Annotated in this window: 55 protein-coding genes (1 of these 55 running past the window's edge); 11 read left to right on the top strand and 44 right to left on the bottom strand. The window is 54.1% G+C overall.

Annotated features, from left to right (window positions below; all coding sequences use genetic code 11):
• Positions 1–1,491 carry the start of a DNA polymerase III subunit alpha gene (dnaE, locus tag B4113_RS09320; protein WP_033844308.1) on the bottom strand. It extends 1,791 nt beyond the left edge of the window, so only the first 1,491 of its 3,282 coding nucleotides appear in the window; its start codon is at positions 1,489–1,491; the stop codon falls past the left edge of the window.
• Between the two features lie 101 nt (positions 1,492–1,592).
• Here dnaE and B4113_RS09315 point away from each other — a divergent pair, with 101 nt between their 5' ends.
• Both B4113_RS09315 and ytrI read left to right on the top strand, forming a co-directional pair.
• Positions 1,593–1,934, top strand: a complete 342-nt coding sequence (locus B4113_RS09315) for a YtrH family sporulation protein (protein WP_033844310.1) — start codon at positions 1,593–1,595, stop codon at positions 1,932–1,934.
• A complete protein-coding gene (gene ytrI, locus B4113_RS09310; protein ID WP_033019501.1) occupies positions 1,931–2,434 on the top strand; it encodes a sporulation membrane protein YtrI in 504 nt (167 codons plus the stop codon). Before B4113_RS09315 ends, ytrI begins: the two co-directional genes overlap by 4 nt.
• A gap of 333 nt (positions 2,435–2,767) precedes the next feature.
• Here ytrI and B4113_RS09305 read toward each other — a convergent pair whose 3' ends face one another.
• The gene (locus B4113_RS09305; RefSeq protein WP_033844311.1) at positions 2,768–3,715 is read right to left on the bottom strand and encodes a bifunctional oligoribonuclease/PAP phosphatase NrnA; all 948 of its coding nucleotides are present in this window, start codon (positions 3,713–3,715) and stop codon (positions 2,768–2,770) included.
• A 101-nt stretch (positions 3,716–3,816) separates the two neighbouring features.
• Here B4113_RS09305 and B4113_RS09300 point away from each other — a divergent pair, with 101 nt between their 5' ends.
• Positions 3,817–4,122: a YtpI family protein gene (locus tag B4113_RS09300; RefSeq protein ID WP_033019503.1), complete on the top strand. Its 306-nt coding sequence runs from the start codon at positions 3,817–3,819 to the stop codon at positions 4,120–4,122.
• Positions 4,123–4,273: 151 nt separating this feature from the next.
• On the opposite strand, the gene B4113_RS09295 is transcribed toward B4113_RS09300, so the two are convergent.
• Together B4113_RS09295 and B4113_RS09290 are read right to left on the bottom strand one after the other, a co-directional pair.
• A complete protein-coding gene (locus tag B4113_RS09295; protein ID WP_033019504.1) occupies positions 4,274–5,581 on the bottom strand; it encodes a CBS domain-containing protein in 1,308 nt (435 codons plus the stop codon).
• 261 nt (positions 5,582–5,842) lie between these two features.
• Entirely contained in the window at positions 5,843–6,523 is a 681-nt protein-coding gene (locus tag B4113_RS09290; RefSeq protein WP_033019505.1) for a metal-dependent hydrolase, read from the bottom strand.
• Between the two features lie 138 nt (positions 6,524–6,661).
• On the opposite strand from B4113_RS09290, the gene B4113_RS09285 reads away from it, so the two are divergent.
• Positions 6,662–7,756, top strand: coding sequence for a Xaa-Pro peptidase family protein (locus tag B4113_RS09285; protein ID WP_033019506.1), 1,095 nt, complete (start codon positions 6,662–6,664; stop codon positions 7,754–7,756).
• Positions 7,757–7,997: 241 nt separating this feature from the next.
• Here the strand turns inward: B4113_RS09285 and ald are convergent, their stop codons facing one another.
• From ald to B4113_RS20110, 3 genes are all read right to left on the bottom strand, one after another.
• On the bottom strand, positions 7,998–9,116 hold the full coding sequence (gene ald, locus B4113_RS09280) for an alanine dehydrogenase (protein WP_033019507.1): 1,119 nt from the start codon (positions 9,114–9,116) through the stop codon (positions 7,998–8,000).
• Positions 9,117–9,201: 85 nt separating this feature from the next.
• Positions 9,202–9,966, bottom strand: coding sequence for an SDR family oxidoreductase (locus B4113_RS09275; RefSeq protein ID WP_033019509.1), 765 nt, complete (start codon positions 9,964–9,966; stop codon positions 9,202–9,204).
• Between the two features lie 94 nt (positions 9,967–10,060).
• Complete coding sequence (locus B4113_RS20110; RefSeq protein ID WP_165570922.1) at positions 10,061–10,201, bottom strand: hypothetical protein; 141 nt, start codon at positions 10,199–10,201, stop codon at positions 10,061–10,063.
• A 113-nt stretch (positions 10,202–10,314) separates the two neighbouring features.
• Here B4113_RS20110 and B4113_RS09270 point away from each other — a divergent pair, with 113 nt between their 5' ends.
• Complete coding sequence (locus tag B4113_RS09270) at positions 10,315–10,761, top strand: universal stress protein (RefSeq protein WP_033019516.1); 447 nt, start codon at positions 10,315–10,317, stop codon at positions 10,759–10,761.
• A 454-nt stretch (positions 10,762–11,215) separates the two neighbouring features.
• Here B4113_RS09270 and argH read toward each other — a convergent pair whose 3' ends face one another.
• From argH to B4113_RS09255, 3 genes are read right to left on the bottom strand one after another with little or no spacing between them, the layout of a single operon-like run.
• Complete coding sequence (gene argH, locus B4113_RS09265; RefSeq protein WP_033019518.1) at positions 11,216–12,592, bottom strand: argininosuccinate lyase; 1,377 nt, start codon at positions 12,590–12,592, stop codon at positions 11,216–11,218.
• A gap of 49 nt (positions 12,593–12,641) precedes the next feature.
• Complete coding sequence (locus B4113_RS09260) at positions 12,642–13,862, bottom strand: argininosuccinate synthase (protein ID WP_033019520.1); 1,221 nt, start codon at positions 13,860–13,862, stop codon at positions 12,642–12,644.
• An 18-nt stretch (positions 13,863–13,880) separates the two neighbouring features.
• A complete protein-coding gene (locus tag B4113_RS09255) occupies positions 13,881–14,072 on the bottom strand; it encodes a hypothetical protein (protein WP_061912416.1) in 192 nt (63 codons plus the stop codon).
• A 106-nt stretch (positions 14,073–14,178) separates the two neighbouring features.
• On the opposite strand from B4113_RS09255, the gene B4113_RS09250 reads away from it, so the two are divergent.
• Complete coding sequence (locus B4113_RS09250; RefSeq protein WP_033023482.1) at positions 14,179–14,514, top strand: hypothetical protein; 336 nt, start codon at positions 14,179–14,181, stop codon at positions 14,512–14,514.
• A 199-nt stretch (positions 14,515–14,713) separates the two neighbouring features.
• On the top strand, positions 14,714–16,372 hold the full coding sequence (locus tag B4113_RS09245; RefSeq protein WP_033023481.1) for an acyl-CoA synthetase: 1,659 nt from the start codon (positions 14,714–14,716) through the stop codon (positions 16,370–16,372).
• Between the two features lie 43 nt (positions 16,373–16,415).
• Here B4113_RS09245 and B4113_RS09240 read toward each other — a convergent pair whose 3' ends face one another.
• From B4113_RS09240 to B4113_RS09225, 4 genes are all read right to left on the bottom strand, one after another.
• The gene (locus B4113_RS09240; protein WP_033023480.1) at positions 16,416–17,522 is read right to left on the bottom strand and encodes a helix-turn-helix transcriptional regulator; all 1,107 of its coding nucleotides are present in this window, start codon (positions 17,520–17,522) and stop codon (positions 16,416–16,418) included.
• 24 nt (positions 17,523–17,546) lie between these two features.
• Positions 17,547–18,743 carry an ATP-grasp domain-containing protein gene (locus B4113_RS09235; protein WP_033023478.1) on the bottom strand — a complete coding sequence of 399 codons (1,197 nt, stop codon included), beginning with the start codon at positions 18,741–18,743 and terminating at the stop codon, positions 17,547–17,549.
• Positions 18,744–18,791: 48 nt separating this feature from the next.
• Positions 18,792–19,994, bottom strand: a complete 1,203-nt coding sequence (locus tag B4113_RS09230) for an MFS transporter (protein WP_061912415.1) — start codon at positions 19,992–19,994, stop codon at positions 18,792–18,794.
• A 423-nt stretch (positions 19,995–20,417) separates the two neighbouring features.
• On the bottom strand, positions 20,418–20,930 hold the full coding sequence (locus B4113_RS09225; protein WP_061912414.1) for a molybdenum cofactor biosynthesis protein B: 513 nt from the start codon (positions 20,928–20,930) through the stop codon (positions 20,418–20,420).
• Positions 20,931–21,244: 314 nt separating this feature from the next.
• On the opposite strand from B4113_RS09225, the gene B4113_RS09220 reads away from it, so the two are divergent.
• Positions 21,245–22,747: a response regulator transcription factor gene (locus B4113_RS09220; protein ID WP_061912413.1), complete on the top strand. Its 1,503-nt coding sequence runs from the start codon at positions 21,245–21,247 to the stop codon at positions 22,745–22,747.
• Between the two features lie 153 nt (positions 22,748–22,900).
• On the opposite strand, the gene B4113_RS09215 is transcribed toward B4113_RS09220, so the two are convergent.
• From B4113_RS09215 to B4113_RS09135, 17 genes are all read right to left on the bottom strand, one after another.
• Positions 22,901–24,049 carry a hypothetical protein gene (locus tag B4113_RS09215; RefSeq protein ID WP_061912412.1) on the bottom strand — a complete coding sequence of 383 codons (1,149 nt, stop codon included), beginning with the start codon at positions 24,047–24,049 and terminating at the stop codon, positions 22,901–22,903.
• A gap of 14 nt (positions 24,050–24,063) precedes the next feature.
• Positions 24,064–25,209 (bottom strand): DUF6114 domain-containing protein, encoded by a 1,146-nt coding sequence (locus B4113_RS09210; RefSeq protein ID WP_235597984.1) that lies wholly within the window; start codon positions 25,207–25,209, stop codon positions 24,064–24,066.
• A gap of 587 nt (positions 25,210–25,796) precedes the next feature.
• Positions 25,797–26,402: a DUF6230 family protein gene (locus B4113_RS09205; RefSeq protein WP_033023471.1), complete on the bottom strand. Its 606-nt coding sequence runs from the start codon at positions 26,400–26,402 to the stop codon at positions 25,797–25,799.
• Positions 26,403–26,755: 353 nt separating this feature from the next.
• A complete protein-coding gene (locus B4113_RS09200) occupies positions 26,756–27,664 on the bottom strand; it encodes a R2-like ligand-binding oxidase (RefSeq protein ID WP_033844328.1) in 909 nt (302 codons plus the stop codon).
• Between the two features lie 273 nt (positions 27,665–27,937).
• On the bottom strand, positions 27,938–29,425 hold the full coding sequence (locus B4113_RS09195) for an aldehyde dehydrogenase (RefSeq protein ID WP_033844329.1): 1,488 nt from the start codon (positions 29,423–29,425) through the stop codon (positions 27,938–27,940).
• 57 nt (positions 29,426–29,482) lie between these two features.
• On the bottom strand, positions 29,483–29,911 hold the full coding sequence (locus B4113_RS09190) for a hypothetical protein (RefSeq protein WP_033844331.1): 429 nt from the start codon (positions 29,909–29,911) through the stop codon (positions 29,483–29,485).
• Between the two features lie 415 nt (positions 29,912–30,326).
• Positions 30,327–31,433: a Zn-dependent alcohol dehydrogenase gene (locus B4113_RS09185; protein WP_033844335.1), complete on the bottom strand. Its 1,107-nt coding sequence runs from the start codon at positions 31,431–31,433 to the stop codon at positions 30,327–30,329.
• 23 nt (positions 31,434–31,456) lie between these two features.
• Positions 31,457–31,789, bottom strand: coding sequence for a hypothetical protein (locus tag B4113_RS09180; protein WP_033844336.1), 333 nt, complete (start codon positions 31,787–31,789; stop codon positions 31,457–31,459).
• Between the two features lie 221 nt (positions 31,790–32,010).
• Positions 32,011–33,756 (bottom strand): AarF/ABC1/UbiB kinase family protein, encoded by a 1,746-nt coding sequence (locus B4113_RS09175; RefSeq protein WP_033844337.1) that lies wholly within the window; start codon positions 33,754–33,756, stop codon positions 32,011–32,013.
• 21 nt (positions 33,757–33,777) lie between these two features.
• Positions 33,778–34,920, bottom strand: coding sequence for a thiolase family protein (locus B4113_RS09170; protein ID WP_033844338.1), 1,143 nt, complete (start codon positions 34,918–34,920; stop codon positions 33,778–33,780).
• Positions 34,921–35,240: 320 nt separating this feature from the next.
• Complete coding sequence (locus B4113_RS09165) at positions 35,241–36,083, bottom strand: SDR family NAD(P)-dependent oxidoreductase (protein ID WP_033844339.1); 843 nt, start codon at positions 36,081–36,083, stop codon at positions 35,241–35,243.
• A 15-nt stretch (positions 36,084–36,098) separates the two neighbouring features.
• A complete protein-coding gene (locus tag B4113_RS09160) occupies positions 36,099–36,890 on the bottom strand; it encodes an enoyl-CoA hydratase/isomerase family protein (RefSeq protein WP_033844340.1) in 792 nt (263 codons plus the stop codon).
• Positions 36,891–37,058: 168 nt separating this feature from the next.
• Complete coding sequence (locus tag B4113_RS09155) at positions 37,059–38,273, bottom strand: acyl-CoA dehydrogenase family protein (protein WP_033844341.1); 1,215 nt, start codon at positions 38,271–38,273, stop codon at positions 37,059–37,061.
• The gene (locus B4113_RS09150; protein ID WP_033844342.1) at positions 38,270–39,394 is read right to left on the bottom strand and encodes an acyl-CoA dehydrogenase family protein; all 1,125 of its coding nucleotides are present in this window, start codon (positions 39,392–39,394) and stop codon (positions 38,270–38,272) included. Before B4113_RS09150 ends, B4113_RS09155 begins: the two co-directional genes overlap by 4 nt.
• Before the next feature lie 45 nt (positions 39,395–39,439).
• Positions 39,440–40,984, bottom strand: coding sequence for a long-chain-fatty-acid--CoA ligase (locus B4113_RS09145; protein WP_033844343.1), 1,545 nt, complete (start codon positions 40,982–40,984; stop codon positions 39,440–39,442).
• A gap of 112 nt (positions 40,985–41,096) precedes the next feature.
• Positions 41,097–41,441 (bottom strand): SCP2 sterol-binding domain-containing protein, encoded by a 345-nt coding sequence (locus tag B4113_RS09140; protein ID WP_033844344.1) that lies wholly within the window; start codon positions 41,439–41,441, stop codon positions 41,097–41,099.
• A 135-nt stretch (positions 41,442–41,576) separates the two neighbouring features.
• Entirely contained in the window at positions 41,577–42,095 is a 519-nt protein-coding gene (locus B4113_RS09135; RefSeq protein WP_369802245.1) for a hypothetical protein, read from the bottom strand.
• A gap of 634 nt (positions 42,096–42,729) precedes the next feature.
• Between B4113_RS09135 and B4113_RS09130 the strand changes: the two genes are divergently transcribed.
• Positions 42,730–44,241, top strand: a complete 1,512-nt coding sequence (locus B4113_RS09130) for a DHA2 family efflux MFS transporter permease subunit (protein WP_033023452.1) — start codon at positions 42,730–42,732, stop codon at positions 44,239–44,241.
• Positions 44,242–44,338: 97 nt separating this feature from the next.
• Positions 44,339–44,944 carry a TetR family transcriptional regulator gene (locus B4113_RS09125; RefSeq protein WP_033023486.1) on the top strand — a complete coding sequence of 202 codons (606 nt, stop codon included), beginning with the start codon at positions 44,339–44,341 and terminating at the stop codon, positions 44,942–44,944.
• A 131-nt stretch (positions 44,945–45,075) separates the two neighbouring features.
• Here B4113_RS09125 and B4113_RS09120 read toward each other — a convergent pair whose 3' ends face one another.
• From B4113_RS09120 to sppA, 7 genes are all read right to left on the bottom strand, one after another.
• Positions 45,076–46,266 (bottom strand): acetate kinase, encoded by a 1,191-nt coding sequence (locus tag B4113_RS09120; protein ID WP_033023484.1) that lies wholly within the window; start codon positions 46,264–46,266, stop codon positions 45,076–45,078.
• 480 nt (positions 46,267–46,746) lie between these two features.
• Entirely contained in the window at positions 46,747–47,736 is a 990-nt protein-coding gene (locus tag B4113_RS09115; RefSeq protein WP_033844345.1) for a class I SAM-dependent methyltransferase, read from the bottom strand.
• Positions 47,737–47,897: 161 nt separating this feature from the next.
• The gene (tpx, locus tag B4113_RS09110; RefSeq protein ID WP_033844346.1) at positions 47,898–48,398 is read right to left on the bottom strand and encodes a thiol peroxidase; all 501 of its coding nucleotides are present in this window, start codon (positions 48,396–48,398) and stop codon (positions 47,898–47,900) included.
• Positions 48,399–48,522: 124 nt separating this feature from the next.
• A complete protein-coding gene (ytfJ, locus tag B4113_RS09105; protein WP_033023443.1) occupies positions 48,523–48,987 on the bottom strand; it encodes a GerW family sporulation protein in 465 nt (154 codons plus the stop codon).
• Positions 48,988–48,998: 11 nt separating this feature from the next.
• Positions 48,999–49,682 carry a DUF2953 domain-containing protein gene (locus B4113_RS09100; protein ID WP_033023441.1) on the bottom strand — a complete coding sequence of 228 codons (684 nt, stop codon included), beginning with the start codon at positions 49,680–49,682 and terminating at the stop codon, positions 48,999–49,001.
• Positions 49,683–49,793: 111 nt separating this feature from the next.
• Positions 49,794–50,264, bottom strand: a complete 471-nt coding sequence (locus B4113_RS09095) for an RDD family protein (RefSeq protein ID WP_033023439.1) — start codon at positions 50,262–50,264, stop codon at positions 49,794–49,796.
• A gap of 14 nt (positions 50,265–50,278) precedes the next feature.
• Positions 50,279–51,286, bottom strand: coding sequence for a signal peptide peptidase SppA (gene sppA, locus B4113_RS09090; protein ID WP_033023438.1), 1,008 nt, complete (start codon positions 51,284–51,286; stop codon positions 50,279–50,281).
• A 107-nt stretch (positions 51,287–51,393) separates the two neighbouring features.
• Here sppA and B4113_RS09085 point away from each other — a divergent pair, with 107 nt between their 5' ends.
• A complete protein-coding gene (locus B4113_RS09085) occupies positions 51,394–52,197 on the top strand; it encodes an NAD kinase (RefSeq protein WP_033023433.1) in 804 nt (267 codons plus the stop codon).
• 309 nt (positions 52,198–52,506) lie between these two features.
• On the opposite strand, the gene mbcS is transcribed toward B4113_RS09085, so the two are convergent.
• From mbcS to B4113_RS20505, 6 genes are all read right to left on the bottom strand, one after another.
• Complete coding sequence (gene mbcS / locus B4113_RS09080; protein ID WP_033023431.1) at positions 52,507–54,102, bottom strand: acyl-CoA synthetase MbcS; 1,596 nt, start codon at positions 54,100–54,102, stop codon at positions 52,507–52,509.
• 141 nt (positions 54,103–54,243) lie between these two features.
• A complete protein-coding gene (locus tag B4113_RS09075; protein WP_025949520.1) occupies positions 54,244–54,447 on the bottom strand; it encodes an alpha/beta-type small acid-soluble spore protein in 204 nt (67 codons plus the stop codon).
• Positions 54,448–54,527: 80 nt separating this feature from the next.
• Positions 54,528–55,733: a tRNA uracil 4-sulfurtransferase ThiI gene (thiI, locus tag B4113_RS09070; protein WP_033021988.1), complete on the bottom strand. Its 1,206-nt coding sequence runs from the start codon at positions 55,731–55,733 to the stop codon at positions 54,528–54,530.
• Positions 55,723–56,886 (bottom strand): cysteine desulfurase family protein, encoded by a 1,164-nt coding sequence (locus tag B4113_RS09065; protein WP_061912460.1) that lies wholly within the window; start codon positions 56,884–56,886, stop codon positions 55,723–55,725. Before B4113_RS09065 ends, thiI begins: the two co-directional genes overlap by 11 nt.
• Entirely contained in the window at positions 56,886–57,110 is a 225-nt protein-coding gene (locus B4113_RS09060) for a hypothetical protein (protein WP_061912411.1), read from the bottom strand. The genes B4113_RS09065 and B4113_RS09060 overlap by 1 nt, the downstream gene beginning before the upstream one ends.
• Positions 57,111–57,397: 287 nt before the next feature.
• Positions 57,398–57,671: septation ring formation regulator EzrA (locus B4113_RS20505; protein WP_304439357.1), on the bottom strand; the 274-nt coding region annotated here is incomplete at its 5' end.

The raw sequence follows: 57,671 nt of genomic DNA, 5'->3' as shown, positions 1-57,671 counted from the left end.
GGGGCTGATGATGACGCCGGCGGCGTGAATCGACGTGTGGCGCGGCAAGCCTTCCAGTTTTTGCGCTACAAAAAGCCAACGATCCCCGCCGCGAACGGCGCTAACCGCCCGACGAAAGGCAGCCGATTCGTCATGCCAGCGACGAATCGTGAGTCCTTGCCGGTTGGGCAGCAGCGCGATCACCCGCTCCGTTTCCTCCCCGGGAAGGCCGAGCGCCTTCGCCGTCTCGCGCAGCGCCGCTTTGGCGCCGAACGTGCCGAACGTAATGATTTGCGCGACGCGATCATGACCGTATTTGTCGGCGACGTAACGAATCATTTCCTCGCGTCGATCGTCGGGAAAGTCCAAGTCAATATCCGGCACCGACACGCGCTCCGGGTTTAAAAACCGCTCGAACAACAGCCCGTATTCCAGCGGATCAACATCGGTGATCGACAACGCGTAAGCGACAAGTGAGCCGGCAGCCGAGCCGCGGCCCGGTCCGGTCATGATGCCGCGCCGGCGCGCGTAGGCGAGCACATCGGCGACGATCAAAAAATAGTCGCTGAAACGAAGCGATTCAATGATAGCCAACTCGTGCTCCAACCGCCGCCAATAGCGCGCATCCGCTGACGGCACGCGGCGAGCGAGTCCTTGTTCGCAAAGGCGGCGCAAATAGCCATCCGCCGTTTCCCCATCCGGCACCGGGAACTTCGGCAGCCGCCGGCGACCAAACTCGAGGCGGAGCGCGCACTGATTGGCGATCTCGATGCTGTTGGCAAGCGCCTCCGGCCAATCGGCAAAGCGGCGGGCCATCTCGTCCGGCGCCGCCAAGTGACGCCCGTCCTCTTCGGCAATGTTTGCGAGCGGTACCCCGCGGCTCAGCGCCTGCAAGCAGCGAAACGCAAGCGCATCCTCGCGCTCCACGTAGCGGACATCGTTCGTCGCAACGGGCGGAATCCCGAGCTCCTCCGCGAGCCGCCGCAGCCCGTCCTCATACGGCCCGCGCCACCGCTCGCCGCGCTGGATGGCGATATACAGGCGGCCAGCAAACAGCTGGCGGTAGCGGAACAACGTCTCTTTCGCCCGCGCCACATCCCCAGCGGCGAGCAGCGATTCGACCCGCCCGTTAGGCCCTGGCGTGATGGCCATGATTCCCCCGTTCAAGCGGCGGAGGACGTCCTCGTGAATGCGCTTTTCCTCCCCCATTTGCACCGCTGTGCTGATTTCGATTAAATGGCGGTATCCTTCCTCATTGGCAGCCAGCAGGACGAGCGGAAATGCCGCTTCATCTCCCTCGAGGATGACATCCGTCATCATGCCGATGATGGGGCGGAGGCCGTGCTGCTCGCACTCCCGGTAAAACGGAATGGCGCCATACAGCACATGGCGGTCGGTGAGCGCCAACGCCTCATAGCCGAGCTGTTTCGCTTTGGCCGCAAGCGCCTCGACCGTCGCCGCGCTTTGCAGCAAGCTATACGCGCTGACCACATGCAAATGAACGAACGACATGGTCCTCCCCCTCTCCGTTTCGCGGGCGAAAACTTTCTCTTCCGCTACATATTGCGTCCGATGGCCTGATATACATAAATAAAGAAAGGACGGGGAAACCGATGAACGAAAAAGTGGCTTTTTTGCCGGCGTTTATTCAAAGCTATTTTATCGCGGTCGGCGTGCTGCTCGGCGGCGCCGTGATCGGCGCGCTCGGCGCTTTTTTGAGCGGCGGCCAACCGCTGACCGCCATGTATCGGTTCGCCGGCGATTTGCGCATTTGGGCGGTGGTGGCCGCCATCGGCGGGACGTTTGATACGTTTTATGTCGTCGAACGGGGGCTGTTTCTTGGCGAAACGAAAGATATTGTGCGCCAATTTTTGCTCATTTTGTCTGCCATGGGCGGCGCGCAAACAGGGGTAGCCATCGTTACGTGGCTGACGCAGGAGCACATTTCGCCATGAGAATTCCTCCGTATTATCAATCCCCATCATGGCAACGCTTTTTTGCCGGCGTCGCGATCGGAGCGCTGATCAGTTGGTTCGTCTTTTTATACATTTTCGGCGTTCTGCAAGAAAAACAAGTGCGGCATGTCAATGAGCTGAACGAGCAAATCGCCGATCTGCAAAAAGAGATTCGCATCTGGCAGGAAGATTATATTCATTACAACAAAGAAATGAAAAAAAAGCTGACCGTCCAAGACATCACTGTTCATCTCGCCAATGCTGAGCAGTATAAATTTGATTCGTACACGACATTCCGCATCGAAGACAGCGTCAAAGAAGACTTGTCCCATTTAATTACAAAGGACATTGAAACAGTGTACAACAGCCGCGAATTGATCAAGCGGGCCGTCGAGAACAAAACGTTCTCAATCCATGAAAAACAATACCGGCTGCAACTTCACACCCTCACCATTTTCACCGTTTTAGCGGTTGAAGTAAAAGTAACGCCGCTCCCGTAATCCGACACGCCTTCGCGCGCCGGCGGCAAAAGAAGCGGCCCGAAGCGGGCGGGGCCCTTTTCCCAGCGCCGCCGCACGCGCAACATCCCGAAGCCGGGTGACCGCAATTCTCAAGCGGAATCCCTGCTCAGCGCTACCGCACGCCCAGCGCCCCGCCGCCGGGTGACAGCAACCCAAACAGAATCCGTGCTCAGCATCCAGCCTCGCCTAAAAACAGCCACCCGGAAGCGCAATCCCCACTCAGCGTCGCCACCGCAAGCGCGACGCCCCGCCGACGGGTGACAGCACTTCAAACCGCATGCCGCGGCAGGCGCTAGAATAATAGCGTTGAGGCTACCGCTCAGCGCGGCAGATGGCCTTCACGTCCTCAACAACGCGATCCGCTTCTTCCCATGACGCGATGGACGCGCCGGCTGCGAGCGGATGGCCGCCGCCGCCGTAGCGTTTGGCGACTGTGTTGACGATCGGTCCTTTCGAGCGGAAGCGGACGCGGATGTCCTTCTCCTCCTCAATAAAAAACACCCAAGCGATGATACCGTCGATATTGCCGAGCAAGCTGACGAGCTGCGACGCCTCGAGCGGGGTGACCCCATATTCCTCAAGCAGCGCCCGCGGCATTTTGACGGCCGCCACTCCTTCTTCGATCGTAAAGTTCGAAAGCACATAGCCGCTTAAGCGGGCAAGCGGCAAGCTCGTTCGATACAATCCGTCGTACAATTCCGTCAGCGAAAAACCGTACGAAATGAGCTCCCCGGCGTAGCGGAACGTTTTTTCGCTCGTGCGCGGAAATAAAAAGCGGCCCGTATCGCCGACAATGCCGGCGTAAATGAGGCGCGCCGCCTCAGCGGTCATCGTCAGCCCTTCGTCTTTCCCAGACAAATACAACTCATAGATCATCTCGCTTGTCGAACTGGCGGCGGTGTCGACCCACATGATGTCGCCATACGGCGTGTCGTTCGGATGATGATCGATTTTAATGAGCTTTCGCCCGAGCCGGTAGCGGCTGTCGCAAATCCGTTCCTCGTTGGCTGTGTCACAGACGATGACGAGCGCCTGCTCATAGACCGCATCGTCAATGACATCCATTTGGCGTAAAAAGGACAACGACGGGTCGTCCGTCCCCACCGCATACACCCGCTTGTTTGGAAACGACGCCCGCAGCAGCGCCGCCAACCCGCCCTGCGATCCGTACGCGTCCGGATCCGGGCGCACGTGGCGATGGATGATGATCGTGTCAAACTCGCGAATCGCATCAACAATTTGTTGCTGAACCGGTTTCATTCGTTTTTCCCCTTTTTCGTCACCTGTCATAGTCAACCGCTGGCCTTTTTCCCTGCTTCTATGTACAATGGAAAACGAAATGGACAACGGAGGGATCCACCATGCCAGCTTTGGTTATTTTCATTATATTTTCCTTTTCGTTTTACGTCTATTATAAAATCCGCTACGTCCGTTCGGAACGTCCGATCGAGCGCCGCTTTCTCTCGGCGAAAGCGAGCGTGGCGCTCGGGCTGTTCGTCGCCTTGTTCGGAATCAACCAATTGTTTTTGTATCAGACAACGGTGACGTATATCATCGCCGCCATTTTTATCATCTTAGGCTTTGCCAGCGCTTGGGCCGGCTACCGCGCCTACCGCTACTACTTGCCCCAAGCGGTCGAGGAAGCGGAGGCGGCCAAACAAAAGTAAGGCCGTTTGGCGCTGACAACGGGCGGCACAAGGAAAAGGATGTCCCGGACAGAAAGCGGGCATCCTTTTCGTTTGCCTTGCCGTCCCCTTGCTGTTTGGGCTCGTTGCGATCAAAAACGGGGCCTGGATTGCTGTTGGCTGCCTTGCCCGTTCATCGATCGATCAGCTGGCACATCATCATCGCCTTGCCGACAAGATCGCCTTCATTGTACACTTCGACATCCACTTTCCCAAACTTGCGCCCGAGCTCTAAAAGCTTCGCTCGCACGTCGACCGTGCTATCAATCTGCACCGGTTTGATGAAGTAGACGGTAAGGTTTTCCATTACCAAATCGCCGCGCTTGTACGCCCGCAGCATGCGCGCCGCCGCTTCGGTGACGATCGTCGTAAACACGCCGTACGAGAGCGTGCCTAAATAGTTCGTCATCTGCGGTGTGATCGTGCAGCGGAACAGCGTTTCTTTGTCGCCGGACTCGCGAAACTGGGCGGTGATGAGGTCATCGATCGTCTCCCCAACTTGCGGCTGGCGCTGCGCCATCTGCAGCGCTTTTAACACATCTTGGCGGCTGATGATCCCTTGCAACCGATGGTGGTCGTCGACCACTGGAAGCAGCTCAATCCCTTCCCATACCATAATGTGAGACGCAAAGGCGACCGATGTTTTTCCACTGACAGTGATCGGCTGCTTCGTCATCACTTTTTCAATCGGCAGCTGTCGATCCATATCGAGCACATCTTTCGCCGTCACGATCCCCTGCACTTTCCAATCTTCATCGACGACCGGGAAACGGCTATGGCGTGTTTCCTTGTTTAATGCGTACCAGCGCTCAACCGGATCGTCGACGCGCAAGTACGCGGTTTTTTCCACTGGAATAATAATATCTTCAACGAGCACGATTTCTTTTTTAATGAGCTGATCGTAAATGGCGCGGTTGATCATCGTCGCGACCGTAAACGTGTCATAGCTCGTCGAAATGATCGGCAGCTGCCGCTCATCGGCGAGCTTTTTGACATGGTCGGCCGTGTCAAACCCGCCTGTGATGAGCACGGCCGCTCCGGCTTGCAGCGCCAGCTCGTGCGCCTTCGTCCGGTTGCCGACGATGAGCAGATCGCCCGCCCCGGTATAACGCATCATCGCTTCGAGCTGCATGGCGCCGATGACAAAGCGGTTGAGCGTCTTATGAAGCCCTTCACGTCCGCCAAGCACTTGCCCGTCAACGATGTTGACCACCTCAGCGTAAGTGAGCTTCTCGATGTTCTCCTTGCGCTTTTTCTCAATCCGGATCGTGCCGACACGTTCAATCGTGCTCACATACCCTTTGTTTTCGGCATCTTTGATCGCCCGGTACGCCGTTCCTTCGCTCACACCCATTTCTTTGGCGATCTGGCGCACGGAAATTTTCTCGCCAATCGGCAGCCGATGGATGTATTCCAAAATTTGTTCGTGTTTTGTCGCCAACGGTTCTTCACCCTTTGCCTGTTGTTACTTTCATTATAACGGCCGCAACGGCCGCGATTCAACGGGAGAAAACCCGGCGAACCGCACCGCGGTGGCGGAAGCTGGTCGTTTTGCGCCACAAAGTCGCCTCTTCGTCCATCGGTCCGACGGAAACGGGAAGATTCACAGGACAAAAAGAGAGGAAAGGCGAATTCCTTTCCTCTCTTCCACCCCTTTTCGCGCCACCGTCCCCATCAAACCGCTCCGCTCACCAGCGACGCGCTACAGCTCGATGCTTTCGCCCGGCTTCAGGGCGCGGCCAACCCCCGGCGGGAGGAGAGAAACGAACCGTTCCGGGTCTTGGGCGATCGGCGGGAACGTATTGTAATGAATCGGCACGACGAGCTTGGCTCCGAGCCACTCGGCGGCCACGGCCGCATCTTCCGGCCCCATCGTGAAGCTGTCCCCGATCGGCAGGAAGGCGACATCGATGGAATGGCGCTCGCCGATCAGTTTCATGTCGGAAAACAGCCCGGTGTCGCCGGCATGGTAAATCGTTTTGCCTTCGGCGGTGAACAAAATGCCGGTCGGCATGCCTAAATAAATGATCTGCTTGTCATTCGTCACAAATCCGGAGCTGTGGAACGCCTGCGTCAACTTGACGGTGCCAAAGTCAAATTCGCGCGCCCCGCCGATGTTCATGCCAAACGTCTCAACGCCTTGCCAACTTAAATACGTCGCCAGCTCAAACGTTGCAACGACTAGGGCGTTGTTCCGCTTGGCGATCTCCACCGTGTCACCGACATGATCCCCATGTCCGTGCGTCAACAAAATGACATCCGCTTTGACGTCGGCCGCGTTCAAGTCGGTCGTCGCGTTGCCGGTGATGAACGGATCGATCAAAATCGTTTTTCCGTTCGTCTCAATGCGGACGACCGAATGGCCATGGTAGCTGACTTTCATCCCCACATCTCTCCTTTCCACTCCACATGGTTCGCCGCCGCCCGCTCATTTCCTTCTTTTCCTGCCTGCCCATTTACAAGCGGCCCGTTTCTTGGTACGCTCAAACTGAATGATCGCAAGAAAGAGAGGCAGGAAACGATGAACGAACGGCTGCAAGCATTTTCCTCTTGGCTTCAACAACAACATAGTTCATTCGCCTTGATCACGTCAAGCACCAACGTCTTTTATTTGAGCGGATTTTGGTGCGACCCGCACGAGCGGTTGCTGGCGCTTTTGGTGTTCCCCGACGGCGAACCGGCGCTCGTCTGCCCGCACATGGAAGTCCGACGCGCCCGCCGAAGCGCTTTGGAATGCACAGTGATCGGCTATGATGACAGCGCCGACCCGTGGAAAGAAATTGACCGCCACTTGCGACAACGCAACATTCAGGCAACTAGCATCGCCGTCGAAAAGCACCATTTGTCGCTCGCCCGCTTCGAACGGCTCGCGGCGTTGTTTCCAAACGCCCACTGGCACGACAGCGAGGAAAAGCTGCGCCAGCTCCGAATGATCAAAGACGAGCGGGAAATGAAGGCGTTGCGCCAGGCAGCGAAGTTGGCCGACAAGGCGATCGAAATCGGCGTATCGGCCATCCGTCCCGGCGTGACGGAGCTCGAACTTGTCGCCGTCATTGAATATGAACTGAAAAAGCTCGGCGTCGAACGGATGTCGTTCCCGACGACCGTGCTCACGGGCGCGAAAACGGCCGATCCGCACGGCACGCCGGGAACCGCAGCGGTCGCTCCGGGCGATTTCGTCTTGTTCGACTTAGGCGTCGTCGTCGACGGGTATTGCTCAGACATTACCCGCACCGTCGCCTGCCGGACGCTCGACGACGAACAACGGTTCATTTACGAAACCGTCCGGCGCGCCCAGCAGGCGGCGATCGATGCTTGCCGCCCGCAAATCGCCATGGGGGAGATCGACCGCGCCGCCCGCCGCGTCATCGAACAAGCCGGCTACGGTCCGTACTTCACTCACCGCGTCGGCCATGGTTTAGGGATTGACATTCACGAATACCCGTCGCTGCACAGCGCCAACCGCGCGCCGCTCGCCGCCGGCATGGTGTTTACGATCGAGCCGGGCATTTACGTTCCGCCGGCCGGCGGCGTGCGCATCGAAGACGATGTCGCCGTCACCGCCAACGGGATCGAAGTGCTGACCTCCTTCAGCAAAGAACTGATCATCGTGTAGCCGGCACCGCTGCGGCTGCCAAGGAAAAAACAAGCTGTCCGCCGGTGGACTGTTGCTCCGCTCGGACAGCTTGTGTTTCTTCCCCATTCCCCCTGCGACAGCGCCAATCGCGTTTTTGAAGCAAACAAATCTGGAATCGCGTTCGCTTAGTTTCTTTTGGCTGCGCGCCAAGCAAACGAACCAGCCGCGTTTGACCGACCATTTGGGCCAAGCGGACCCACGGCCCGCGGGTCTAGCAGCGTCAACCTCGCAGCAGCGAATGAACGTCCGTATACGGCATGTTGTGCGCCGCCGCCACCGCTTCATACACGATGTGCCCGTCAAGCGTATTGATCCCTTTTACCAGCGCCGGATTGTCGAGGCAAGCGGCGCGGTAGCCTTTGTTGGCGATTTGCAAAGCGTAAGGAATCGTGACGTTCGTGAGTGCGAACGTCGACGTGCGCGGGACGGCGCCCGGCATGTTCGCCACCGCGTAATGAACGACGCCGTGCTTGACATAGGTCGGATCGTCGTGCGTCGTGACGCGGTCGGTCGTTTCAAAAATGCCGCCTTGGTCAATGGCGACATCGACCAACACCGAGCCTAGCGTCATCGAGCGCACCATTTCTTCTGTGACGAGCTTCGGCGCTTTCGCCCCTGGGATGAGAACAGCGCCGACAACCAAATCCGACTCGCGCACACATTCAGCGATATGGTACGGGTTGGACATGAGCGTCGTGACTTGATCGCCGAACAAATCGTCGAGCTCGCGCAGCCGCTCGGCGTTAATGTCCAAGATCGTCACGTCCGCGCCAAGGCCGACCGCGATTTTGGCCGCGTTCGTCCCCGCCGTTCCGCCGCCGATGATCGTCACTTTGCCGCGCCGCACTCCAGGCACTCCGCCAAGCAAAACGCCTTTCCCGCCGTGCGGCTTTTCGAGAAACTGGGCCCCGACTTGCACCGACATGCGGCCCGCCACCTCGCTCATCGGCGTCAACAGCGGCAGCGAGCCGTTGGCAAGCTGCACCGTCTCATAGGCGATGCCGACCACCTTTTGCTCGACGAGCGCTTTCGTCAGCGCTTCGGCCGCCGCCAAATGCAAGTACGTAAACAAAATGAGCCCCGGCCGGAAATAACGAAACTCTTCGGCAAGCGGCTCCTTCACCTTCAACACCATCTCCGCCGCCCAGGCATCCTCGGCGTTTGGCACAATCACCGCCCCGGCTTTTTCATACTCGGAATCGGAAAATCCCGACCCTGCGCCCGCTTCTGTCTCCACATACACGTCATGCCCGGCTTTGACGAGCGTCATCACGCCAGCTGGGGTGATGGCGACGCGGTTTTCATTGTTTTTGATTTCTTTTGGAATGCCGATCTTCATCGTTTTTTCCTCCTTTTTCCTTTCTGTTTCTCCTTTTATTGTGCCCCGTTTCACGCGAAAGCAAACGAAAAAGGAGGCGCTGTTCTCACCGGAAAAAATGGCGGTAAATGACGTTCGCCCCGCCGGTGATGTCAATGACGGCGCCGGTGATGAAATCAGAATTGTCCTCGCACAAAAAGGCGATGACGCGGGCGATGTCTTCGCCGGTGCCCGGGCGCCCAATAGGCGTTTCGGCATCGCGCTTGTTACGGGCAGCGGCGATCCCGGCTTCTTTCATCTCACCGACGATGTTGCCTGGACAGACCATATTGGCGGTGATGCCGTATTCCGCCTCTTCGAGAGCGATCGTTTTCGTCAGCGACACCAATCCAACTTTCGCCGCACCGAACGCCGAGCGGTGCACCCACCCCGGCGCATCCGCCGCTCCTTGAAACCCATAGGTGATAATGCGGCCAAACCGCTGCTGGCGCATAATCGGAATCGTCCGTCTTACCAAGTGGAAGACCGCGCTCAAATTGCCTTCTATCATTTCATACCATTCGTCTTCTGTATAATCGGCCAATTTTTTCCGTTCGAAAATGTACGGTCCCGCGTTGTTAATCAAACAGTCAATGCGGCCGAACCGCTCCATGGCGGCGTCAACGAGCGCTGCCAAATCGTCTTTGTTTGTCACATCGCCGCGCACAAACTGGAGGCGGTCAGCGGCGCTGCGGTACTTCTCGGCCAGCGAGCGCACCGCCTGCTCATCGCTCCGGTAGTTCACCGTCACCGAATACCCTTTATCAAGGAGCAGCTCCGTCACTTTTCTCCCCAGCCCTTTCGCTCCGGCCGTAATCAAGGCGTGCCGCACCGTTTCTCCTCCTTTTCGCCATTCTCTTTCCTCCATTTTACTTTATAAACAGGAGCGAATACAAAAAAAGAGCCATAGCTCGCTGGCGCTATGGCTATTCACCGACCTCCCGGCGCGGATCGTAATACGATTCGTTATCGTCAATCATGCCGCTCTCATATGATTCCGTGATTTGTTCGGTGATCGTCCGCACTTCTTCCTCATCATACAGCCAATCGTTATTCCGCTTTTCCATGTCGATTTCCTCCCTTGTTCATCAATCGTTCTATATGGCCTAGTTTATCGCCGGCATCGGGCGGGTATACGATTTATAGAAATAACATTTTTATCCAAAGGGAGGGAAGAACCGTGACGATGACGTATCGCACGATTGTCGTCGCCGTTGACGGCTCAAAAGAAGCGGAGTGGGCGTTAAAAAAAGCGATTCAAATCGCCAAGCGCAATGGGGCGAAGCTCATTTTGTCCCATGTGATTGATGTGCAAGATTACACCGCCATGGGCTTTTCTGATTACACCTTCACGAAACGATCGGAACAATACGCGGTCGAGCTGCTTGAACGATACAAACAAGAAGCCGTCGCCGCGGGGCTCAACGATGTCGAAACGGACATCGAGTTCGGTTCACCGAAGGTAAAAATCGCCAAGGACGTCGCCCCGAAACACAAAGCCGACCTCATCATTTGCGGTGCGACCGGGTTGAACGCGGTCGAGCGGTTCTTAATCGGCAGCGTGTCGGAAAACATCGTCCGTCATGCCAAATGCGATGTGCTGGTCGTCAGAACCCGAAAAGAGTGACGTTCGCTAGAAGGATGGAAAAAATGGTTGTTTCTCTTGAAATGGGGGCGTACGAAAGGCGATCTTGGTGCGGCAGAGCTTTTCGATTTGAGAAACGAGGTCGGGAAGCGGCCTGCTTCCTTAAATCACTAGCCTTCGAGAAGGGTGGGAAAAACAGCGGTTTCCTTTGACCGATGAATAAATGTGGGCAATGTAGCAACGTTTTTCTATTTGAGACACGATGCCGGGAAGCGGTATGCACGATGTAACGGGGGTGTCCCGAACGGACCGGGACACCCTCTCTCATCGCTACGATAAACAACAGCCGCTTCCCTGCCACACGATAGGTTGTATCTTTCTTGAAGGGAGAGCACCTTTTCGGTCAGCCCCCTTGCCTCATCGCTATATAAGTAGCCAGCTGTTTCTCTGCCACACGATAATTGTGTCTTTCTTAAGGGGAGAGTACCTTTTTCGGTTAGCCTCCCAATCGTTCTTTCGCTTTTTCAAGCGCGGCAAGCACTTCCGCGAACCCGGTGCCGCCGGCGCTGTTGCGGCGGTTGACGGCCGTGCGCGGATTGAGGGCGTCATAAATGTCTTCCTCAAACAGCGGCGATGCTTCCTTATATACCTCAAGCGGCAAATCGGCCAAAAAGACGCCTTGTTCGATGCAGCGCAAGACGAGCTTGCCGACGACCTCATGCGCTTCGCGGAACGGCACGCCTTTGGCGGCCAAGTAGTCGGCGAGCTCGGTCGCGTTCGAAAAGTCTTGTTTCGTCGCCCGCTCCATCACATCCGCGCGCACGTTCATCGTTTCAATCATGCCGGTGAAAATTTTCAGCGACCCGATGACCGTCTTCACCGTATCAAACATGCCTTCTTTATCCTCTTGCATATCTTTGTTGTAAGCAAGCGGCAGCCCTTTCATCACCGTCAACAAGGCCATTAAGTGGCCGTACACGCGGCCCGTTTTGCCGCGGATGAGCTCGGCCATGTCCGGGTTTTTCTTTTGTGGCATGATGCTGCTGCCGGTCGCGAACGCGTCATCGAGCTCAATGAATTGAAATTCTTGGCTTGACCAAAGGATAAGCTCCTCAGCGAGCCGCGACAAGTGCATCATAAGCATCGAACTGTTGCTTAGAAATTCGATGATGAAATCGCGGTCGCTCACGGCGTCCAAGCTGTTTTCGTAACTATCGGCAAAGCCCAAAAGCTCGGCCGTCCGCTGCCGGTCGATCGGAAACGTCGTGCCGGCGAGCGCCCCGGCGCCAAGCGGCGACTTGTTGATGCGCTTTTGCGACTCGGAAAACCGCTCATAATCGCGCTCCAACATCCAAACATACGCCAGCAGATGATGGGCGAACGAAATCGGCTGCGCCCGCTGCAAATGCGTATACCCCGGCATGATCGTTTCGACATGCTTCTCGGCTTGAGACACAAGCGCCCGCTGCAGCCCGCGGATGAGGCCGAGAATCTCTTCGACGCGCTTGCGCAAATATAGATGCATATCGGTCGCCACTTGGTCGTTCCGGCTCCGTCCGGTGTGCAGCTTGCCGCCGACCGGGCCGATGTCGTCAATCAACATTTTTTCAATGTTTAAATGAATGTCTTCATACGCGACGGAAAACTCAAGCTCCCCACGCTTCGCTTTTTCGAGCAGGCGCAAAAGCCCGCCTTTAATTTTTTCGACGTCGTCCGCCGGCAGAATGCCGCACTCGCCGAGCATCGTCACATGGGCGAGGCTGCCTTCAATATCTTCTTCGACGAGCTCTTGGTCGAACGGGATCGACGCACCAAACTCGTCGACCCATTCTTCCGCTGTTTTCGTAAACCGTCCACCCCAAAGCTTTTTCACGCCTCACGCCGCAGAGGAATGCGACTTCCTCCTTCCTATTCCCGATGGTTTATTGGCCGGTCGACACCGACGCTTTGTTTTGCTTGTTCACGATGCTGTTGACTTTGGTCGGCAAGCCGTACAGCGAAATGAAGCCGACCGCCGCTTGATGGTCAAATTCATCTTCCGACGTGTACGTCGCCAGTTTTTCATCATAGAGCGAGAACGGCGATTTGCGCCCTTCAACGATCGCATGGCCTTTAAACAACTTCACGCGCACGACGCCGGTGACGTTTTTCTGCGTTTCTTTCAAAAATGCAACCAACGCGTCTTTGAGCGGCGAGAACCAAAGGCCGTTGTAAATAACTTCGGCGATTTTTTGCTCGATGAGCGGTTTGAAATGGGCGACTTCCCGCACAAGCGTCAAGTCTTCCAGCTCTTTATGCGCTTTGATCAGCGTGATCGCCCCCGGGCATTCGTACACTTCGCGCGACTTGATGCCGACAAGGCGATTCTCAACATGGTCGATGCGGCCGACGCCGTGCTTGCCGGCGAGCGCGTTCAGTTCCAAAATCAATTGGGCAAGCGGGTACGCGTTTCCGTTTAACGTCACCGGCACGCCTTGTTCAAAGCCGATCTCGATGACATCCGGCACATCCGGCGCGTCCTCAAGCGAAGCCGTCAGCTCGTACGCCTCTTCCGGCGGCGCGGCCCACGGATCTTCCAAAATGCCGCATTCGTTGCTGCGGCCCCATAAGTTTTGGTCGATCGAAAACGGGCTGTCCAGATCAACCGGGATCGGAACGCCGTGTTTTTTCGCGTATTCGATTTCTTCCTCGCGCGACCAGCTCCATTCGCGCACGGGGGCGATGACGTCCAAATCCGGATTGAGCGCTTTGATCGACACTTCAAAGCGCACTTGGTCGTTCCCTTTCCCCGTGCAGCCGTGGGCGACCGCCACGGCGCCTTCCAGCTCGGCGATTTCAACGAGTTTTTTCGCGATGAGCGGACGCGACAGCGCCGAGACGAGCGGATATTTCCCTTCATACAGCGCATTCGCCTGCAAAGCGATGAGCGCATAGTCGTTGGCAAACTCGTCTTTGACATCGATGACGTACGATTTGATCGCGCCGACTTTGAGCGCTTTTTCTTTCACGAAATCAAGATCTTTTCCTTCCCCAAGATCCAAGCAGCACGCGATCACATCATACCCGCGCTCCTGCAGCCATTTAATCGCTACCGATGTATCTAAACCGCCGGAATAGGCCAGCACCAATTTTGGATTTGCCATGGTCGTTCTCCTCTCCCGTCACATAAATATACTTAAATATAAATAAATATTCAAACCGGATACATTAATCACTTTATCAGCTTTCTTCTCATTTTTCAATACGTATTCATGAAAAAGCATAAAAATTCCACCGTGCTCTAGGAGGCCGGTGATTGAAGGGAGCAAGCCGCTTGTCAAGTCCGTTTCTCCAATAGAAAAGCCTCGTCGCATCAGGATCTCCTTTCAAACGATCCCCCATTGCTCAACAGAAACAATCGTTTTTCACCAGCCTTCCAGGGAGACGTTTTGTATAATAGAGGAAAAGGAGGATATGAGAATGAGGGACATCTTCATCGAAGACAAGCGACTCGGCATCCGCGTGCCGCAGTTGGATAAACATTGGGACGACTACAGCGCCGAGGAACAGGAGGCGATTTTGCTCGAGTGGGAAGCGATCCGCGGCTTGATCCCTGACCGCATCGCGACGCTGGAGCGGCAAATCAATGAGAAGCAAGACGCGCTTGGCCGCGAAGCCGATTTTGCGCGCTCGTGCCAACTCAACGCCGACATCGCCGAACTCGCTTCCATCATCAATGATTTGTGGATTTGGTATCGGATCAGTCCTACGATTTCCTTTAAAAAGACAGCGGTGGTAAAAAGCAAAACACGCTGACGAAACCGGCCGCCTCTTTTTTGTCCATGGCCTCGCCTGCCGTCGTTGCCGGGACTTTCGAGACCATCTGCTTTACCAGTGCTGTGTACAAACAGATTTACTTGCTCTAACACTGTTCTTTAACAATGTATTGAATTTTATTTTTATTTTAATTATTATTAATTTAACTACTTTTCGAACAGAATGAGGGGGATCAGACATGACCAACCATCCAGCACCTGTTTCAATCATTCAATCGTTTTCTTGGGATTATGCATTTGCTCATTACGACTGGGACTCCCGCAGCGGGTTCAACGCCGCTCATGAAGTATGCGACCGGTATGCCAAGGATCCGAACCGCATTGCGCTCGTTTATGAAAACGCTTTAGGAGAGCAAAAAACGATCACTTATCGGCAATTGCGCGATTGGTCCAACCAAATGGCGAACGTGTTCCGCAAACTCGGAGTGAAAAAAGGGGATCGCGTCTGCGCGCTCATGCCGAAAAACCCGGCTCTTGTCATCTACATTTTGGCGGCTTGGAAAGTCGGCGCCGTATATGTGCCGCTCTTTACCGCGTTTGGTCCGCAGGCAATCGAATATCGCATCAACCATTCCGAGGCGAAAGTCCTCTTGACGAACAACGAACAGCGCGCCAAACTGCCGGAAAAGGAAAAAATGCCGACGCTCGAACACATTTTTGTCATTGATGAGCCGTCTCATGATCAAGACCAGCTGTTTTGGAAAACGCTTTCAAAAGAGTCAACTGAGCATTCGATCGAAGAAACGACGGTCGACGATCTGCTTGCGATTCAGTATACGTCCGGCTCCACAGGAATGCCCAAAGGCGCCATGTGGTCGCACAACGTGCTCATCAACATTTATCCATATATGCGCTATGCGATCGGCCTGCGCGATGAGGATGTCTTTTTCGGCGGGGCGGATCCAGGCTGGGCGTACGGGTTGATCTTTTGCACCTTTGCGCCGATGGCGTTCGGCGTGCCGATCGTCTTTTATGAAGGGCCGTTTCAACCGGAAACGTGCTATTCCTTGATGGAAAAATACCGGGTGACCAATTTCGCGTCCGCCCCGACCGCGTACCGAGCGATGGCGGCGGCCGGCGCGAACGTCATTCGCCGCTATCAGCTGAACGTGCGCGCCATGAGCTCAGCCGGCGAACCGCTCAATCCGGAAGTCATTCGCTTTTTCCAAGAGCACGTGGGGGTCACGATCCACGACCATTATGGCTTATCGGAAACGTTGATGCTGATTGGAAACCTCAACGCCGCCGCGATGGACATCCGTCTAGGCTCGATGGGATGGCCGCTTCCGGGCTTTGACATCGCCTTGCTCGACGAGAATGGGCGTCCGGTCGCCGACGGCGAAGTCGGACAAATTGCCTTTAACACCAACTCGATTCCAAACGTCTTTAAGGGGTATTGGAAAGATCCTGAAAAAACAGCCGAACGGCTTGTCCGCCATTGGTTTTTGACCGGCGATTTAGCAACCAAAGACGAAGACGGGTATTTCTGGTTTCAAGGGCGGGCGGATGACATCATTTCAAGCGCCGGCTACCGCATCGGACCATTTGAAATCGAAAGCTGCCTCCTTGAGCATCCGGCCGTCGTCGAAGCGGCCGCCGTCGGGAAGCCGGATCCCATCAAAGGAGAGATCGTCAAAGCGTTTGTCGTGCTGAAAGAAGGCTTTGCGCCGTCGGACGAGCTGGCCGAAGAGCTGTCTTTGTTCGTCAAAACGCGCTTATCTAAACATGAATACCCGCGCGAAGTCGAATTTGTCGCCGAACTCCCGAAAACGCCAAGCGGCAAAATCCAACGCTTCATCCTTCGCAATCAAGAAAGGGAAAAGTCCATCAAGGCCTAACCGACCAAGAGGATGCCCCGGCAACGGAGCATCCTCTTGGCCGTTATCTCTCATCGTTTTCGATGCCCAAAATTTTCTTTACAGCGGAGCAATAGCTCCTCACTTCCTTTTCGTTGATCTCATAGAGGTGATAACCGTTTTCTTTTCGCTCTATGATCAGATTGGATTGTTTCAGGATGTTTAAATGTCGTGAAACAGTAGGAACGGTAATATTTAACTGATTGGCCATCTCTTGTGACCTTATTTTTTCTTCATTCGCAATCAATGACAATATTTTCACCCGAACAATTTCAGACAATGATTTCGCAATATCAGCAACATACTGCAGCTGTCTCTCATCGTATCGGATCTCCAGCCGCTGTTCGTTGAAAGAAATCTCTTTCCCGTCTAGATAATGCTTGATATCATAAACAATATGAAGTTCACCAAGTCCCCAAACGATAATAAATTTCGGTGACACAAAATAGGATGGATACAATTTGATCAACTTTGTTTCTTTTGTTGGAAACTGTTCCGGGATTGGATAATCGTACAATAATTTTCGAACTATTTTATCAATCCCAGACTGCCTGAGTTCCGCTCTCAATCGTTCATTCGCTTGATCCCAGAGAGGGGACAGGATCGATTCAATATGAGCGTAACATTGCTGATAAAAACGTTCCCAAAGAGAAGTTAACTCCTGCAAATATTGCTCATAGTTCTGTGCAAATTCCAACTGTTCATCATTCACAACCCCACCCAACGACGTGATTTTTGAGCGAATGTCATCGAACGGAGAAGCAAATTGCGTCAGATACATCTCGATCTCTTTTTCAGACAAGTATCGACCAAATAAATAATACAAAAACTCATATCGAGACACGCGATCGATATACGCCATGAGTTGAGAAAAGGTATGAGGAGCAGGCAAATCAACCAAAAATTCGGCGAGCTGTGCTCCGTACTCATACCGACCGTAAAACTTCTGCAGCAACGATGCATTTTCGCGAAAAAACTCCTCAAAACGAGCAACAGGAAAAGGAGGGGCACCATCCATTTTTCCCGATGAAATGTAGCACTTTCTTAAACACGCCATCATTTCAAATAAGGACGAGATCGAGAGTTCAACTTTACAACGATGGTTGACTTCCTCTATTGTGTATACAGCCATTCGACATCCCATGCCTTCTGTTTTTTATTCATGAACAATTTCACACTTCAACTGATCAACAAAATTGTCGCATAACCGTTGGCATTCTTCAACTGTTGATGAGCAAACAATAACATGGCCCGAGCGAGTATACGAGTCCACCGTTTTCCTTATCCGATCCCCGACTCGATAATAGATGGCCCAATCTTGAATATATTCTCGATTGACCTCTGTACCAAGAGAAAGTTGTCGCAACACCCCTTCTGGAAACATCAAAAACTTAACAAGGCTTGCCTTTTGATAAATCGGTTTTTCAACAGGTGGCATCTCGTTCATATAGGATAAAATACCTAGCTCATACTGGTTGAAACCAGAGGTTAATTGATGTAAATAAGGGATAAAATCACCTCCTGGTCTCGTGTGCATTTCAATTACCACGGGCCTGTCCTCTTCCACATCCCATTTAATCTCAATATGCCCCGGTCCATACTGAACATTCAACAAATGTAACGCTTTCATCACTACTTGTTCAATCCGCTCGACTTCCTGTTGTCCCAGTCTCGCTGGCACCATATGCCCAGTCTCAATAAAGTGAGGTTTCCCAGTCGTTTGTTTTTCGGTGATTCCTAAAATAAAGTGCGTTCCTCTCCAAGATACCGTCTCCACACTATATTCCGGACCGTCAATATAAGGCTCCAAAATCCACTCGTGAGAATGGTCTTGATTTCTCTTTAACCATTTTTCCCACTCCTGTTGATTGGAAATATAATCGACCGCTTTACTTCCAAATCCGTCAAGCGGTTTGATGATGGCTGGCCTTGAATACGGAAACTGTTTAGGAAGAGCAGATCCCTTACCACTTACAACGTCTAATCGCAATTCTGGATCTTTCGACAAAATCCGACGCATCCTTCCTTTATCCCTCGTATTTACCACCGTTTCAAGCGAATTGGTTGGTAATTTCATCCTTTCACTAATATAAGCAGCTGTCTCTAACCCTAATTCTGTAAAACTTACGACAAGCTCTACGGTCTGATAGAAACTCATGATTTTCTCTACAGCGTAAAACACCTCTGTTTTCTCCGCAATATCACGAACATAAAATACGGCCTCAGTCAGCTGCGCTATTTCCTTATCAATGCTTGAGTGCCGATCTGTCACAATAATAGGTTTGAGTCCACATTGAAACGCTGCTTCTGCTCCATAACGGCTTGCCCCTAAAATGATGATATATTTATCCATATACAATCCCCCATTCCGTTGTATTTGTCTCAACAAATAACAAATCCATTATGTCCAGTCCTTTCTCCCTACTTGATTTTTACTTGTGAAGAAAGACATGTTTCTATATAGCAGGCGAAACAAATAACCGCCCAAAATCACAATGCCTATGATGGCTAAGTAAAAAAAGGTTTGCTGTCCGACGTACTGATACAAATTCAAACCAACGAATCCACCGATCGATTCCCATACTCCCCAAAGTACACCGGATATTCCGAAGGCCCATGAAGAACTTAACATTCCCTTTTTTTCTATGAGCTGATGATCAATCATAGGAACCCAAATGATTTCAGCCATGCTGAACAAAACCACGCTAACAAAGATGATCCAAAAATGATGGGAAATCCACAACAAGAAATAAGAAGCAACGATGAGCACCAAGGCCAGCGCGTACCAATACTCCATTTTCCATTTTGGCTGTATTTTTGGATAGAAACCTTGAAAAACAATAATCGTCATCGCGTTCACGGTAAAAAACAACCCAATCGTTTTTCCTGAAAAATGTTGAGAAACGACAACAGGGAAAGTTGTAAATAGTTGTGTGTACAAAAACCAAAATAACCCTGAAAAAGCAATAAATCTTATAAAGATAAAGAAATGCGGGTCCGATCTGCTGTTTTTAACGAATTGTACGATATTGATTCCCTTCTCCGCATCCTCGCTGGTGATGCGGGGCAACAACAACGAAATCCCCCCAGCCAAAACATAACAAACGATTGCCGCCATGATCGTACTAGAAGAATTCCAATCCAATAACCACCCGCCTAGAAAAGGACCAATGGAAGCGCCAACGTTAACAGCGATGTTTAATAAGGCAAACGCTCGCAGTCTCTCATTTTCCTGTAATAAGGAAATATGTGTTTTCAAACTTACATTGTAAAGCGAAGTCGAGATGCCCAATACCAATGCGATCAAAAATAGCAATGGATAAGAATTAACGATTGTTAACATCGTTAACAACAGGGCCGCTCCCCAGAGTCCAATGACCAGACTGTTCTTAATCCCAAACTTGTCGACAATTCCCCCAACCAACATATTCCCTGCCTTCGATACAAATGTAAACGCCGCCATGATGAAACTGGTTTCAGTAATATCGAGGTCTTTCATTTTCACTAGCCATAATGAAAGCAGCGGAACATACACAAAAAAGCCAATGGAATTGAACACCCTGATGCCAAAAGTTAAAATTCCCTCATTCACCTTAGGAAACATATGTACCCCTCTCTTACTTAATTTTATAATTGTGTAATTGCGCAATTGTGTAATTTCATGAAAAATAGTACTACCAATCGATTTTTTTGTCAACTGACGAAAATAAGATGTATGTGAGATTCACTCTATAAGGCCAGTGAAAGACAGATGTTATCTTTGATCGATGAGTAAACATTTGAAAAAAGGTCGATGTGAACAGGTGGTTCTATTTGGGAAATGATGCCTGAAAGCGGCAGGATGCATTACGTCACCGCCTCCTTAGGGTGCACAGGATCATAGGGAGACTCACTCTTCATGTTGACTGGATAAGGAATACAATCCGAACATAGGGAGGGGACCATCTTACACTACGAAAATGGAAGTGTTACATAGCGATATACATGAAAAAGGTGTCCCGTTGTTGCGGAGACACCTTCATTTCCCTCACCGGTCTTTCCGAATCTCTCTTATAACATGCCCGAGTTCCGGCAAAATGAGTTTCGTCATCGCTAGGCGTACCGCTCCGGTGGAGCCGGGGGTGCAAAAGATGGCGGTGTCCATCGCCACGCCGGCGACGGCGCGCGACAGCATGGCGGCGGCGCCAATGTCTTCGGTGTAGCTGAGGAAGCGGAACAGCTCGCCAAAGCCGACGAGTTCTTTCTCCAGCAGCGCGCTCACCGTTTCGATCGTCACATCGCGCTTGGCGATGCCGGTGCCGCCGTTGGTGAGCACCGCGTCGACATCAAGGCGGCGGCAGCCGTCGAGCACCGCCGCGCGAATGGCCGCTTCCTCGTCTTTTACAATTTCATAGCCAACAACGTCATGACCGGCCTCAGTCAGCAGCTCGATCATCAGCCGGCCGCTCCGGTCGGTTTCCTCAGTTCGCGTGTCGCTGACGGTGATGACTTTGCAGCGGACGGTTTTCGGGGCTTCTTGTTTATGTTCGGTCGTGCTCATCCGTTCACAATCCCCCTTTCCTTTCTTTGCCTCTATCGTACACAACGGAGATACGATTGACAAACCATTTGTATTATAATAGACAGAATTGTTATAATATTATTAATAAAGAACGTTTTAATAAAAGGGGCACTCCACAACCATTTCTCTTATCGCCAAAATGATTGAACCCGTTTTTCTCTCCAGACACGGACCTGTTCGACCAACAAGCCCTGTTTTGTCCGAAACGATGGATAGACAAGAAAGAGCGATTTCATCTTTCAAACCAAAAACAAGGCAAAACCTATCCGAAACCAGTTAAGGAGGGGAACCGAATGAACTTGCGCCTTTCAAACCGATTGGATGCCATTTTGAAAGAAGGGTGGAATACGCTCGAACATCACCGCGAGAGCATTCTTTCAGCCTGGCTAGACAAATGCGAGGAACTGGAGGACAAGCAGCACGCCGCCGCCCACCCCTTGCGACTTGCCATTGAGGCGTTCTCTTCACAATGGGGCCATCCGATAAGTGATATCGCCGAATGGCTAGCGACGTTTCGCCGCGAATGGGAAAAACGAAACGGGAAGCTGTCGCCCAACCAGTCGACCGTCATTTTATCGATGATGGAAAACGCGGCTCACGAAGCCATTCAGTCGGGGGACGTTATGGACTTTCGCGTTCATCAAGCCATTCAGTACGTTTTTTTGAAACTTCATGAGTCCGTTACCGCTCCTGATTGTGCGGAGTTCGATTTAGAGCAGTTTCTTGAGCAAACCGTTTCATCCAAGCAGCTGCCGATCACATGGATTGCCCAACTGGCCAGAACAGCCGACGGCGGCTTCATCGTCGCCAAATGGTATGGAAGCGTGGCTGATGCCCTTATCGACAACACGGTGTGCGGAGAGACGATTTTCGCCTTATGTGAACGCATTCTTTGCCACATGGATGTCAGCGAAACGCGATTGATCCCACTCCCATGGGGGGACGATCTTTTGCTTGTTTGTACCGAAGGGGAAGATCGGTTCGTCATTCCATTTCTGCTTCACGCTCTCGAACAGTTTCATGTTGCTCAAAAGGTTTCCATCCGTACGAAAGAGCAACAGCTTTGGAAAGACGCGGTGTTGTTGTTTGACCAATGGATCATGCGAGCCAAAACGCTGCATCAAGCCATTGAATACATTTCAACCGGATTTGTCGCCTACTTGCCATTTGAACGATGTGCGCTGTTCGCCTATTCCAGCATTCATGAAAGCGGATTCGGACTGTACGGCTATCAGCTTGATAATCATGAAATCAAAAGCATTCATGAACACATTGATCATCTTCCTTTCATTAAACAATACATTCAACGACTACAGCTGCTCGGTCGCCAAATGACAAACGTACCACCGATTTACGTCCGCCATGCGGAACAAGGATTGCCGATGAAATACGTTCAGCAGTTTCAACTTGAGTCAATCGTCATTGCCCCGATGTATGCACCCTCGGAAAATCGGCTCATCGGTGCTGCCATTTTGGATTGTGGTCCGAAGACCGCTTTTCAATTGTCCAATGGCCTCTACACAGCGGTAATGAAATTCGGCCAAAGCGCGGGGGAAATTTTAGCTAAATGCAGCGGCGGCCGCCCAGAGCTTGTGCAACCGACCCCGCACTTATCGCCGCGAGAAATCGAAGTATTGAAACTGGTCGCCGAAGGGGCGTCGACCTATGAAGCGGCGAAACGGCTTCATTTGAGCGAGTATACGGTGCGCGACTACGTGTCGGCGATTTTGCAAAAAATGAACGCCAAAAACCGGACGGAAGCCATCGTCAAGGCCATCCGCGACGGAATCATTTAAGGCAACGGCGGCACCTTAGACGCGTGACGAACTCCCTACGGCCCCGTTTCGATCCGTCTTCAAGACAGGGCCAATCCCCATCGTACATTCAAATGGATATGGCCTATATTGATGAAACAAGGTGTCCCGCTCCTTCCGGGACACCTTCTTCTTCTATGGAGTCACTTCACCATCTGTTTTCGGCGAAGAAAGCGGTACGTCGGAACGCCCAGCTGCGCGCTCCTCCCCGGTGGCCGGTTTCCGTTTCACCCATTCCTCAACCGCATTGAGTCGCTTCTCGAACTCGGTCACCGTTTGGCTCCAAGCGGCTAGGGCTTTTCTCTCTTTGTCGAGCTGCTGTTTCATGTCGTCGAGCGATGAGCGCAAAGCCGAAAGAATGTTCATCGCGTTCGATTGTTCCCCAAGCCGCAGTCGCTTTGCGACGTATGAAGCGGCTTTTTCCCATAACCCATCTTGTTCATTCCATTTTCCTACGTCTTCACTAAGAGCAGCGCTTTGCTGTTCGAGCATTTGTTTCCACTCTTGAAAGCGCATCACCACCGCTTCATATTGTCTTTGTTCTTCACTCCCGGCTCTCTGCTCTCCCGCCATAGCTTGTTCAAGCGATTGGAGGGAAGCGGAAACGGCGGTTTGTTTTTCTTCCATCGCCGTCCATTCGTCCGCCCTCGACTCAACCCGCTTCCTAAGCGTAGGGATATCCGTCTGCAGCGTCTTTACCATGTAGGCAGCGCTGTCGGTTCCTTGCTTTTGCTCATCAAGCTGCCAAATGAGCCGTTCGGCTTCTTGGGCGAGATCCGTTTGTTCGAGTGCGCTTCGCTCCGCTTGCATCATCGAGGCGCCGGAAAACGAGGCTGACAGCGACATATCAGGAAGGGCGAGGCGCGAAGCCGTCATTTTCGTCGCCACCAATGTGACGTCTTTCAAACATTGCTTAATCGGGAAGCCGTCGAAGCAAAGACCGCCAAACTTTAATTTCGTTACATCCAGTTTCATCCAATTGACTTGCGCCGTTCCTTTCGACTGAATGGACAATCGAATCGTTCCTTGCGGCGTGTCGATGGCCCGTTCCATAGACAATCCGCTGATGTCGGTTTGGATGAAAGCAATGGGAAGTTTGCCGACGATCACTTTCGGCGACCCAAGAACAATGCCACCTAAGTCCAAGAGGCCCACCACTTTATCGGCATGAATGACAAATCCCTGTTCTTCACTGACGGCGAGCGAACGCGCCCCGCCAAGCGGTAGGCAGAGAAAAAGTGCCAAAGCGAGAAGCGCGGTTTTCCACCATTTGCTTGCCTTCATTTGCATCCTCCCTTTTATCCTGTCATTGTTGATGAGCGATTGGAAAGAGGGGAAACGGGAGGAGGATAGTCGCTGTCCGTCTCCCCCGCTTGCTGTCCGTTCCATGCCACCACCAATGCACCGCCCACCAGACCGATGACGCCTCCGATGATCAGGCCGCCGGCCGCACCGACAAACGAAAGGATGGAAGCAAGGATGAGAAAACTGCCGAATACTACATGGCTTTGCGGCTTGATGATGCTTAAAATCGCCAAAACCACCATTACTAAGCCCGTGACCAATCCGGCCCACATCAGCCCACTTCCAGGAAGCAGAAGCATGGGGAACACACTGATGCCTACCATCAAGACAAACCCTGCCCCTATCATCGCCAACACCGATCCTAAAACAGGGCGATGGCGGTTGACAGCAAGCAAATACCCGACAGCACAAGGCAATATCCAACCGAAGGCATAGGATAACAGAGGACCGACGAAGCGAGCGGCGGTGCGGACAGACAAAAAGCCGTAATGGACAAGGGAAGCGACGATGATAGCCACGATTCCACCGACCACGACTCCCCGTACCGGGCGGCGGGCAGACGTCCATGCTTGCCGCCAAGTCTCAGCGTTTCTTTTTTTCCAAGCAACGCCAATGACAACCCCAAGCAACACAAAGGCGAGAATGACCGTCGTCTGCACCACCATTGGAATGGAGCGCACCCATGTTTGCCACGGTACCGCCCGCTCGGCGGCAAAAAAGGCGTTCAACGCGCAAAATGTGGCCAAGGATCCTCCAAAAAACAACCACACGTAATGAAACCGTGTGCGAATGTATCGTCCTTGCCTTTCTTGTTTCTCGATGATGTCTTGGGCAAAAAAAGCGGCAAGCACACTGCTAGCTATCCCTCCCGCCGCAGCGCCGACCGTTCCAAGCGACACCCATTGGCTCCCACCTACAAGCATCCCCGGCAACAAAGCGGCCGCTCCGTATTTCACGCGGACGATCGCCGTTGGGCGGTTCGAAAAAAACGGGATAGGCAAGGAGAGAGCGACTGCTAGCAGCAGTCCCCCCAACAGCGCTCCGTTTCCTCCACCGCCAACGACGATTCCGCCGATAAACGCGCCCGTCAGTGCTCCGATGGTCGTCATTTGCCCGATTTCAACTAGCTTCCTCATCATCCCATCTTGCCTCCTTTACCTCTTTTTCGTTCTTTTTGGCTAATCATTAGCCTAAAAGGCTGGCAATTGAAGAGGCCGATTACCTCGCGCCACCGCTTCTCGGGATCGTTTCTCAAGTAGAAAAAACTGGCTGCATTATCCTTTATGTTCAGGCGCCGATCAAGGCAACCAGCGGTTTTTCACCAACCTTTTCAGGAGCAAGCCGCTTCCCCCCTCGTTTCTCCAATAGAAAAGCTCTAAGGCATCGCCTTTCACACTCTTCCCATTTCTCCAGCGAAACAACCGGTTTTCACCAGTCTTCGACACGCGCCGCCGTTTGTTTCTTGACCAAGAACGATCGCTCTGTTTTACACCGGCTGATCATCTATAAACGCGCCACTGTTCGTCGCTTGGCTCCCTCTTCCTCTCCCCTTTATTTGCCAAAAGCGATGAAGAGAAAAAAATTTTCCAGAATAAAAAAACCGGCGCACAGTCGTTAAGCATAAATGCGTGATCACACAGGAAACAAGATGACAACTCGAACTTCTCATTTATTTTGGGAGGAATAGGGGATGGACAACTCGCGTCCCAATGATGATCAGACCGAATTAAAAGTCGCCGATCCGGCTCCCATCTTTCATGTTAGCGATCACTTTCAGCTTCATGTTCGGGATGGTGATCGAACCTGCCGACATGTAATGCGTATTCAAGCTCGGTTTATCAAGCGTTAAGTTCGGCGCGCTTAAGTCGATGACGTTGAGCGGGTTGTCGGTTTTATGCTCTTGCGTCTCCAAACCGGCAAATGACGTGCTATCCGCTTGAATGCCAGTGACGCGCAGTTTCAAATTTTGTCCGCTTACATTGCCGCCGGTGACAACGACATCGATGCTTTTAATGCCGTAAGCGCCGAGAGCTGACTCGGTGTTAATGTTTTTCGCCAGCACCAAATTGGTGATATTCGCTGACGCCAAGTCAATGGCTGCTTGCCCCCAAGCCCCTCTTTGTTCCGTTTCACCGATGGCAGGATACAGTTTAAATCCGGTTCCTGTAATTTTATCGGCGCTGATCGTAAATCCCCCGACACCTGATAGCGGAAACGCGGCAAACGCCGTACCTGACAAAAGCAACATAGCCACTAGAGCGATGACCGCGAGAAATCCCGCTCCGCCCGCAATCGCAAATCGTTTTGGATTGACCGCGAACAAGTTCCCCATTTTTCATGCCCCCTCGTTTTCTCCCATGAAATGATCATTTTCCCCCTATTCCCCCCAAAATAAATACCTTGTTTCCTAACAAAACCAACTATGTTTGATCACAAAAGCCTTTCTCTCCCCCTGCTGTCGGTTCCCATTATTGAATGTGGCGTTCTCACGCCCGTTCCATTCCTTGCTCTCTTGTTGCTTTCTCGCTTCCTCCAAAAGGAAGCGGTCGAAAGCGATTTTTTCTTCTGCCAAGACGCGGGCGGGCGAAACCCGCCCGTCTGCTCGGAATTAAGCATGTTCGCTCTCGATCTCGAATCGAAAAAAGCGCTTCTGATAAAGAGAAACCGCTCTTTTCCACGAGCCTTTTAAAATTCGGCCGCTGTTTTTTCTAGCTCCTCGACGCTGTCATACCGCTTCGTGCGGCTGATTTGTTTTTTGCGGATGTTGAACTGTTTGACCACATAGTTGGTTAGCATGTCATAGTCAATTTCCAGACTCCGCGCGCGGGCGAGGTGCTGCTGGCGTTTGCCAAGCTCGGTCAAATAGGCGACATATCCGGAGACGTGCGGCCATAATTCGTCCATATAGCGGATGAACAACTCATAATATCGTTCGTTTTCATTGACAAGCCGCTGGATCGTATAAATGCCGAACTGAATGTGCCGGCCTTCGTCCATGTTCAAATAATCGATGCCTTGGAGCAGCCCTGGGAACAGCCCGGCTTTTTTGTAAATTTGCCGGAACGTGTAATATCCCGATTCGGCCAGTGTTCCTTCGACAATCATGTTGTACACCGTGGCGGCGCGGATGATCGCTTCCGGCGAGTCGTCGCTATACAGGCGGTCCATCGCTTCCGGCAGCGCTTCGTAAAAGATGCGTTTGTAATGGTCGTTATGAAAGACGGACAAGTCCATCTGCCCGATGCCGACAGCTTGCTGCCAGCGGGAAAACATCTCGACATGCTTCGCTTCGTCGTGCATAAACGTCGTCAAAAACAGGACGTCCTCGAGCCGCCCTTGGCGCGCGAGGGCGTTTGTCATCGGCAAGATGTCGAGCGTCACCGCCTCTTCGCCGGCGGAAAACCCGGCGACAAGCGGCAAAGCCGATATTTTTTCTTCGCTCGTCAAGCTGGCAAAATCGGTTTGGTCTTGGCTGAAATCGATGTCGGCTGGATTCCATTTCCCGTTGCGCTTCGCTTTTTCATACAATTTGTACATCGGATGCTCCCAATCGATCGTGCCTTTCACCGTTTGAAACCCATCGTGGCGAGTCATCACGTTTCTCCTCCTTTGAAGGTTGTTAATGTAAGGAAACAAGGCGCTCCCAACCGCGCTGTTCAAGCGAAAACATGTCGCGGCACCATCACGCGTTCTTTTCAGCTTCTCACAAACCGACCGGTTGTCACCGGTCTTTTCCGACGCTGGTGATGGCATCGCACCTCCCGTTTTCCGGCCTTGGTTTTCCCATCGAAACGCTTTGTCACATTTACACGCGTTTCCCCATCCATGGAAGGGAAACGGCTGTTTTTCGCCAGCCTTTTCCCTCTCTTAAAACAACGTCATCGGCCGGTCGTTTACGTCGCAAATGACGGTTTTCGTCTCCAAATACGGTTCAAGCGCCTGCATCCCGAGCTCGCGGCCGAGGCCGCTCTGCTTATAGCCGCCAAACGGGGCGGTCGGCGACAGCACTTGATACGTGTTGATCCATACCGTTCCGCTTTTCACCCGGCGCGCCAAGCGGAGCGCCCGCTTGATATCGTTCGTCCAAACAGCGGCAGCGAGTCCGTAGATCGTATCGTTGGCAAGGCGAACCGCTTCTTCCTCATCAGCGAACGGAATCACGGCCGCCACCGGACCGAAAATTTCTTCACGGGCGATGCGCATCGACGGCTTGACATCGGCAAAAATCGTCGGCTCGATAAAGTAGCCGCCGAGCTCCGGCCGCGCGTTTCCTCCAGCGACCAGTTTCGCTCCCTCCTGCCGGCCGATGTCGATGTAGCGCAGCACTTTGTCGTACTGCTCGCGACTGACGACCGGGCCAATGTCGGTGCGGGCGCTCATCCCGGGGCCCATTCGCAATGTGTTGGCCCGGTCGGCCAACAGCTGAACGAACGTTTCATACACCGACCGTTCGACCAAAATGCGGCTTCCCGCTTGGCATACTTGCCCGGAGTTGTAGAACACGCCAAACAGCGCGCTTTTGGCCGCCTGTTCGAGATCCGCATCAGCAAAGATGATGTTCGGCGACTTGCCGCCGAGCTCAAGCGTCACCCGCTTAATGTGGGGAGCGGCCGCCTGCAAGATGTGGCGCCCCGTTGCCGTCTCGCCGGTAAACGCGATTTTCGGCACGCGCGGATGGCGGACGAGCGCTTTGCCCGCTTCATCCCGCCCCGGCAGGACGTTGACAACGCCGTCCGGCACGCCGGCTTCTTGGCAAAGTTCGGCGAGTTTGAGCGCCGTCAGCGGCGTCTCCGGGGCCGGTTTTACCACCATCGTACAGCCCGCCGCCAGCGCCGGAGCGATTTTCCATGTCGGCATCAAAAGCGGGAAGTTCCATGGCGTAATCAGTCCCGCCACCCCGATCGGCTCCTTGACCGTCCACGCCATATAGTCAGGGGCGGTGCCGGCGACGGAAAACGGCAGCACCTCTCCTTGCGGCTTGACGACAAGCGAGGCGAAAAAGTCGAAACAGTCGGCGGCGAGCGGAATTTCGATAAACCGCGCCATGTTGATCGGCATGCCGTTTTCCCTTGTCATCAGCCGGGCCAGTTCATCGTGATGCTGGCGGATCAGTTCAGCGATGCGGCGCAAGATGCGCCCGCGCTCGAGCGGGGAAATGGCCAGCCAGCGCCGATCCGAAAACGCCTCTTCGGCGACGGTGACCGCCGCGTCGATATCGTCCTCGCCAGCGTTGGCGACGCGGGCCGTCACTTCGCCCGTCGCCGGGTCGATGACGTCAAACCGTTCGCCGCTGGCGGCCGGTCGCCATTCTCCATCAATCCATAAATCGGCTTCCGTCGTTTGCGCCGAAATCATTATCATCTCCTCCTTTCCATCGCTCCATGTTCTCGATTGATCGGATTTTGAACCAAGCTATCGCAATAAATCGCTGCGGCCGATTTCTTGCAAATAGTCGCGGTACGCCGGATAGATGGCGTCAAGCTGCGGCAGCACTTTCAATGCGTTCACGAGCGGTCCTTGCACTTTGATTTGTTGGCGGGCAAGCGCCTGCTGCAAATCGAGCCGCCCGAGCCAAAATTTATGTCCGACATCGGCGCTCTGTTCAAAGATGAGCTCCGGCCGCAAGTCCGTCTCGCCGCAGACGATTTTCAGTCTCCCATTTTCATGCGTCCACGTAATTTTCGCTTCCGGCTTATGAAAAATATATTGGACATACGCGTCATAGCCGGAAGTTAGCTCTGTCGAGGCGATCAATTCCTTCGACTCGTCCGTCTCGGCCACTTTTTCAAAAAAGCGGCCGAGAACGTCATACAGCTCCTGCTCGCTTTGAAACACCGGCATCTCGTTTTCCCCTTTCCCAGTCGGTGATGATCGTCAAGACGATTGCCGTATTCCTTCTAAGCTGGGATGACCGCCAAGACGATCCCTTGTTCTTTCTAAGTCGCGGTCACCATCAAGACGATCGCCTTGTTCCTTCTAAACCGCGGTCACCATCAAGACGATCGCCTTGTTCCTTCTAAGCCGTGGTCACCGCCAAGATCCTCTCCTGTTCCTCCTAAGTTGACGATGATCGCCAAGACGATCTCTCGTTGTTTCTAAGTCAGCGATATCGCCTCAAGACGTTCTCCCTATACCTTGCACATCGTTGATGGCGCCGAATGAGCGGCCGCCTTCTGAAATCCGGCTTCCGGCCGCATTCCCAAGCTCAGCGGTTCAAGACCGCCGTGAGAGGCATCGCCTCCTTGTTGGTGCGTGTTTATTCCTCAAAGCGGATCAGGCCGCGGATGTTTTGTCCGCTCTTTAAGGCGGCGAAGCCGTCGTTGATTTGTTCGAGGGCATAGACGGCGCTGATGAGCGGTTCTAGCTTCAGCTTGCCCGCCGCGTACAAGTCAAGCAGCTTCGGGTAGTCGACCGGGGGATTGCCTTGGCCGAGCCACACCCCTGTCAACGTCTTTGCCTGCGACGGCAAGGAGAAGGCGTTGATTTCCACCGTTTCATGCGGAGCGGCGATGCCGACGATGACCGTCATCCCCGCCTTTCTCGTCATGTTGTACGCGTCCGCCATCGTTTCCGGGCGGCCGATCGCTTCAAACGCGTAGTCGACGCCGAGGCCGTCCGTCAAGTCGAGAACCGCGCTGACGGCATCTTCGTCGCCGGCGTTGACCGTATGCGTCGCCCCGAACGTTTTCGTCATCGTCAATTTTTCCTCGACAATGTCGATGGCGATAATTTGTTTGGCCCCGGCGAGCGCCGCTCCTTGGATGATGTTGAAGCCGACGCCGCCAGCGCCGATGACGGCCACCGTGCTGCCGGGGCGCACCCGCGCGGCATGGATGACCGCCCCCACCCCGGTCATGACGCTGCAGCTGACCAAGGCCGCCAATTCAAACGGCACATCGCGGCGAATCGGAATCGCTGCCTGTTCCGGCACGATCGTGCGCTCACTGAACGCCCCGGCGGTGAGAAATTGATAGACTGGCTTTCCGCCAAGGGAAAAACGCGTCGTCCCGTCCGGCAGCGTGCCGGTCGCCGTCAGCCGGGCCGCCGCTTCGCATAAGTCGGGCCGGCCAAGGCGGCAATAAGGACAGCGGCCGCACGACGGCACCCAATTGAGCACAACGTGGTCGCCGGCTTGAACGCTCGTCACTCCCTCGCCCACCTCCTCAACGATGCCTGCCCCTTCATGGCCGAGCACCAGCGGCAAAGGAAGCGGCAGCTGGCCTTGCACGACATGCCAATCGCTATGGCAGAGGCCGGCCGCTTTCATTTTCACTTTGACTTCCCCAAACCGGGGGGCAGCTAAATCCAGCTCCTCGATCGCCAGCGGCTCCCCGTAATGGTGCAACACCGCCGCTTTCACCATCGTTGTTCTCCCCTTTCACCGCCTTATCGCTCTCGCCTGTCAGCGAAATCCGCGTTTGCTTCACGGGCGCCGCCTTGACCTCGCAGCGCCTCCAAGTAGGTGTTCCATTCCTCTTGCAAGGCGGTTTTTAGCTTGAACAGGCCAAGAACGAGCGAGCGGGTGGAATGGTCGTGCAAAAACACTTCGCGAAACGCGTCCGCGAATTCTTCCCGTTTTCCGGGGATGCCATGGTCTTTTCCATACAGCAAATGCCTCTCCAACAGGCGCCGAATTACCGGGCTTCCCGGTCCGCCACTTTGGCGGTAAAACGCTTCGATACGCTGGGACATCGTCCATTCCTGATGCTCGTCGCGCACATCGTTCCCTCCTTTAGCGACAATGTGGCACGATGCGCTCGTGCCCGGGACTAGCACTCTTCGTTGCGGATCGATCCGATCGCGGCCATTATCGGATGGCGTTCCTATCCAGCGAACATGGCTAGCACTCTTCATCGCGGATCGATTCGATTGCCGTAGCGGAAGCTTTCCCTTCCAGAACCGCGCCGACCGCCTGATGCCGATTTTTTCAACAAGCTAGGTTAAAACCGCGGCCGTTGCTTGCGCGTGCGGAACAGCCGCCAACCAAGAAACACCACCAAGAGGAACGAAACAGCCAATCCGATGTTGGCGATCGTCGTTTTGTCCATCCCCCAAAACGTTCCGCCCGGGATGCTGGCGACAATCAATCCGGTGGCGACGATAATGGCAAACGCGAGGAGGGAAAGCGCCAGCCGGTTGGCGATTTGGTTGAGAGTATTGCGCGTCACCGGGTCAGTTTGCAGCTGCACGGTCAGGCGCCATTTGTTTTCCGCCACCGTTTCGAGCGCTTTGTTGAACCGGCGCGGCAAGGTGGCGACCAATTCGGCCGTTTCAGCGACGAGGCTGGCGTTGGCGCGGAAATTAAAACGCTTTCCGAGAATGCTTTTTAAAATCGGGATTTCATACGCCTCGATGACTTCGCCGTACGAGATTTCCGGACAAATCCAGCGCGCCGTCCCTTCGGTTGCGGAAAACCCTTTCGCCCAAAGCGCTAGGCCGTTTGGAACTTTGCAGTAGTTGCGAAGCCCGATCGCCGTCGCTTCAAGGACGAGGCGGCCGTAATTGTAGCGGCTGCTTCCCTGGTGGGCGGACACATAGTTTAACGTCAGCGTCCGCAGTTCATCTTTCAATTTGACGACATCGGTGTAGATGGTCGGCGACATGAGCTCCATAAACACTTCGGCGGCGTCTTCTGCTTGGTTGAGCTGGATGTGCAAAATGACGCGCATCAAAATTTGCGCCATCACGCTGTCCATCCGCCCGGTCATTCCCCAGTCGATGATGACCGCTTTTTTCGTCCGCTTGTCGATCATGATGTTGGAACCGTGGGCGTCGGCATGATAATGGCCATCGAGCATCATCTGCACATAATGGTGAACGAGGTCAATCATAATGTTGACCCGCTCTTCAAAGGTGAGAAAATCAACGGGGAAATCTTTTATGAGCCAGCCGTCGATGTATTCCATGATTAAGACGCTTTTCGTCGCTTCGTACACGTGCGGAACCGTGACATGTTCGGCCCTCCTTTCGTATTTTTGCTTCATCTCTTGCATTTTTCGCGCTTCTTCCGTCATATCCAGCTCATCCATGGCGCTGCTGTAGTAGTCTTGCACGAGCCCCCCAAGATCGAGGGCGGCCTGCAGTTCAGGGGGCAGCCGCTTCTGCAGGCGGGCGGCCATTTTTTTGATAACAGCGATGTCGGTTTGAAACAGCTTTTCGACCGTCGGGCGCACGACTTTGACCGCGACGACCGGCCCGTCTTTCAGCTTGGCTTTGTATACTTGGGCAAGCGACGCTGAACCGAGCGGCGTTTCTTCGATCCATTCAAACGTCTCAAGACCGTCCGGAAGCTCACGTTCGAGAATGTACTCGATTTTCGCAAACTCGATCGGCGGCACTCGGTCAAGCAGCCGTTCGAGCTCGAGCGTGATCGGCTCCGGCAGCAAATCTTGCCTGGTGACGAGCACCTGTCCAAGCTTGATGAACGTTGGGCCGAGCTCCTCAAACGCTAGGCGGAGCCGGCGGCCGATTTGGCGCAACGAAGTACTATCTCCTTCTTTCCCTCGCAGTTTATGGGCGATGATGTCGCTAAACACTACGCCAAGTCCGTTTTTGACAAACGTTGTCATGATTTTTCGCCGTCGCCTTCCCGCCGTGATAGCGGCCAGCTCGGTTTCAATGGCGGCGCTGACCGCCGTAAAATCGCGCTTTTGTTTCGGTTTGGCTGTTTCGATCGATGCGTGCAAACCGCTCCCCTCCTCTCCGCTTTACAAGCGTTCAATCATGGTGGCGGTCGCCATGCCAAAGCCGATGCACATCACTTGCAAACCGTAAGTCCCGTTCATGTCTTCGAGTTCATGCAGCAACGTCGTCAGCAGCCGCGCCCCGCTCGCGCCAAGCGGGTGTCCGAGGGCGATCGCTCCGCCGCGCGGATTCACTTTCGCCATATCCGGCTCAAGCTCCCGCTCCCATGCTTTGACGACCGAAGCGAACGCTTCATTGATTTCAATGACATCGATTTGGTCAAGGCGCAGCCCCGCTTTTTCGAGCACGCGGCGCGTGGCCGGGATGACGCCGGTAAGCATCAGAATCGGGTCTTCGCCGACGACCGCGCGGGCGATGATGCGGGCTCTCGGCCGCAACCCGAGCTGCCGGGCTTTTTCCGCCGACATGAGCAGCACGCCGGCCGCTCCGTCGCTCACTTGGCTTGAGTTGCCGGCCGTGATGACACCGCCTTTTGGCTGAAATGATGGCATTAACGCTGCCAACTTTTCCCTCGATGTATCGCGGCGGATTCCTTCATCATGGGCAACTGTCATCGTTCCGTTTTCGCCCTGCACTTCAAGTGGGATGATTTCCCGCGCAAACATTCCACCATCGGTGGCTGCTGCCGCTTTTTGATGGCTGGTGAGCGCAAACGCGTCCAACTCGTCGCGCGACAACCCCCATTTTTTCGCGATCATCTCGGCGGAAATCCCTTGCGGCACGATGTTGTACCGACTTGTCAGCTGGCGGCTGAATCGTCCCATATCGCTTCCCATCGGAACGCGGGTCATGCTTTCTACGCCGGCAGCGATGACGATGTCCATGTCGCCGGCCAAAATCGCTTGCGCCGCGTTATGGATGGCCTGCTGACTCGAGCCGCACATCCGGTTTAACGAAAACGCCGGCACCTCGACCGGAAAGCCGGCAGCGAGCGCGGCTTGACGGGCGATGTTGCCGCCTTGCTCCCCGGTCATCGTCACGCAGCCGACAACGATATCTTCCACCAAGCCGGCGTCCAATCCGTTTCGTTCGACAAGCGCCCGCAGCACCGGAACAAGCAAGTCAACCGGATGGACGTTGGCGAATGCTCCTTTTTTCTTGCCGATCGCCGTGCGTACGGCATCGACAATGACCACTTCCCTCATGCCGCTCCTCCTGTTCTGTCTGAAAATCGGTCTGCTCGAAATCGTTGAGCGATTTGGCGAGTGTCTCTCACGCTCGGATCACCATCGATCCGCTCTCCCCTTAGCGAGCTGCTGCGGGCCGCCGAAGCCGCGCCGCTTCCGATCCGAGCCCACCTCCACTTGCTGGCCTTAGCCAACAACATTTCCCCCGCGGTGCCCGCTTCGGGTGTAGGCTCACAGTCTGATAGCCGGTTGGCCAAACGTTTCTGACGCGGTGAGAACGCGAGGCTTCGCCACAGCCCAAAGGTCAGCTGGCGCTCGGCCACCACCGCGCTTTTGGCTCAAAACGTAAACAGTTCTATACCTCCGGATACGTTCAACCCGATGCCGGTAATATATTTCGCCTTATCGGAGCAAAGAAAGACGATGGCGTTGGCGACGTCTTCCGGTTCACCCGGGCGGCGGAACGCCGTGCGCTGGATCATCCGTTCGTTCATTTTCGGGTTGCCCATGCGGAACGCTTCCGTATTGATAATGCCCGGCACGATGGCGTTCACCGTAATGCCGTAGCGCGCTCCTTCCAGCGCCATGCTTTTCGTAAAGCTCAACACCGCTCCTTTCGTCGCCGAGTAGCTCGCCTGCCCGAAGCCGCCGAGCGTGCCGGCGACGGACGACATGTTGATGATCCGCCCCCATCCTTGCTCTTTCATGTATGGCCACACGGCTTTCGTGCAGTTGTACGTGCCGGTCAAATTCACCCGCAAATCGCGCTCCCACAACGCATCGTTTTGCTTTTCGATTTGTGAAACGTGGTCAAGCGTGCCGGCGTTATTGACCAAAATGTCGATCGATCCGAACTCCTCTTTGACGCGGGCGAACACGTCCTTCACTTGCTCGCGGTCGGTGACGTCCATTTTGATCGCCATTGCCCGCCGTCCCATGGCGCGAATTTCTTCCGCCGTTTTTTCCGCGTACACGACGTTCGTGCTTTGCATCACTTGGGAGAGCGGTCCGTATTTTTGCGCCGTTTGTTTGCTTTCTTCATCCGATTCGAGCAAAATGTCGGTGATGACGACATCCGCTCCCGCCTCGGCAAGCGCCAAGGCGTCCGCACGCCCGAGGCCGCGCGAAGCACCGGTGACGACCGCCACCTTTCCTTTCAACAATTCCGCCCACGATGACATCGCTGATCCCTCCGTTTATCGTAAAAATTGCGGTTGTTTCTTTTGGAAAAACGCCGCTAGCCCGATGGCCGGCTCCCCTGTTTGAAACGTGGCCGCAAAGGACGCCGCTTCAACAGCGAACCCATCCTCAGCGCACTCCTCGGCGGCATCGATCGCCCGCTTGGCCAGCCCCATCGCCCGCACCGCGCCTTCGGACAACTGTTCGGCAAACGATGCTACGTCTTCGTTCAGCCGTTCCGGAGCGGTCACGCGGTGAACGAGGCCGAGCGCGAGCGCTTCTTGCGGATCGAGCCGGCGGGCGAGAAAAATAAGCTCCGTCGCTTTCGCCCGTCCGACAAGGCGCGTCAGCCGCTGCGTCCCGCCTGCTCCTGGAATCAAGCCGAGGGAAACTTCCGTTAAGCCGATTTTGCCTCCGCCCATAATGCGGAAGTCGCAAGCGAGCGCCAATTCGCAGCCACCGCCGAGCGCATAACCGTTGATGGCCGCGATCACCGGTTTCGGCATTTTGGCGAAGCGGTCGAAGCAGCGCTGCATGCGGGCGCTCTGTTCGGCGATGCCGTCCTTATTGCCGGCCAACTGGCTTCCTCGCCGAATCATGTCCTTTAAGTCGGCGCCGGCGAGAAACGTTTTCGGATGGGCCGACGCAATGACGATCACGCGCACCTTGCTGTCGGCTTCCAGCTCATCGGCCGCTTGTTCCAATTCGTTCATCAACGTTTCACTAATGGCGTTGGCCGGCGGATGGTCGATGATCAGCCAAGCGACTCCTTTGTCCCGCCGTTCGATGCGAATCGTTTCGTAAGGCAAGTCACACTCTCTCCTTTCGTTCGCTGCGATGCCCCCGCCAACGGCGCTGGCCGCTCCGATGACGGCCGAATCGACCGGGAACCGATGCCGATCGGGCGGGGGTATCCTTGGCGACTGCGAGTCAGAGCGCCCAAGCTCGTTCCGCCCGAAACGAGTTGGGCATAGACGTTATACATGGACGCCGTATGGCGCATACAACCGTCGGGCGGTGACGAGGCGCTGAATTTGCTGCGTGCCTTCAAAAATATCAAACACTTTCACGTCGCGATACAGTTTCTCCACCAAATGCCCATCAAGGCCGACCGGACCGAGCAGCTCAAGGCACATCGCGCATACATGAAGCGCCATTTTGCCAGCCACCGCTTTGCAAATCGCCGCTTCCATCGCGTTCGCTTCGCCGATGTCCGCTTTCCACGCCGCTTCCCACGTGAGCAGTCGCGCCGCCTCGATCTCTTGTTCCGCCTCGGCGAGCAGCTCAGCCGCTTCATAGTACAGCCGCCCTTGCTTCGGATAATCGCGGCGAACGATCTCGAGCGTATATTCGTAAGCCGCACGGGCGATGCCGACCGCCATGGCGGCAACGATCGGTCTCGTGCTATCGAACGTTTTCATCGCCACTTGAAATCCGGATGGTTGATGGGCCGGGGCGCTGTACAACTCCTCTCCACCGAGCAAGTTTTCCGCCGGGACGAAGCAGTCTTCAAACACGAGCTCCGCTGTCTCGTTGGCGCGCAGCCCCATTTTATGAACGGTGCGGGTGGCTGTAAATCCCGGCGTCCCTTTTTCGACGACAAACGCCCGGTGTCCGGCGCGGCCGAGCTTCGGATCGACCGTGGCGAACACGACGACCCATGAAGCGCGAGCACCGTTGGTAATGAAAATTTTTTGCCCGTTCAACACATAGCCGCCGTCAACTTTTCTCGCTGTCGTCCGAATGCCGGACGCATCCGAACCGGCCTCCGGCTCGGTCAACGCATACGCCCCCCAGCGCGGTTCGTCTTTCGTAAATATCGATAAAAAGCGCTGCTTCTGTTCCGGAGTGCCGCTTGACTGGATCGGCGGCCCGCCAAGGCCGGGACCGGGAAGGGATAAGGCAATGGCCGGGCAGCCCCACGCGAGCTCCTCGGCGGCAATCACCGCCACGCGGTTGCCTTCGCGTTCTTTTTTTTCCGGTTTCTGCCCCGCCGCTGACGCCGACCGTCCGCCGCCGAATGACGATGTATTTAGCTGGATGCCCATTTTGTTCACTTTTTGCAGCCACTCCTCCGGGACCCGTCCGAGCCGATCGGCCTCGAGGGCAAGCGGGCGTACTTCGTGTTGGGCGAACCAATGAACGAGCTCTTTGATTTGTTTTTGCTGCGGTGACAACGCAAATGAAATCACGGCGCAACCCTCTCTTTCCGTTCGTCCAGCAGCTGTTCGCCGCGGCGGATGAACCAGTCCGTTTCCCGGGCATACAGCAGCACTTGCGCTTGGGCGTCGCGCATCCATTTTTCGGCCGGATATTCTTGCACGTATCCGTGTCCGCCTAGCATTTGTACGGCCTGATCGGTGACGTAGCGCACCGACCGATGGGCGCGGGCGAGCGCCCGCCAAGCGAAGCCTTCCGCCGCCCTTCCTTGCTCGTCAACGCGGCAAGCGGCGGCCCAGGCGATGTTCCGGGCCCCGCGGCATTCAAACGCCATTTCCGCAACCGTAAACGATACGCCTTGGAATTTGGCGATTTCCTGCCCGAACGCCTTGCGGCCAGCCGTGTATTCGATAGTGTAATCGAGCGCCGCCTCCATCAACCCGACTTCCTTCGCCGCCTCAAGCACGCACTGGCGAGCGCGGGCGTGCCCAAGCAAAGCTGACGCCTCCTCTCCGCGGGCAAGCACGCGGTCGTTGCCCGCGAACACATCGGAAAAGCGAATGCGCCCAAGCCCTGCGGCCAGCAGCCCGAGGCGGAAATCGCCTTCGACCGTCTCCCATGTGCGCTCATCGAAAACGACAATGACCGGTTCCCCCTCGTTATCCTTGCCGGCTGCAACCACCCAATCGGCAAAAGCAGCGCGCCGGACTGGCGCGGATGTCCCGTTGAGCCGATAACCGTCGCGGCTGCGGCGGACCTCGATCGTTTCTTCATCGTCGATGAAGGCCACCGTCGGCCATATTCCCGTTTGACCCACGTCCCGATACGGTCGCCAAACGGGATGCTCAGGCGTCTGACGCATGAGCGAGGCGGCTTCCCCGGGTCCGGGAAGCCCTTGAACAATCCCTAAATCCCCATAGCTGAGCACTTGCCAAATTTGCGCTTGGGATATGAGCGGAAGTTCCAGCCCACCCCAGCTTTCGGGAAGTTCAAGCCCTAAAAATCCCAACTCGTGAAGGCGTTTGGCGATGGATGCGCTTACAGAACGGCGCTGTTCACAGTCGCGGGCCCTCGGCCGCATCTCTTCGGCGGCGATCGTTTTCGCCACTTCGCAAAACGCCCGCTCCTCTTCGGTCGGCCGAAATGAGATCATCGTTTCTCCCTCCTTTTATGCCAATCACAACGGGGCGCGTTCCGCTTATTCATTCCCGTCCACAGCGGCGGGAACGAACTCGTTCGCCCACTCGCGCAACGTTTTCTTGTCCGTTTTCCCGAGCAAATTTTTTGGCAAATAACCGACGATCTTCAAAAAGCGCGGGCTTTTGTATTTCGCCACTTTCTCTTGGCAAAAGCGAATGAGTTCCTCTTCCGTCACGCTCGCCCCGCGGCGGATGACGACGTAAGCGGCGACTTCTTCTCCCATCCTCGGCGACGGAACGCCGACAACGCCCGCTTCCAGCACATCAGGATGCGACATGAGCAGCTCTTCAAGATCGCGCGGGTAAATGTTGAATCCGCCGCGGATGATGACATCTTTTTTCCGGTCGACGATAAACACGTACCCGTCTTCATCGATGCGCGCCATATCCCCGGTGTACAGCCAACCGTCGCGCAGCGCTCGACGCGTTTCTTCGTCTTTTCCATAGTAGCCGCAAAACACGTTCGGCCCAGAAACAATCAGCTCCCCCACCTCATTGGGCGGCAGAGGATTTCCTTGTTCATCGACAACGGCGACCTTCACCCCCGGCAGCGGCAGCCCGACCGATCCGGGCTTGATCGGTTTCGTCGGATCGGTTGCTGTAACGATGGGCGCCGCTTCTGACAGGCCGTAGCCTTCCAAAATCAAGCAGCCAAACTGGCGCTGAAACCGTTCGGCAAGCGCCGGCGGCAGCGAGGCGGAGCCGGACACGCAGGCCACTAGGCTGGAGGTGTCATACCGATCGGCCTCAGGAACATGACATAAGGCGTGAAACATGGCCGGCACCATCGCGGTGTGCGTGACCCGGTACATTTCGATGGCTGCAAGCACTTTTTTCGGCTCGAAATACGGCAGAAGAACGACACGGTCACCAAGCAGCAGCGCCACATTCATCATCGTAAAACCAAACGCATGAGAAATCGGCAACACCCCGAGGCCGACACGATCGCTCTTCGTTTGCAGCAGCTTGGCCATTTCGGCCGCCGCTTCGGCATTGGCGTACAAGTTGCGGTGCGTCAGCACGACCCCCTTCGGCTGGCCAGTTGTTCCTGATGTATAAAGCAAGGCGGCCGCGTCGTTGTCCGTGATTTCCACCTCCGGCAGAGTGGCCGGAGCCTGCTTGATCCTCGCCCACAGCGAGTGAGGCGAGTTAGAAGGCTCGAGCGTCAACACGGACGGTGAGCGCAGCAAATCGCGCGCCGCTTCTCTCACTTTCCCGAGCAACATTTCCGCTGTCAGCACGACTTTCGGTTCGCAATCTTGAAAAATGTAATGGAGTTCCTGCACCTGCAATAGCGGCAACACCGGCACAACGACCGCACCGGCCTTCACGACACCGCTGAAGGCGATCACGACTTCCGGGCTGTTCGGCATCGTCACGACAACGCGGTCGCCCGGCCTGACCCCTAGCTCGATCAACGTGTGAGCCAATTGGGACGAACGGGCGTCGCACTCGACGTTCGTGTACTCTTTTCCTTCAAATATCAACGCCGCGTAAGGACCGAACTGCTCGATGTTTTTTGTCCAAATCGTGCGCAAATCCATGCCCTCGTCTCCTTTTAGCCAAAATGGGCGGGCTGATGAAAAAGGGCAAGCCCGCCGTCTTTGTTTGCCTGTTGCTCCATGCTGTCATCGCTCTCGGAACATCCCGCTTTGCTCATTGGTTGGCGCTGTTGTAGGCAGCCAACACTTCCTGCAGCCGCAGCGCCAACCCCATATCCCCATCGATGCGAAGCCGCCCGCTCATGAACGCTTCCGTTCCGTTGAGCTCGCCGTCGACCATTTTTTTGAAATCGTCGCTGTCCATGCTGAGCGTGCAATCGGCCGTCTCCTGTTCTCCTTCAACGACAAATCCGGCATCCGGGCGCAGGACGACTTGATACACCCCCGGATCGGCTCCGCTCAAATTGAATTGGTACACGGCGACAATCCCATCAGCACGGGACGGGTCTTCCTTCAACTGCGAATCAATCAGCTGAAAAATGTCTTTTACGGCTGTCATCTTCATATCCTCCCTAAAATTTTGAACTATCTGAAATTTATTTCCGCACTTTTACTATATCGCCTTTCCCACCGCCGTCCTATCCCGAACTTTGTCGGGACTTTCCCTTCTCGCCCTTGGCGTTTCCCGATATTTTTACGTTTGCAGCGCCCGCAGAAGCGCCGGCTCATCGATGAGCTCCAAGTAGCGCCGGTAAAGCGGAAACGCCGGCACGATGCGCGGCAGCAGCTGGAGCGCCTTCGCTTTCGACCCTTTGACTCTCATTTTTCCCGTTATGAGGGCTAACGGGACGCTAATATTGCCACCCCAAAATTGATGGGCGACATCCCCGGTTGTTACAATGGCGACGTCAGGCTGATCGAGCTCCCGTCCGAACAGCACTTTGTAATGTTCGCCGGGCGTTGGCCGCCTCGCATCGATGCTGATGACCGCTTCCGGATCGGTCAAGTAAAAGACGAACGCGGCGCGGGAACGGCGGATTTGCTCGCCGATGCGGTTGATTTGCTCCAATTCGTTCCCTTGTTCATAATAGGCGGGATGATGGCCCCACCATGCGCGCAGCTCTTCCCATGTTCGTTCACGAGTCGCAATATTCATGAATTCACCGATAACCTGATAAAAATGGACATCATCACGAAAAATAGGCACGTTCATGCCCTCCTTCCATACCTTTCTCCCCTTCCACCATAAATCAAAACAAAACGATGCACCATTCCGAATTTTGAGGGGGAAACAAACCAGCCAAGATACCGGGATAGCCGCCGCCCCCCCTCTCTCCAGAAGCGAAAAATCGATGTTGCTGCACATATGAAATATCCCTCACATCATTCATCCTGCTAACCGTTGCCACACAATTCGGCGAGCTTGGCTAGGTTCGGATTATGGTTGCGCCATACTTTCGGTTCTTAGGCAAAACAATGAAGGCAGATCTAAGAGGGCGGTGAAAAACGGTTGTTTCTCTTGAGCAATGGGGGAACGTTTGAAAGGCGCTCTTGACGCGACAAGGCTTATCTGTTTGAGAAACGGGCTTGATCAGCGGCTTGCTCCCTTAAATCACCAGCCTCCTAAAGTATGCTGCAACCATGTTGGTTCTTTTCTCCTCTCCTTTCGAGCTTCGACCAGCTCCAAGGCTAGTTTTCTTGATTGTTTTCAATGGTGGCCTGACTTCCATGGGAGGCACTGAATTCTACCTCCAAAAAAGATATAAAATATAAATTGACATTCACATTCATTTTATATAAAATTTCAAATGAAATATAATATCATTAAAGAAAGAGAGGGATTATACATGCAAAACACCAACATGAAAAGATGGTGGATTCTTGGTTCATTATCACTAGGTTTGATTGCAGTAGGGCTAGATATTACGATTTTGAATGTAGCGTTGCCAACTTTAGCCACAGAACTCCATGCGTCAACAAGCGATCTTCAATGGTTTGTAGATTCGTACAATTTGGCCATGGCCGCCTTCCTTCTTCCAGCCGGCATGCTAGGTGACCGTTTCGGTCGGAAAAGGCTGCTGTTATTTGCCTTATGTTTATTTGGATTGGCTTCTATAGGCTGCGCTTATTCCAATTCTCCGGAAATATTGATCTGGATGAGGACGTTTCTTGGATTAGGAGCCGCTTTTCTGATCCCATTATCGATCTCCATTCTTCCGGTGCTGTTTTCCGAACGGGAGCGCACGAAGGCAATGATGATTTGGGCGACAGCGAATATGTTGGGGATTCCACTTGGGCCCATTGTCGGTGGATGGTTGCTTGAACATTACCAATGGGGATCGGTCTTCTTATTGAATCTTCCCTTTGTTGTTGTCGCGCTTGCAGCGGTCTCTTGGCTCATGCCGGAGTCGCGCAGCCCTCATCATTCTAAACTCGACTGGCTCGGAGTCTTGACATCAAGCGCCGGTCTTGTATCGATCACGTATGGAGCCATTAAAGCTGGAGAAAAAGGATGGAGCCATAATGAAGTCATTCTCTTTCTGGCCATTGGATGCTTCATGCTGTCTGTGTTTGCCATATTGGAGAAAAAGGTCAAACATCCACTTGTTGATCTGTCCCTTTTTCGCTCCCGCAGCTTTACTTTCGGGGCGATATTAGCCACATTGGCCACATATGCGCTGTTCGGTCTCTTATTCACGTTGCCCCAATATTTTCAATCAGTAGAAGGCAACGATACACTGGAAACAGGTTTGCGTTTGCTCCCTCTCATTGGAGGGCTGATCGTCGGAGCCAAGTCGGCCGATTTCCTCTTGGAAAAAATTGGACCCAAAAGCAACGCCTTCATCGGTTTTGTCTTTCTTGCCATCGGGTTAGGCATCGGCGGAACGACGCAGATCGACCATCCATACAAATTTATCGCTCTTTGGATCACGATAGTGGGGATCGGCTTAGGATTAGCGCTTCCCACTGCCATGGATGCAGCTTTAGGAGAACTGTCGGCGGAACGAAGCGGGGTTGGTTCAGCACTCATTATGGCATTGCGGCAAGCCGGAGGGTCGATTGGAGTAGCCGTTTTAGGCACGATTGTAAATTCACAGTATCGCAGTCGTATAGAAGCAATCCAGTTGCCGAGTCAGCTTAAACCTATAGTAAAACAAAGCGTATCAACAGGGGTGGAAGCAGCACATCAAATCCAATCGATGCAACTACTCTCTTCTGTGCGCAAAGCTTTTGTTCATGGAATGGAGGCCATGCTATGGACGTGTTGCGGAATCGCGATATTGGGCGCAATTTTGTCATTCGCCTTTTTGCCTAACCAATTCTCTAGCAAATCAAAACAAAGAATGTCAGTCCATTAAATGACGGATTTGTGCCCCTGATGAAAAAGCTGTACACTATAGATAAAGACAATATCTCTTATTTTCCTCAGACAATCTATGGGGCGGAGGTGAAATGATGTCTTCACAGGAGCAATCTCAATCAGGGCTAAGAGAGCGAAAAAAAGCGAAGACTAGAGCACTCATTCAACAAAGCGCCTTGCGCCTCTTTCGCGAGCAAGGCTACCATGCAACAACAGTCGAGCAAATCGCGAATGCGGCCGAAATCTCGCCCAGCACCTTTTTTCGTTATTTTCCAACAAAAGAATCGGTTGTGTTAGATGACGATTATGATCCGCTGATCATAGATGCATTCCGGAAACAACCACATCACCTTCATCCGATTCAAGCGTTTCGTCTGGCGCTGAAAGAAGTGTTTAACAGTCTGTCTGAAGCTGAGCGTTCTGCCATTCGCGAGCGCATCGAACTTGCTTTGACAGTGCGGGAACTGCGGGCAGCGGCATTTCATCAAGTCACCGCAACCGCGGAAATGATTTCTCGACTGTTAGCCGAACGTATGAGCCGCAAGCATGATGACATTTTTGTGCTCACTCTTACTGGAGCATTAATGGGAGCAGTATTATCAATGCAATTTTATTGTGTCCAGCATCATGAAACGGACTATATGAAGGTAATCGACGAAGCATTGGGATATTTAGAAAAAGGATTTGCTTTGCCAACCTAGCGGCTGTTCCTTTTTCACATGTTTTCTGTTCGGCTTGCTCAATAATGAAAAGGCTGTTCCAAAAGGTCAAAATACGATCTTTTGTGAACAGCCTTTTGTTTGTTGATTTATGAAACTCCTTGGCACTTTGTTTACAAATGCGCCAGCCGCATCACATCGCGGGCGATCATCACCTCTTCGTTCGTCGGAATGACGAGCACTTTGACCGGCGAGTGCGGATAGCTGATGAACGCTTCCTTGCCGCGCACTTTGTTGAGGATCGGATCCCAGTACACTCCCATGAACTCGAGGCCGCGCAAGACTTTCGCCCGCACGACGTCGCTGTTTTCGCCGATGCCGGCGGTGAAGATGATGGCATCGACCCCGCACATGCGCGCCGCATACGAGCCGATGTATTTATGAATCCGGTTCGCAAACACTTCAAGCGCGAGTTCCGCGCGCGCATTGCCTTCGGCGGCCGCTTTTTCCAAGTCGCGCAAATCGCTCGAGATGCCGGATATACCGAGCATGCCGCTCTTTTTGTTCAGCACGTCAATCACTTCATCGGCGGTCATTCCCGTTTTTTCCATAATGTACGGGATGAGCGCCGGGTCGATGTTGCCGGAGCGCGTCCCCATCGCCACGCCGGCTAATGGGGTGAAGCCCATGGACGTGTCGATCGACTTGCCGCCCTCCACCGCCGCGATGCTCGCTCCGTTGCCTAAATGGCACGAGATGAGGCGCAGCTGTTCGATCGGTCGGCCGAGAAGCTCCGCCGCTCGCTGGGTGACGTATTTGTGCGACGTGCCGTGGAATCCGTATTTGCGAATCCCATATTTCGTGTAATACTCGTACGGCAAGCTGTATAAAAACGATTGTTCCGGCATCGTTTGGTGAAACGCCGTATCAAATACCGCCACCGCCGGCACGTCCGGCAGCACTTCCTGAAACGCCCGAATGCCGACGAGGTTGGCCGGATTATGAAGGGGAGCGAGCTCGGACACCTCTTCGATTTGCCGGATCACTTCATCGGTAATCAGCACCGAATCGCTGAACTTTTCGCCGCCGTGGACGACGCGGTGCCCGATGCCATCGATCTCGGCAAACGAACGGATGATGCCGTAGCGAATGAGTTTATCCAGCAGCATTTTCACCGCCGCGGCATGGTCCGGAATCGCCGTCACTTCTTGATGCTTTTCGCCGTTTACGACGATGGTAAAAATCGCGTCGTCAAAACCGATCCGTTCGACCACCCCTTTGGTCAGCACCGTTTCCGCCGGCATCTCAAACAGCTGAAACTTCAACGAGGAACTTCCTGCATTAATGGCTAGCACTTTCGCCATAGACGTATCCCGCTCCTTTTTGACAAAAATCCGCTCGCGCTTGCCATTAGTGTGCGCGATGCGCGTCCGTTTCACTATGCCTTTTTCATTGTATGCACCCCGTTTCCCCGTTTCAAGCGCAGTTTTGGTTCGCAACCGGTTGCAAGAAAAAGTTTTTATGTTGCGAAAAATGAAAACGATGCTGATTACAAAGGGAGGGGCAAGAGCAAGCCTTGATCATCGAGAAGCCCCTCCTCTAGAAGGCTGGTGAAAAACGGTTGTTTCTTTTGAGCAATGGGGGGATCGTTTGAAAGGTGATCCTGATGCGATGAGGCTTTTCTATTTGAAAAACGGGCTTGATAAGCGGCTTGCCCGCTTAAATCACCGGTCTCCTAGGCGTGAGCGCAAGAGGGAGGAAGAGGCAACTTCCCGTTTGGCGGAGAGGCTTGGCGGGCCGGTGATCAAAAAAGGTGTCCCATCGCCATTGGGGACACCCTCTTGTCACTGTCCTTTTTCCGCAGTGATCCAGGCGTCGATTTTGGCCATCATCGCCTGCATCGCTGATTTATTGGAAAATCTAGGCAAATCAACAAGCAGCACGTGTTTGGGCTTTTTGACGTTTGGCCCTTTCTTTTGCAAAATCAACACGCTTTTGGCCGCCTGATCGTTTTTAAACATCGACAGCGGCAGCTGCAAGACGCCTTGAACGATGGCTGCCTCTTTTAAAAATTCGTTCAGCTGCCCCGCCTGCGGGCTTGAAAACAACGTATTCGGGATGAGGAAAAACAAGTAGCCCCCCTCTTTCGTATAGCGCAAGCTTTGCTCGATGAACAAATGGTGGGCGTACGACTTTCCTTCGGTTGCTTTTAAGGCGAAGCGGGCGGCATTGTCGTCATCCGGGTAATAGCCGACCGGCAGATCGCAGACGACAACATCGACCGGCTCGACAAACAGCGGCCTGAGACTGTCTTGGTTAAACAGTTGCACCGCATGCTTTTGCAAGTTGGCGTTGACATAGGCCAATTTGATGAGCAGGTCGTCGACATCGCTGCCGTAGCTGGCCGCCTGTTTGCCCCGCAGGCCGTTTAACACCGCCGTCAATAAATTCGCCGTGCCGACGGCTGGGTCGAGAATCGTCACCGCCAAATGCGAGCGCGTAAACTCGCGGACTAAATAGGCCAAAAACAAGCTGACCGCATCCGGGGTCATTTGATGATGCGGCTGGACATGCGTTCGCATCCCTTTTAGCACCGCGAGCTGGAACGCTTTGCGGATGTCTTCGTTTTGAAACCGTTCCAGCAGCAGTTCGCGATACTGCTTTTTCAACCGTTTCGCGTTCAGCTCGCTCACTTCGTCTTGCAACACGTCGCCATGAAACAAATTTTCTCCCGTCTCGGCAACAGCTTCCAAATACGTGCATTGCAATTCTTCTTGCAAAATCCGGGCCGTCTCGTCAACGACCGTGAACAACCGTTCAACTGGCGTCATCATCTATCCGTCCCCACCTTTCTACCAACGTCCCTTCTGTATATTGTACGCCCGTCCGCCTCACACCGCAAGAAAGGGGCCAATCGAAAACGTGAAAAGGCCCCGAACGAGTCGGGGCCCCTATGGTCGGGCATCCTATGGGGGCGGATGTCCGCCGCTCATCGTTATTTCGCCGCTTTTGCCGCTTCAATCGCCGCTTCGTAGTTCGGATGGTTCGTCACTTCCGGCACGTATTCGACATACGTCACCGTGTCGTTGCTGTCGATGACAAACACGGCGCGGGCAAGCAGGCGCAGCTCCTTGATCAAGACGCCGTAGGCCTGTCCGAACGAGACATCGCGATGGTCGGACAACACTTGCACGTTCTCAATGCCGGCGGCGCCGCACCACCGCTTTTGCGCAAACGGCAAATCGACGCTGATCGTCAACACTTTCACATTGTCCAGCTTCGCCGCTTCCTCATTGAATCGGCGCGTCTGCGCGTCGCAAACCCCGGTATCGAGCGACGGAACGACGCTGATCAGCCGGATATGCCCTTTCGTGTCGGCGAGCGTCACTTCCTGCAAGTTTTGATCAAGCACGGTGAAATCCGGCGCTTTGTCGCCGACTTTCACTTCGTTGCCGACAAGCGTCACCGGCTGCCCTTTAAACGTCACCTGAGCCATGGGTTCTCTCCCCCTTTAGAAAAAATATGTACTACTTCCATACTAAAGCGCAACACGGAATTTTTCAACGATTTTGTCCGATACGGTTGCCAAACAAAAAAAACGCCGGACGCCAGCGGTCCGGCTAAATGTCAAAGTCGTTCGTCTGTTCGCGGGCGCCGCCATCTTTCTTGTTTTTCTTCAGCATCGCCTGAATTTTTTCAAGCGCCTGCGGAGCGACATCGAGAATTTTTTCATATAAGTGCGTGCTTTCGTCCAGATGAAGCAGCTTCACCCCGGACGAGTTGACGACGAGAAACGCAATCGGCGTAATCGACACGCCGCCGCCGCTGCCGCCGCCAAACGGATGTCCGTTCCCTTGTGCCTGTCCGTTTCCGCCCGCTTGTGTTCCTTGCTGGCCATGTTGTTGGCCGTCAACCATAAACTCGCTGCCGCCGGCGGCAAAGCCAAACCCGACTTTCGACACGGTCAAAATCACGCTGCCGTCCGGCGTTTCGACCGGGTCGCCGATAATCGTGTTGACGTCGATCATTTGTTTTAAATTTTCCATCGCCGTCGTCATCAGCCCTTGAATCGGATGGTTCGTCATGTTCATTCCTCCTAGTAGCCTTCGTTTACCTGCCGTGCGGTCGACCATTTCGCCGGCCGCCGCCCGCGCCAATGCTTAATCACTCGCCATCCTGCTACCATAGCATGCCCGATTCGAAAATGAATCATACATGCAAACGCCGTTTCTGACACGGCTTGGTCATACGCGGGCACAACGGCAACAACCGGGACGGTTTTCATGTTCATGTAGCGGCTCACCGCGCCGATGATCATGTATTTCAATGACCAGCCAAGCCCCACAAGCAAGCCGGTTGACGCCGCGTCGCCCGTGCCGATTCTCGTTTTCCACTCCCATTGCGTCACCGTTACATGGCGATAAAATTGTTTCATAATTTCGTGCAAATCGACAACTTGCCGCAAAAACCGTTTTACTTGCCGGATGAAGCGGGCCACTTTCGCCGGGGTCAACTTCCCCTTTTTTTCCTCCTTGTCCCTCGTTCCGCCGACACCTTGCTTTTGGACAAACGCCACCTGCGGCGTTTTTCCGTCCCATTCCGGTTTGAGGAGCGGAATGCGGATCGTATAACGGAAAAGGCCAAACAGCGTGCGCACTACGATTTTGCATTCTTCATCATTCCGTACGTGGCGGAAAGCGATGGCCACCGACACTTTCATCGAGGCGAGCAGCAACAGAAAAAAACCAACGATGATGATCACTACCATTCCTGTTTTCAACGGTCCGCACTTCCTTTCTCCATACATTGTCACCATATGGAAAAAAAAATAAACCTGCCGTTTCGGCAGGTCGATGATGATGGTGAAGTGACCGGTGCCCTTTGCCGGGGACTACTCGCGAATGACGATCGTATCGGCGAATTGATCGTGCATGCCTTTTTTCTTTTCGGAAAACGCCACGAACAGAAAACCGACAAACAACAGCGTTTTGGAAATAAACTTGCCGACGACTTCGCGGAACAGCACCGTCAGCCATGTGAGCCGCCCGCCCCGTTCGTCAACCACTTTTAAGCCGAACACCATTTTGCCAAGCGTTTGGCCGAACGCTTTCGTCATGAGCACAAAGTACGCATAAAACACGATCGCTGCGGCGATCGTGGCCGGTGCAAACATCCCATCCTGCTCAAGCGGCCAGTCAAACAGACGGAACAAAGGCCATACAATCAGGCGATTGATGCTTGCGACTACGATGATATCCAGACAATAAGCCCAGAAACGGAGCCAAAATCCACCGTAATATACAGAGCACACCGTCGGCGGAACAACTTCTCCTAGCAACGCCGCTGCTTCTCTCTCTGTCATGATGGGTTCCTCCTTTACTCAGCATACAAATACATCAGACGCGGCGATGACGGATGCGCCAACTGGCGAATGAACAACACCGTCTCGTCGGTTGGCTTTAGCTGGGTGGTGGCAGCACGCAACAGTGAGCTCCACGGCTTATCGGACACATATTTGACCACTTGCGCTCCTTTGAGATGGTGTTCTTTCTTTAGCGCCTCGATCACATCATCGAGATAGCCAAACTCATCAATCAAACGAAGCGATTTCGCTTGGCGACCGTCATAAATGCGACCGTCGGCCAGTCTGCGGACCACATCTTTTGGCATCTTTCGCCCACTGGCAACCACATTGACAAACTGTTCATAGGAGTTGTTGATGAGCCGTTGCAGCAAGGTACGCTCCGCTTCTGTCATAGGGCGAGCAGGATTCATAATATCTTTATATGGGCCGCTTTTGATCGTCACCCATTCTACCCCGTACTTTTTCGCCAGCTTTTCATAATTAACGCTTTGCATGATGACACCAATCGAACCAGTGATCGTCTCTGGACTGGCGAAAATTTTATCCCCGGCGGTCGCGATGTAGTAGCCGCCGGAAGCGGCCATCGCCCCCATCGACACGTAAATCGGCTTGTTCGTTTTCTTTTTCAGCTTCAAGAGCTGATCATGAATTTCGGCACTTTCCATGACGCCGCCCCCCGGCGAATTGATATGTAGAATGATTGCCTTGACATCATGGTCTTCCTGTGCTTGCTGGATCATCTGTAAAAATGCCTGATGATTGTAGGAAGAGGACGACAGCACCGTCCCTCCTTCACCGCTGTCTTGGATGACACCATCAACTTCTAGTACGGCAATTTTTTTGGTTGGATTGCCATCAGCAATGACTTCCTCACTGAATGGCGAATCCATGAGCGCCATCCATTTTTCAGACCATCCACCTGCCTTGTCGGATAACAACGCACTGACCGCTTGCACCAACACTGAAATGATGAACAGAACTGCAGCGATGGCCAATGCCACCCATCGTTTCCGATTCATTCGTCTTCCTCCCGTCGTAGTTCTCCTGTTTTTAGAACTGATGGAAAATATGGTACGATAGATATTGTACATTGGATTATACAAGAATGCTAGTAGGAGGTCAAAAAATGAACACAGAACGCAATCACCTCTACTTTTTTTACAATTATGATGACGGTCTTGTTGAACGAGTAAAACCGCTCATCGAAAGAACGAAACGCGGGCCGTTCGTCGTGGTCGATGACTTTCGCGAGGCGAATATTATCGTCAGCATCGGCGATGATGGGGCATTTTTACAAGCGGTCCGACAAACCGGGTTCCGTCCCGACAGTCTGTATGTCGGTGTGTCCGTGCTGCCGACGCGCGGATTCTACTGCGATTTCCATATCAACGATATCGATCATATGGTGGAAGCGGCCAAAAATTGGCGACTTGAAGTGCGGCGTTATCCGATCATTGAAGTGACGATCGATGGCACGACCTCGTTCTTTTGTTTAAACGAATGCTCGATTCGCTCGCAAATCATAAAAACGATGGCGGTCGATGTCTTTATTGACGACCTTCATTTTGAAACGTTCCGCGGCGACGGCTTGATCGTCTCCACGCCGACCGGCAGCACCGGCTACAATAAATCGGTGCACGGGGCGGTCGTCGATCCGCTTTTGCCGTGCTTCCAAGTGAGCGAGCTCGCTTCCCTTAACAACAACCGTTACCGAACGCTCGGCTCGCCGTTCATTTTAAGCGGAGCGCGGAAGCTGACGCTAAAAATGTCGGAAGAAGCAAGCCATTTTCCGATCATCGGCCTCGACAACGAGGCGCTCAGCATCCAGCATATCGAACGAATCGACATCCGCCTGAGCGATCGGGTCGTCAAAACGGTGCGGCTGAAAGACAATTCGTTCTGGGATAAGGTGAAACGCGTCTTTTTATAAACGGCGCGCAAGGCCGCCGTTCTTCACGAGACGACAAGGTGTGTGGGAATATTTGGTGCGTATGGATGGAAGAGGGGCTGACCCAAAAGGCGGTCTGCCTTCAAGATCGGCACAACCGATCGTGCGGCAGAAGCAGTCAGCACGTATAGATAGCAACGAAAGAAGGGATCCCGATCCTTTCGGGACACCCTCTTTCGTTTTATGAACGGCTCGCCCCCTCCCGAAACGGGTGGCCTTCAGGCGGGTTCATGTTAAGGAGGCGGGCTGTTTTGCGGCCTTTCATTGCCCTCGCGTTTCCATATCCCGCGCTTACGATGACCGGCCGGCCAAGCGCGCTTCCCGCTCGCGCAGCTCGACGCGGCGAATTTTCCCAGACGCCGTTTTCGGCAAGTCATCGACGAACTCGATTTTGCGCGGGTATTTGTACGGAGCGGTCAATTGTTTGACATGCTCCTGCAACGCCGGAATGAGCGATGGATCGTTTTTGTCGACCCCATCGCGGAGAACGACGAACGCTTTGACGACATGGCCGCGCACTTCATCCGGGCTGGCGACGACAGCGCATTCTTTCACCGCCGGATGCTTGACGAGCGCGTCTTCAACTTCAAACGGGCCGATCGTATAGCCGGAGCTGACGATGATGTCATCGCCGCGGCCTTCAAACCAGAAGTAGCCATCCTCGTCTTTGCGCGCTTTGTCGCCGGTGATGTAATAGTCGCCGCGGAACTGTATCGCCGTCCGCTCCGGGTCTTTGTAGTAATACTTAAACAGCGCCGGCGTGTCGACATGGACGGCGATATCCCCGACGACGCCCACAGGGCACGGTTCGCCGTTTTCGTCGATGATCTCGACAAGATTGCCCGGCGTTGGTTTCCCCATTGATCCCGGTTTAATTTCCATCCCCTTCATGACGCCGACAAGCAGCGTGTTTTCCGTCTGCCCATAGCCGTCGCGCACGTGGACGCCAAAATGCTTGGCGAACGTATCGATTACTTCGCGATTGAGCGGCTCGCCGGCCGATACGGCGCTGTGCAGATGCGGCAAACGGTAGCGGCCGATATCCGTCACTTTCGCCATCAAGCGATACTCCGTCGGCGTACAGCACAGCACATTGATGTTGTATTTTTCTAGTAGCTGCAAATATTTTTCCGGCTCAAAACGGCCATAATAGACGAACCCGGTCGCCCCCGAGCCGAGCACCGATAAAAACGGGCTCCAAATCCATTTTTGCCACCCCGGTCCGGCCGTCGCCCAAACAAGGTCGCCTTCCTCAATGCAGAGCCAATTTTTGGCCGCTGTCCGCAAGTGAGCGTACGCCCAGCCGTGGCAATGGACAACCCCTTTCGGATTGCCAGTCGTCCCAGAGGTGTAGGACAAAAACGCCATGTCATCGCGCCCGGTGTCCGCCGCCTCAAGCGTCTCGCTCTCGTTCGCCATGGCGGTTTCCAGTGAGATCCATCCGTCTTGTCCCTCGTTTCCGATGACGAACTTGGTGAGGCGGTCAATGCCTGCGATCGGCGCAAACTCGTCAAGATACGGTGCGTAGGCGACGACCGCTTTGGCCTCGCTATGGGTGAGTCGGTATTCCAGATCTTTCGTCCGCAGCATCTCCGAGCTCGGGATGACGACAAGTCCCGCTTTCAGCGCCCCTAAGTACACTTCATAGGCTTCAATGAGACGGGGCACCATGATGAGCACTTTGTCTCCTTTTTGCAGTCCACGCGATAAGAAAACGTTTCCAATTTGGTTGGCGCGCGCCATCAGGCGGCCGTATGTAATCTCTTTTGTCTCGCCTTGTTCGCTCTCCCATTTTAGCGCGATGCGGGTTGGATGAAAAGCCGCGTGCCGCTCGACTTCTGACGTCAAGTTGTAGCGCTCGGGGGCGACCAATTCTTCCCTCTTCATTCGTCCCTTTCCCCTTTCTCCGGTTTCATTTATATGGATGACAATTTCTATTATACAAAATAATCAGTCTATTTTGAATTATTTTTTTTGACAAAAGAAACGGCGGGGAAGCTCCCCGCCGCCCAAGCCATGGTGATGAAATTAGAATTGGCGTGCACCGCCCAATTGTTGTTGCGCCATCGCGACGAGACGTTTCGTAATCTCGCCACCGACCGAACCGTTCGCGCGCGATGTCGTGTCAGCGCCTAAGTTGACGCCAAATTCTTGGGCGATTTCATATTTCATTTGCTCAAGCGCTTGCTGCGCGCCTGGAACAAGCAATTGATTCGTGTTGTTGCGTGCCATCTGTTTTCACCTCCTTGCACCTATAGAGTGTGTGAAAACAGATGGATGTATGCAACGTTGGTTTTGGTAAATTTTGAGATTCAAAAGAGGTCGGCAAACTCGTCAACTTGCCCGTCCTGTTCGTCGAGGACGATCGTTTCCGTGTCGTTGACCGCTTTTTCGAGCAGCGGCGCAAGATCGAGCTGGCTCTCGTAATGAAGCACTTTCTTTTTCTTCGGCTTTGTTTTTGGCGCCCGTGGCGTAAAAATGGTACAGCAGTCCTCATAAGGAAGAATCGAGATGTCATGTGTGCCGATTTGCTTAGCCATTTCAATGATTTCCATTTTATCCATTGAAACGAGCGGCCGCAGCACCGGCGTATTCGTGACGTCGTTAATGACATACATGCTTTCCAGCGTCTGGCTGGCGACTTGGCCAAGGCTTTCGCCCGTGACGATCGCCAACGCCCGATGGCGGCGGCGGAGCGCGTCTGTAATCTTCAGCATCGCCCTTCGGGTGGAGATCAGTGAATATTCATTTGGCATTCCTTGATAGATGGCTTGTTGCACTTCGGTGAACGGAACGATGTGAAGTTTGATTCTTCCGCCGTAAACGGTCAGCTGCTTCACTAAGTCGATGACTTTTTGCTTGGCCCGCTCGCTTGTAAACGGGGGGCTGAAAAAGTGAACAGCTTCGATCTCCAGCCCCCGCTTCATCGCCAAATAGCCAGCGACCGGGCTGTCAATACCGCCCGAGAGCATGAGCATCGCCTTGCCGCTCGTTCCGACTGGCAGGCCGCCAGCCCCGAAAATGTCATGACAGGTCACATACGTGCCGTCCTGGCGCACTTCGATGCGCACATCGATATCCGGTTCGCGCACGTTGACCGTCAGCCCGTCCGTCTGCCGCAAAATATGGGCGCCCACCTCATGGTTGAGCTCTTCGCTCCGATAGGGAAACTGTTTGTTGACGCGGCGGGCGCTTACTTTAAACGTTTTCCCTCGATACGGAAGCTGCCGGATGGCGGCGAGCGCCGTTTCTTTCACGGCTTCAAGCTCGTTTTCGCACTTCATGGCTAAGCTGAATGAATGGATGCCAAACACCGTTTTCAGCTTGGCGATGATCGGTTCGTGCGGCTCACCGTTTAATAAGATGTACATTCGATCGTGCATGTATTCAATGTCGATGCGCGGAAACGCCCGCAGCTTGCGGGCGATATTTTGTCTAAGCCGCCGCACGAAAAGGTTGCGGTTTTTTCCTTTTGTCGTCATTTCCCCATAACGGATTAAAATGCGGTCATACTTCATCTCCATGTGATCCCGTTACCTCGCTTAACGTTTTGATCGCCTGTTGAATCGCCGCGACAGCCGGTTTGATCTCTTCACGTCTGTTGTCAAAAGACAAACTGATGCGGATGCCGCGCTCCGCCCGGCCTTCGCCAACGCCCATCGCCAGCAGCGTTTTGCTCGGCGCCCGTCTTTTCGAGGAGCAGGCGGATGTTGTGGAAACGTAAATCTCGCTTTTTTCGAGCTCATGAACGAACACTTCCGGCTTGATGCCGCTTGGCAGCGAAAAGTTGATAATATGGGGCGCCGAACCGCGCTCCGCCGTGTTGATCGAAAGGCTTGGAATCGCGGCGAGCGCCTGCAGCCATTCGGCTTTTAACTCCCGCAGCCGGCCGATGTCTCGTTCATACCGTTCCAAGGCCAGACGGAGCGCCTTCGCCATCGCCACGATGGCGGCGACGTTTTCCGTCCCGGACCGAAGCTGCCGCTCTTGCCCGCCGCCGGCGATCAGCGGCGTCAGGCGGACGCCGTCGCGGACGTAAAGAAGGCCGGCGCCGCGCAACCCATGAAACTTATGGGCTGAGACTGTAAACAAATCGATGCCGCACCGTTTCACATCAAGAGGAACTTTGCCGATGCCTTGCACCCGATCGACATGAAACAGCGTTTTCGGGTGGCGAGCGAGCACGGCTCCAATTTCCTCAATCGGCTGCACCGCGCCAACTTCGTTGTTGACGTGCATGACCGACACGAGGATCGTGTCATCGCGCAGGGCGCGCGCGACTTGTTCGGCTGACACTCGTCCATCAGGTCCGACCGGCAAGTAGGTCACTTCAAACCCGAGCTCCTCAAGCTGCCGGCACGGCTCGGCAACGGACGGATGCTCGATTTCGGTCGTAATGATATGCCGGCCGCGCCGCCGGTATTGCCACGCCACCCCTTTAATGGCGAAGTTGTTCGCCTCCGTTCCGCCGGACGTAAACACGATTTCGCTCGGTTTGACATCGAGCATGGCGGCGATCTGTTCACGCGCCTGCTTAAGCAGCCGTTCTGCCTTCATGCCCAGTCCGTGAAGCGAAGACGGATTGGCGAAATAGTGAGAGGCGACCGTAGCGAACGCATCGACCACTTCCGGAAACGGCTTGGTCGTCGCGCTATTATCCAGATAAATCATCATGTCCATCCTCCGCTCGTCATCGATCCATCTATCATCATATAAAAGCGGGGCGAAAACGGCAACGAAAAACATCCATACGCCGCCGGGGCGAGCGTTTTCCCGTCAAGCTCAAAAGCGGACGGGCGCAAGCGGAACACATCGTCGCCGCCCGGATGCGCCAGCGCCCCGGGGTGCCTCAAAAGCAGGCAGACGCAAGCGGAAACCATGATGGGAACGAACATTCCGGCAAGCTCGAGATGAGAAGACGCCGTTCCGCGATCGCGTCATTTTGTCGTTCGTGCAGCCAAAGACCGGTTCGGGATGATGGCACGTTTCTCCCCGCCGCTGACCGTTCCTGCCCTTCGTGCGGCGCCCTCTGTGGCCGAATCAACCGTTTCCACCCGCCGTTTGCCCCCGTTCGGAATCAAGCCCTCTGCCACAGCCTTCCAGAAGGCGGAAATGCCCATTTACATTATTCGCCAAAAACCCGATAAATATCGGCCGAAACCGACATTTATCGGGTTTTTCTTTACGATTCGCGGCCGCTGTCCTCCTGCCAGAGGCGCTGCACCCGGTCAAACGCCCCCGGTTCGACGTCCTCCACAGCCGCCACCGCTTGGCGCAGCGCTTCTTCGTACTCGTAATGCCGGAACAGCGATTCCGCTTCCTCCAATTTTTTTCGCACGGACGGATAGCGGCGGCGGTAACGATTGCCGTATTGAATCGTCCGCTCGGCGAGCGTCGCCTGCTCAATCATCCCGATCGTCCGTTCATACAGCTGCCCGACCGCCGTCTTCGCCTCT

The organism is Geobacillus sp. B4113_201601 (assembly GCF_001587475.1).
Lineage (GTDB): Bacteria > Bacillota > Bacilli > Bacillales > Anoxybacillaceae > Geobacillus > Geobacillus icigianus.
Note: the sequence above shows the minus strand (reverse complement) of the source record. Positions and strands in the feature narration are given on the sequence as shown.

Bases quoted from the DNA above. Each gene is read 5' to 3' on its own strand.
- B4113_RS09115 (WP_033844345.1), bottom strand. From the start codon at position 47,736: ATGATGACGCCAGTTGAACGGTTGTTCACGGTCGTTGACGAGACGGCC.
- B4113_RS09245 (WP_033023481.1), top strand. From the start codon at position 14,714: ATGACCAACCATCCAGCACCTGTTTCAATCATTCAATCGTTTTCTTGG.
- B4113_RS09185 (WP_033844335.1), bottom strand. From the start codon at position 31,433: ATGGTGAAAGCGGCGGTGTTGCACCATTACGGGGAGCCGCTGGCGATC.
- B4113_RS09145 (WP_033844343.1), bottom strand. From the start codon at position 40,984: ATGGATTTGCGCACGATTTGGACAAAAAACATCGAGCAGTTCGGTCCT.
- B4113_RS09285 (WP_033019506.1), top strand. From the start codon at position 6,662: ATGAACGAACGGCTGCAAGCATTTTCCTCTTGGCTTCAACAACAACAT.
- B4113_RS09305 (WP_033844311.1), bottom strand. From the start codon at position 3,715: ATGAAACCGGTTCAGCAACAAATTGTTGATGCGATTCGCGAGTTTGAC.
- B4113_RS09130 (WP_033023452.1), top strand. From the start codon at position 42,730: ATGCAAAACACCAACATGAAAAGATGGTGGATTCTTGGTTCATTATCA.
- B4113_RS09290 (WP_033019505.1), bottom strand. From the start codon at position 6,523: ATGAAAGTCAGCTACCATGGCCATTCGGTCGTCCGCATTGAGACGAAC.
- B4113_RS09165 (WP_033844339.1), bottom strand. From the start codon at position 36,083: ATGTCATCGTGGGCGGAATTGTTGAAAGGAAAGGTGGCGGTCGTCACC.
- B4113_RS09250 (WP_033023482.1), top strand. From the start codon at position 14,179: ATGAGGGACATCTTCATCGAAGACAAGCGACTCGGCATCCGCGTGCCG.
- B4113_RS09135 (WP_369802245.1), bottom strand. From the start codon at position 42,095: ATGAACGTGCCTATTTTTCGTGATGATGTCCATTTTTATCAGGTTATC.
- B4113_RS09085 (WP_033023433.1), top strand. From the start codon at position 51,394: ATGAACACAGAACGCAATCACCTCTACTTTTTTTACAATTATGATGAC.
- mbcS (WP_033023431.1), bottom strand. From the start codon at position 54,102: ATGAAGAGGGAAGAATTGGTCGCCCCCGAGCGCTACAACTTGACGTCA.
- B4113_RS09120 (WP_033023484.1), bottom strand. From the start codon at position 46,266: ATGGCGAAAGTGCTAGCCATTAATGCAGGAAGTTCCTCGTTGAAGTTT.
- tpx (WP_033844346.1), bottom strand. From the start codon at position 48,398: ATGGCTCAGGTGACGTTTAAAGGGCAGCCGGTGACGCTTGTCGGCAAC.
- B4113_RS09125 (WP_033023486.1), top strand. From the start codon at position 44,339: ATGTCTTCACAGGAGCAATCTCAATCAGGGCTAAGAGAGCGAAAAAAA.
- B4113_RS09230 (WP_061912415.1), bottom strand. From the start codon at position 19,994: ATGTTTCCTAAGGTGAATGAGGGAATTTTAACTTTTGGCATCAGGGTG.
- B4113_RS09300 (WP_033019503.1), top strand. From the start codon at position 3,817: ATGCCAGCTTTGGTTATTTTCATTATATTTTCCTTTTCGTTTTACGTC.
- B4113_RS09240 (WP_033023480.1), bottom strand. From the start codon at position 17,522: ATGGCTGTATACACAATAGAGGAAGTCAACCATCGTTGTAAAGTTGAA.
- thiI (WP_033021988.1), bottom strand. From the start codon at position 55,733: ATGAAGTATGACCGCATTTTAATCCGTTATGGGGAAATGACGACAAAA.
- B4113_RS09255 (WP_061912416.1), bottom strand. From the start codon at position 14,072: ATGCGACGAGGCTTTTCTATTGGAGAAACGGACTTGACAAGCGGCTTG.
- B4113_RS09235 (WP_033023478.1), bottom strand. From the start codon at position 18,743: ATGGATAAATATATCATCATTTTAGGGGCAAGCCGTTATGGAGCAGAA.
- B4113_RS09220 (WP_061912413.1), top strand. From the start codon at position 21,245: ATGAACTTGCGCCTTTCAAACCGATTGGATGCCATTTTGAAAGAAGGG.
- B4113_RS09095 (WP_033023439.1), bottom strand. From the start codon at position 50,264: ATGACAGAGAGAGAAGCAGCGGCGTTGCTAGGAGAAGTTGTTCCGCCG.
- B4113_RS09210 (WP_235597984.1), bottom strand. From the start codon at position 25,209: ATGATGAGGAAGCTAGTTGAAATCGGGCAAATGACGACCATCGGAGCA.
- B4113_RS09200 (WP_033844328.1), bottom strand. From the start codon at position 27,664: ATGACTCGCCACGATGGGTTTCAAACGGTGAAAGGCACGATCGATTGG.
- B4113_RS09075 (WP_025949520.1), bottom strand. From the start codon at position 54,447: ATGGCACGCAACAACACGAATCAATTGCTTGTTCCAGGCGCGCAGCAA.
- ytrI (WP_033019501.1), top strand. From the start codon at position 1,931: ATGAGAATTCCTCCGTATTATCAATCCCCATCATGGCAACGCTTTTTT.
- B4113_RS09140 (WP_033844344.1), bottom strand. From the start codon at position 41,441: ATGACAGCCGTAAAAGACATTTTTCAGCTGATTGATTCGCAGTTGAAG.
- ald (WP_033019507.1), bottom strand. From the start codon at position 9,116: ATGAAGATCGGCATTCCAAAAGAAATCAAAAACAATGAAAACCGCGTC.
- B4113_RS09170 (WP_033844338.1), bottom strand. From the start codon at position 34,920: ATGAGGGAAGTGGTCATTGTCGATGCCGTACGCACGGCGATCGGCAAG.
- B4113_RS09315 (WP_033844310.1), top strand. From the start codon at position 1,593: ATGAACGAAAAAGTGGCTTTTTTGCCGGCGTTTATTCAAAGCTATTTT.
- B4113_RS09215 (WP_061912412.1), bottom strand. From the start codon at position 24,049: ATGAAGGCAAGCAAATGGTGGAAAACCGCGCTTCTCGCTTTGGCACTT.
- ytfJ (WP_033023443.1), bottom strand. From the start codon at position 48,987: ATGACGAACCATCCGATTCAAGGGCTGATGACGACGGCGATGGAAAAT.
- B4113_RS09195 (WP_033844329.1), bottom strand. From the start codon at position 29,425: ATGATTTCGGCGCAAACGACGGAAGCCGATTTATGGATTGATGGAGAA.
- B4113_RS09260 (WP_033019520.1), bottom strand. From the start codon at position 13,862: ATGGCAAATCCAAAATTGGTGCTGGCCTATTCCGGCGGTTTAGATACA.
- B4113_RS09065 (WP_061912460.1), bottom strand. From the start codon at position 56,886: ATGATTTATCTGGATAATAGCGCGACGACCAAGCCGTTTCCGGAAGTG.
- B4113_RS09150 (WP_033844342.1), bottom strand. From the start codon at position 39,394: ATGATCTCATTTCGGCCGACCGAAGAGGAGCGGGCGTTTTGCGAAGTG.
- B4113_RS09190 (WP_033844331.1), bottom strand. From the start codon at position 29,911: ATGCCGGTGTTTCAAAGCGAGCAGGAGCTGTATGACGTTCTCGGCCGC.
- B4113_RS09205 (WP_033023471.1), bottom strand. From the start codon at position 26,402: ATGGGGAACTTGTTCGCGGTCAATCCAAAACGATTTGCGATTGCGGGC.
- B4113_RS09060 (WP_061912411.1), bottom strand. From the start codon at position 57,110: ATGTTCGTTCCCATCATGGTTTCCGCTTGCGTCTGCCTGCTTTTGAGG.
- sppA (WP_033023438.1), bottom strand. From the start codon at position 51,286: ATGAATCGGAAACGATGGGTGGCATTGGCCATCGCTGCAGTTCTGTTC.
- B4113_RS20110 (WP_165570922.1), bottom strand. From the start codon at position 10,201: ATGGAAAAGCGGAATAACGATTGGCTGTATGATGAGGAAGAAGTGCGG.
- B4113_RS09225 (WP_061912414.1), bottom strand. From the start codon at position 20,930: ATGAGCACGACCGAACATAAACAAGAAGCCCCGAAAACCGTCCGCTGC.